Here is a 57671-nt window from a genome sequence, read left to right as displayed (position 1 = left end):
AAACATTGTATGATGATAACATACAAATAAGAAAAAAATAGAGTGAGTTTGATATATAAATAGTTCTTAAACGCTGTATTTTTTATAACATTCATTTATAAGATATAAAATTTCTATGTTGTTTAATACAAGAGTAAAAAATATAGAAATATGCAGAATTAAAGAATCTTATATATAAGAAAATAGAATGTGTTGATACATGATAAGCACCCTAAAGAAAGATATGTAGGTATATCTCCGTATTTAAAAAAGAGATTATTAAATATAAAAGAATTAGATAGGACCATATTAAAAATAAGAATGTAAAAGATGTCTACTACTTTTTATCGTAGTGTTAAAAATGCTTTTAGACTGCTATATAAATAGAGACGTAAATAAAGCCAATGCTAGTTAAAGTAAAGTAGTTATTCTAAAAGTTAGTTAAAATTAGCTTTTGGAAGTTTTGAATGATAAACTTCATGCATTATCTTATGATATATAACAATGTGCTTGTCTAAGTTTTGAGAAATAATAATAACAAATTTATTATTAGGTAAAAGAAAATTTAACATTTTATTTAGAATAGATTTTCTTAAAAATATTCTAAATTTTAACTGAAACAATTTTAACTTAATCATAATAACACCTCTTTTTACTAATTTATACATATAGTTATTATAAACTACATGAAACGATTTTTTCAAAATAAACTATAATGCAAATTATGACATGTATTTACAATTTTATGCTGGAATATAATAATATGTATAGTAAATACCTCTTACTAATTATGTAAGTTTACCATGTTATTGTTACAGTTATGTTACAACAATATGGTAAAATTGTATTTTACTAAGTAAAAAAATTCGCTGAAATATAAAAAAGTATAATAATTAATGAATGTACATAAGATATGCTTAAGTAATATTTGGAGGTAGAATTATGGATGAAGAAATAATAATTCAGCACATTCAAGTTTTATGTAATGAAAATAAATTGTTATATTCAAATAATAAGATAGTTATAGCACCAGATTTTGAAATAGAAGTTCGTATAAATTTAAATCGAAAAAGTATCCATTTTCAGGAATATATTGATGAGAGCGGCTTTAATAGCTGCAGTATAAATTATACTATAAATAGAATGTATAGGTGTTATTATTTGGATAAATACAAAGATTTTAGTGAATTAGGAAATGCCATAGAATATTATATTAAAATAGTATTAGAAAATTATAAGAAAGCATTTAAAAGCTAACAAGAAAAGAAGTGTGTTTAATTTTATATGTTAATGAAATAAAGATAGACTGAGTATTTTGTGAGAGTCTATCTTTATTTTAGTAATAGAATTTATTTAATATTAATCATATAAGCCAGCGTTTATTAGTCTTTTTCTAATTTGAGGCCCTATCAAGGAAGAGAGTAATATTTTTATTATATCTCCAGGAATAAAAGGGATAACACCAGCAGAGAAAGCTGCATTAAAAGGAATCTTTGCAACATATGCTAGCCAGGTAGTACCAAATAAGTATGTAACTATGGTACCTAATGTCATTCCTATAAAGCACATATAGATTTTACCTGAAAATCTATCAATAAATAAGCCGCTTATAAATGCCATAAAAATAAATCCGATCAAATAACCACCTGTTGGTCCAGCTAGCTTAGCAAATCCGCCAGAAAATCCTGAAAATACTGGAAGCCCTATAACACCTATTAAAAGATAAACTATGTAGCTAATAGTTCCCTTTTTTTGCCCTAATGAATATATTGCAATATAAATTACCAAATTAGTCAATGAAATTGGTACTAGTCCAATTGGTAGTGAAAAAGGTCCTAAGACGCAAGTAACAGCTGTCATTACAGCAATTAAAGTCAATTGACGAGTGCTCATTTTATTAGTATTTTCCATAATTTCAGTCTCCTTATAATTTTGTATTAAATGTTATTTTATTTTTCAATGTTAAAGCCAAGGTTTGTTAGCATAATTTTATCTTGGTATGTATTATTTCCTACTGTAGTTAACATATCTCCAGTAATTGTTGCATTAGCACCGGAACAGAAAATTCTTTTGCCGCCATTTTTGAAATAGCTTCTTCCAGCAGCCATACGAATATATGATGTCGGATTTAAGTAACGAAAAATTGCTATTGTACGCAAAATAGCTTCTATAGAAATTCTTTTTACAGTTTCTAAAGGAGTGCCTTTTATAGGCATTAATACGTTAATTGGTATAGATACAACATTAAGTTCGTATAAGCTCACTGCCATGTCAATTCTGTCTTCCCAAGTTTCACCCATTCCTATTATTCCACCAGAGCAAACTTTAAATCCAGCTTTTTGAGCTAGTTTAATTTCTCTTATCTTGTCCTCATATGAATGTGTAGTACAAATATTGTGAAAGTTTCTTTTTGAAGTTTCAATGTTTGAATGATACATTGTGACTCCGGCTTCTTTTAAACGAATAAATTCTTCTTCTGATAGAAATCCATGTGAAGCACATAAATTTATTGAACATTCTCTTTTCATTCTTTTATAAGCTTGTACAGCTTTATCAAAATCTGCACCATTTAAAGCTCTTCCTGCTGTTACTATAGAGTAACGATGAACACCATTTGCTTCATTTCTCTTACAATCTTCTAGTATTATGTCTGGATCTAAAAAGCCATACTCCTTAATTTCAGTATTGTGATGAGCAGATTGAGCACAAAATTTACAGTTTTCGCTGCATCCACCGCTGCGCCCATTAATTATGGTACAAAGATCAACTTTATCACCACATAATTTTTTACGAATTTTATCAGCTCCCATGCATAGCTCTTCTAAATCTGTAGTTAGTAAAAATTTTAAATCATCGCTTCTGTTTAGGCGCCTGCCGTTTATAATCTCTTCGGTTAATTCTTTCATATCTAGTCACTCCCAAATTTCATTTCAAAACAAATTTAAAATTAGTATAGTATTATTACGGTATATTGTCAACCTTATTAAAAATAAAAGTTGACGATTTAAAGGGCATAGTATTTTAGAATTTAGCCAAAATACACAGTTATAGTCTAGATAAAAATAGAGTATGAGGAAGACATTAATTACTTATTTTAACATGCATTAAATCAGTATTAGATAGGAATAAATAAAAAGCCAAAGTTTTATCTTTAAGATTTGGCTTTTTATTTAATGGTTAGAAGGGAAAATAAGAAAATTAATTTTACATAATACTTTTCATGTAGATTTATATATATATTGTTAAAGAATCTCATGTAGATTTTTAATCTATTAAAGCTAGAATTTCATCAACACCTTTTTTATATCCTCCGCCTTCTCTTAAAGATTCACCAATTTTTTTGCTGTTTATTTTAAAATCCATATTAGAAAGAACTTTAGTTACTGAATCATTTAATATTTCTGGGGTGATCTCATTTTTGTCAAGAACAATTCCAGCACCAAGTTCAGCAACTCTATTAGCTACAAAGGGCTGATCCACAGATTGAGGAATAAGAATAAGCGGGATATCGTAATATAAACCTTCATTTGTACTATTCATACCCCCATGAGTAATAAATACATCAGAATGTTTTAGTATTTCAAGCTGTGGTACATAATTACGGACAATAAAGTTTGATGGAATATCGCTTAAACTAGTAATATCAGTATTTTTACCCACAGACATAATAACTTTGACATCCATATTACTAAAAGCTTTAAAGCAGTTTTCGTAAAAATCTATAGAATTATTGAATATTGTTCCTAAGGAGATATAAACAATCTTTTGATTGTCATTTTTTAAGTCGATATTAATGTCCTCGTTCCTATTAATTATAGATGGACCAATAAATTTATAACTCTCATCAAAGTTATCTCCATAAGGCTGAAAATACCTAGAAGTGTATACGAGGTTAATCATACCTCTTTTGGTGAATCTATTGGAGAAATCAGGGAAGTTAATATTATATTTTTCCTTTAGTTCACTTATAAAGTTTTTATAAGTTGAGCTATTTAAAATTTCTTTCATTTTGGGTTTGAAACCTTGAAATCTACGTTTAAGTTCATCAGAAAGTGGTGATTTGAATACATTTTCTATTAGTTCTTTATTTATTGCAAATGTGGTGGTTGAAGTAATGGTAGGAATCTTTAGTGCTTTTCCTATTTCCTTACCTAAAATGAATGACGAATCGTAAATTACATAATCATATTTTTCATTTGAATTAAAAACAACTTCAACTATTTCTTTAAATGTGTTTAAAGCGTTTAATAAGCCTTCATTGCTTTCTAAATCTAATCCACAATTAATAAAATTTGATACATTAAATGAATTTCTATGACCAATAAATTTAGCACCTGTTTTCTCAATTTTATCTCTAAATTCTTCACCAGCTATATATGTAACATGTTCTCCGCTATTAATTAAATCTTTTACTATACCTATGGTTGGGTTAATATGTCCATGACCTAATATATTTATAAACAATGCTTTTGACACTTCTATCACTCCTTCACTTGGGTATAATCAAATAAATAACAAGTTCATTTGCCTTAAACATAGTTAATTTCTATATGAATAAATCTATTAGCTTTTAATATTTTGATACAAAAAGTTTATAATATGTGTTGTATATTTTAGAGAAGTTGGATTTCGCTAATAAGAAAATATAATTTTAAAATTAATGTAATTATAAGTATCTTATATTAAAACAAACAATTTAAACAAAAAAATAAAGCCAATACCTTAAAAGTATTGACTAAATCTTTCGAAACATTATATCCAAAATACCGGTACTCTAATTTTGACGCCTATCTCTCGATAGGTGGGTGCCCTCACAGATGTTTCAATCGCCTTCAATGCCGAACAAAAGGACTCACAAGAAAGTACATTTCTTCATCTAAATATTGAACTCCCAAAATGTAAATGTAGGTTCAAAATAAGAGCTTAACGAATATTCCAGAAATAATAACCAAAATCATCTACAAAGTAGTTGTTTTCTTGATGTGAGATTATAATAACATATTTAAAATTTTCATGCAAGCAATAATTTTATAGAAATTTAAACCAAAGGAATCAGCATGTAGATAACTATTGAGGTTTAAGGCACAATCAAAAAAATAACAGGCCAGTATGCTTACCTATTTTGTGTCATACTGCGTCAGCAAATTTTACTAATAGACCCGCTATGAGTAGAATTTACTTCCTTGCCTGACGCAAAATATGCGCCGCATCTTTGGCCTGTTATTTTCTTTCATGTGCCTAAAGCTTTTATAAAATGAATTTTATAATTTTAGTAGGAATAAATTATTAACATATATTTAAAACTAATACTAAATATAATTTATATATTGTTAAGGAGTTTTATTATGGATATAAAAAATGTTCAACGACAAGAAATAGAAAAAGTATATGGAAAAATCAGCCCGTTTGAGTTTAAAGACAGATTAATAGACCTAGCTGAAGGGCAGAGGAAAAAAAGTACTAGTACATTATTAAATGCAGGTAGGGGAAATCCTAATTGGATAGCAGCAACACCTCGAGAGGCGTTTTTTGTTTTTGGTATCTTTGCGGTTGAAGAAAGCAGGAAAGTATACAATGATAATGATTTAGCAGGAATGCCGCATAAAATAGGGATAGCTGAGAGATTTTATGATTTTCTAGAAAAGCATAAAGAAATGCCTGGAATAACTCTTTTAAAAAATATAATTGATTACGGAATTAAAGAGCAAGGATTTGATGCTGATGAATGGATATTTGAACTAGCTGATGGAATTATTGGGGATGATTATCCAGTGCCAGATAGGATGCTAATTCATGCTGAAAAAATTGTACATGAGTATCTTGTACAGGAACTTTGTTATAATAAACCTCCTACAGGAAGATTTAATATTTTTGCTGTGGAGGGAGCTACAGCAGCAATGTGTTATATATTTGACAGCTTAATTGCTAATGAATTGTTACAACATGGTGATAAGATAGCACTGATGGTCCCTGTTTTTACCCCTTACCTTGAAATACCGCATCTTCCTCGATATAATTTTGAGGTTATACATATTAATGCTAGTGAACTAACAAAGGATGGAACACATACATGGCAATATCCTGAAGAAGAACTAGATAAGCTCAAGGATCCTAAAATAAAAGCTTTATTTGTTGTTAATCCAAGTAATCCGCCTTCAGTTGCAATTAAGCCAGAAAGCGTTAAGCAGTTAGTACATATAGTAAAAGAATACAATCAAGATTTAATGATTATTTCAGATGATGTGTACAGTACATTTGTTAATGGATTTCGTTCATTAATGGCAGATTTATCTTATAATACAATAGGCGTTTATTCTTTCTCAAAATATTTCGGAGTAACTGGCTGGCGTCTTGGTACTATTGCACTTTATGAAGAAAATGTTTTTGATAAGCTGTTAATGAAAGTGCCAGAAGATAAGAAAGTTGAGCTGAAACAGCGCTATGGAGCACTATCTACTAAGGTAGAAGATATAAAATTTATAGATAGGATTGTAGCAGATAGCAGACAGGTTGCACTAAATCATACAGCTGGATTATCAACACCTCAGCAGGTTCAAATGGTTTTCTTTTGTACATTTGCTCTTCTTGATAAAGAAAATAGATATAAGAATCAAACAAAAGATATTTGCAGGAGAAGACAAAAACTCTTATTTAAGGGTTTGGGCTTAGGCTTAAGGGAAGATCCGTATGATGCTGCTTATTATACAGAATTTGACTTGCTAGAATGGGCTACCTGCTATTATGGAAAAGAATTTGGTGAGTATCTTCAAAGAAATTATAAGCCAGTAGATATTTTATATAGATTAGCTGAAGAATCGGCTATAGTACTTTTGAGTGGAGGAGGATTTAAAGGACCTGAATGGTCAATTAGGATTTCCCTAGCGAATCTTAACGACTATGCATATTCAAAAATTGGAGAAGCGCTTCATAAAATATTAGAGGAATATGTGCGTTCGTGGGAAAATCAAAATTAAGATTACTTTAAGGCTATAAGTATATGAGATATTTAATTAAACTCATATATTTATAGCCTTTAATATTTTATATATTTATTTGATTGTGCCTAAGATCGTTGTAACTCGAAAAATGCCCCGCTTAATAAAGCATATGTTTTTCCGTCACTTGAAATAAAAATAGTTGCTGAATGATCGCTCTTATCTTTTTCAGAGACATTAACGTATTTTAGTTCATTGCCAGCTATCCCTAAATTTTTAAAAGTATCTTTATACTTATTTGAAAAATCAGAAGCGGTTATAGTGCCTTCTTTAATGACTGGATCAGAAATTGTGATAAATAGTGAGCTGATTTTATTTTCTTCAATTGTAAATTTCTGGCCAATGCAAAGAGATATAATAGAGTCACTTAAAGTTGTTTTAATACTAGAAGGAACATGCCTTGTTACGGTCCAAGTTCCGTATAAATCTTTGTAATAAGATGAACTAGAATTATCATCAGTTATTGAATTTGGTGCATTTGGTACTTTGCTTAATGAATTTTCATTAAAATGCTTATAAATTGCTAATGCAGCAGTAGCAGCTAATAATATTCCTATTAAAAAAATAAATAATTTTTTAGATCTTTTCATACTAATTTTCACTCCTTGCAATGTGCTTGTTTATAACTATTAGCACATTTTGTAAAATAATATATTAGGCACATGGACTTGTTATTTACTTGATTGTGCCTTAAATTAGATAAAACTATTATACATCAATGCAAGGAGTTTTCTAACTGTATAATATAACTGCAAGTGGATATATGTACTTTAAAAGGATAATATAAAAAAATAAAGATGTATTAATTAGTTGAAGAGGCAATTGAAAGAAAAAGATCATATTATAAAATAGTTAATTTTTTGAAGGGATCAAACTATGTATGAGCAAAAAGATTACTATAATTATAATTTAGATGATAATAATAAGCCCGAGATTATGAATAGATTTAATGTTTTTGGAGAAGGAAACATAAGTGTAAGACCAGATATGGCAGAAGTGATAGTTGGTGTGACAACAGAAAATGTGCAATTAGAAGCAGCTCAAATGGAAAATGCCAGGATAACTACTCAGGTTATAAAGAGTTTAATAGATGCCCGTGTAGAGCAGAAGAATATACAAACATCCAGTTATAATATCAGGCCTAATTACGATTATATAAATGGAAAACAGGTTTTTAGAGATTATGAAGTAAGTAATAACTTAAAAATTATAATTACAGATATTGCTTCAGCGGGCGAAATAATTGATACTGCTGTAAAAAATGGTGCTAATACTGTAAGTGGTGTGACTTTTAGAGTTTTAGATAATAGAAGGTATTATTATCAAGCATTGACTAAAGCTATTGTGGATGCCCAGAATAAAGCTGTTATTATGGCAGATAAGCTTAATGCAAAATTAAATATTACTCCAATACAAATAAAAGAACAGTTTAGAGGGGGAGAGATAGCTCCATTTCAAGCAATGACCTTTAAAGCTGCAAGCGAAGCTACGCCTATAGAAATAGGAGAGAATAAAATAACTGCAGAAATAGAAGCAGTATTTGTATATGATTAAGTATCTATAATAATATGATGTAAATAAGCCAATGCTAATTAATAAGCATTGGCTCAAAACTTATAAATAAATGTACTATACTAATTGCGAAATAGAACTTGTAAAATCGATTATTTCAGCAACACCTTTCTTATATCCACCAGCTTCTCTTAAGGATTTTCCGACTTTTCTACTGTTTATTTTGAAATTATCATCTGAAAGAACTTTAACTACAGATTCTTTTAATATTTCAGGAGTGATTTTATTGTTATCAAGGGCAATTCCGGCACCTAATTCTACGACTCTATTAGCTATATAAGGTTGATCGACAGATTGAGGAATAAGTATTAATGGAACATCATAATATAATCCTTCACTTGCGCTATTCATTCCACCATGAGTAATAAATACGTCTGTATGTTTTAGTACCTCAAGTTGAGAAACGTAATTACGCACAATAAAATTTGATGGTATTTCTTTGAACATATTAATATTAATTTTTTTACCTACAGACATGACGACTTTGGCATCTACATCTTTAAAAGCTTTAAAACAGTCCTCATAAAATTCAATTAAGTCATTAAATACGGTACCTAGAGATATGTAAATGATTTTCTTATCTTCGTTATCTAAATCAATATGTATATTTTCTTCTCTATCAGCTATTGATGGCCCGATAAATTTATAACTTTCATCAAAACTTTCACCGTATGGCTGGAAAAATTTAGATGTATATACGATATTCATCATTCCTTTTCCAGCGAATTGTTCAAGCATAACAGGAAAGTTTATATCATACTTTTCCTTTAATTCTTTTATGAAACCCATGAAAAACGAACTGCTTAAAATTGTTGCTATTTTTGGTTTTATTTCTTCTAGTTGTGATTTAAACTTATCAGCTTGCAATTCTAATATTTTTTCATTTACTGCAAATGTGGTATTGGAACAAATTGTTGGGATTTTTAATACTCTTCCTATTTCTTGACCTAGCATAAATGATGAATCATAGATAATATAGTCAAATTTTTCTTTTGAATTAAATATGATTTCAATTATCTCTTTAAGAGTGCTCATTCCATCTAATAATCCCTGATTGTTTTCAAAATTTGAGTTTCCTCCAAGAAAATTTGCATTTAATAAGTTCTTATGACCTTTAAATTTAGCACCTGTTTTTTCAATTTTATCTCTAAATTCCTCGCCAGCAAGATAAGTAACCTCATCACCTCTATTTATTAATTCTTTAACTATACCTATAGTAGGGTTGATATGTCCATGCCCTAATATGTTTAAAAATAAAACTTTTGACATTTTTTATCCTTCCTTTACTTTAATATTATTAAGTAGTTGTTTAGTTACTACAACTATATATTCCTATAATATTAAAATTAGATAAATACTTTTCTCTCTAAAGAGACAAAATTATACATTAAAAATAAATATTCATATATAGGATTAAATTCTTTAAAATATTCTTTTTGTGCTCAAAAATGTATAACTAATGGAAGTGATATTGACTTTATAAAAAGATAAACGTATTTTGTCGTAATAAATCATAGAAGTTATAAAAATTATATGAGAATACTAATAGTAAATGTGTGATTGATAGAAAATATTTGTTGATAATTGATGAATATAAAGGAACCAAGCATATGATTTTCACATAAATTACATTAGAATAATTTTTTAGCAGGAGAAATATATGATTAATTTAACACTAACATCATTGCACTATATTTACCTTGCCTTTATTATCCTAATTATATTAGCTATGATTAAGAAGAAGGATATATCTTTATTGTGTATATTGGGGATCTTTACTTTGGGATTAGCAGGAACTGAATCAATATATAAATCTGTAATGGGAGTATTTAATAGTTTTGTTTATGCTACAAAAGAGCTTATGCCTACAATATTTATAATATCTATAATAACTGCTATGAGTAATACTTTGATGGATTCTGGAATAAATGATGAGATGGTATCTCCGTTTAAGAAAGTCATAAAAAGTTATTGGATTGCATATTGGGTTATTGGGATAGTCATGATGATTCTATCGTGGTTCTTCTGGCCATCACCAGCAGTGGCACTAATTGGAGCATTATTTTTACCAATAGCTAAAAAAGCAGGATTACCGGCTATGGGAGTGGCTATTTCAATGAATTTATTTGGACATGGAATAGCTTTATCTAGTGATTATATCATTCAAGCAGCACCAAAACTTACTGCAGATGCAGCAGGTATACCAGTTTCAGATGTGTTATCTGCTAGTGTTCCTCTTGTAATCACAATGGGAGTGGTGACAACAACTGTAGCATTTTATCTTCTTAGAAAAGATATAAAATCAGGTAAGCTATCTAGTGAGTACAAATTTGAGGAAATAAGTGATGGATCATCAGATGTACAGTATCTTTCTTCAAAGAAAATTAAGAGACTTTTAGCTTTGCTGATTTTAATACTTTTTGCAGTGGACATTGTTATAATGTATTTTTGTAAATTACAGGGAGGAGATGCTACAGCTCTTATTGGTGGTACTGCTATCTTTATATTGAGTTTAATTTCAATAATAACATATAAGAAAAATTCTTTAGAAAAAATTACAGATAATTTCGTTAAAGGACTTCAATTTGGTTTTAAGATATTTGGAATTGTTATACCTATAGCGGCTTTTTTTTATTTAGGAGATTCAGCTTTTATTGATATTTTTGGAAAGATACTTCCGGAGAATTCAAATGGGATAGTTAATGATTTAGGAGTTGCACTTTCAAATACTGTACCAATAAATTCTACAATTTCAGCTGGTACAGTAACAATAGTTGGTGCAATAACAGGTCTTGATGGATCAGGCTTTTCTGGAATATCTCTTGTAGGCTCCATTTCTAAAATCTTTTCTACTGCATTAGGAGGCGGAGTAGCAACATTAACAGCTCTAGGACAGATAGCTGGAATATGGGTAGGTGGAGGAACTATAATACCTTGGGCAATAATACCAGTAGCAGCTATTTGCGGTGTAGATGCATTTGAACTTGCAAAGAAGAATCTTAAACCAGTTATTATAGGTTTAGTAGTAACGACAATTGTAGCTATGATTATTATCTAGCTTAAGAGTAAATAATAGTATTATTATCACGCGAATAATGTCTAAAATGTTATATCATTAATAAAAGATAGGTATGGAAGCTCTATTAAATGCAAGTTTATAGAGCTTTTTGTCAAAAATATGGTAAAAATGAAATAAATATACTTAGAAAAATTAGCTTTTGTGAAAAATTTAAATAAAAAGCTAATTTCTATGAAAAAATATATTGTAATATAGAAGGGATAGGATAGAATAATATTAAAAATATATAAGTTAAATTTTTTTGTAAAAGAAGAGGAATAATATATTAGAAGCATTTAATAGAAATTAATACTAAATATCTAAGATAAAGTGAAAATTAAAAGATGAGAAGTGCATTACTAATTTATTTGATATGTTTTAGCACATGAAAAAGGGATGATAAGAGAAAAATGCAGTATATTTTAAAGAAAAAAAATATGAAAAATATAAATTATCCTGTAGCAGCATTTTTATTAGTTATTATTATAGGCTCTATTACTTTATTTGGTAATCCGATTATTGGTATGGCAGATAATGGAGACTTTTATAGAGTAATAAGTTCTAATGGAGTATATGAATTAAATCCTAATGATAAAGATTTATATAATGGTTATTTCTATAAAAATTATGGTATATACAGATATAATAACGATAATGAAAAAATTTATACATCAACTCAAGGTATATTTATTAAAGCTGGGATTTATATAAATCAAATATTTAATAAAAATTATATTTTTGATATAAGGTTTATGTCATGGATATTTTTACTTGCAGAAGCTGTAGGCATTTATTTAATTGTAAAAGTATTAATAAATGGAATTGCTGATGAGAAATATAAGATGATAATTACTTTAATAACGATTTCAATATTTTGCGATACAGGATATTTAGCTTATTATAATTCCTTTTATGGAGAAGCAGTAAACATAAGTTTCTTTTTATTAAGCATAGGGATCTTATTAAATATGATAGAGTTTAATAAATTCAATAAACTAAATATCCTATTATTTGCAATTTCTTCTTTCATATTCTTTGGAGCTAAGCAGCAGCTTGCACCAGTTGGAATTTTAATTGCAATTGTACTATTAAGAATGGGATTAAAAAGAAAAGAAAAAGTATTTAAGGGGCTGGCTGCAGCTTTATCAATTGGATTTGTTATAAGTTCAATATTATTTTACAGGACAGTAAGTGGAGATTTTGAATATATAAATTTATATCATTCTATGAATAGAGGAATTTTGTTATATGAAGATAATCCAGATGAAGTTATGAGGTATTTTAATTTAAATGAACAGTATTCGTTATTAAAAGACACAACCTTTTATGATAATGTAACACTAGTAGATTTATATGATAATAAGCTCATAGAAGATTATTATAAAAAATTTACTACAACTAAAATAATATCTTATTATGCTACCCATCCAAGAGCATTTTTTAAAGTATTAAAGATATCTTTTGATAATGCATATTCAATAAGACCTAATGCTATGGGGAATTATGAAAAAAGTGCAAATAGAGAATTTGGCGCAAAATCTTATTTTTTTGCTTTGTATAGTACTGTAAAGCAGAAAGTGTTTAGTTCAAATTTATTATTTTCATTTATTGCACTAATAATATATATATATGGAACTATCCGCAGATATATAAAGGGATATAAGAATAAGGATTATAATATTATTTTTAAAGAAGAAGCTTATTTTTATATATTTTTAGTTGGCCTATCTCAAATAGTCATATCAGTGGTAGGCGCAGGCGATGCAGATTTAGCTAAGCACGTATTTATGTATAATATGAGTTTTGATTTAATTTTAATATATCTTATAAGTACAAAATTACAAAATAGACAGCTAAAGAAAAAAGCACTTAATTAATAGAAGGGAGAGAAAAGAGTGGAACAAACAAACACGCGGAAAAAAATTGATATACTAATGACATTGCTTATAGCATATTTTTTTGCTTTATGTTTAAGTATTAAGGCGTTAGGTCTTGATGATTCTTTTGAAAATTACCTGATGATTGAATTTGTTATGATGATAGCACTCATAAGTTACTATAGCAATATTACATTAGCATTAGTGGTTACATTAGTAACCGATTTTGGTTATATGAGTTATAAATTATATTTTTATTTTAGTAACAATGTAAGTGTTGATATTAGTACATATTATTGGATTATTTTACTTCCAATTACAGCAGTTTTGGTGTCATTAGTATCTAGAAATATTGTTATATTGCAGAAAGAAAATGAAAGTTTACTCAATGAAAATTCTAAATTAGTCATGATTGATGAAGATACAAATATAAGAAATCAGAGAGCTCTTTTAATTGAACTACCAATTTATATGAAAATGAGTATAAGGCATAAGGTACCTGTGACTCTATTTGTTGTAAGGATTAAATTTGCAGAAAAACTTAAAAGCATTTTAGGAAAAGAAGAGTATAAAGCTTTATTAATTCAAGCAAGTGAAGTTTTTGAAAAGTCTTTAAGGGAAGAAGATATAAAATATTTAATAGATTATAGAACATTTGGATTCCTAACAATTACTGACATAGATGGAGCTAAGGTTGTAAAGGAAAGATTTAAAGAAAATGTCAGTAAATTTGATTTTTCAAAAGAATCTTTTTATAAAAATGTGAGAGTAGATATTCAAATAGGAAGCTATACTTTTGACAATTCGATAAATGATCCTTTGGAATTTATTAAATTGGCTGAAAAGGAATTAGAATATGATATACAAGAATAAAAGCATTATATGTAAGACAATAATAATTTTCATTTGTTTTATTACTATAAATTTTTTGATTGAAGGTACCAGAATCAATGCTTTGGAAACTAATAATGAGAGCTCACAAGCAAAAAGTGAAATTTATTTCTATCTTGATGATGTTACACCTTTTAATGATTTATACAATTTAATAGATGAAGTAGATTATTTGAAAAACAATGGAATTAAGTTTTTTATAGAAGCATCACCAGTATTTATAAACGAAGATTTAAAAGCAATGGGAAGATTTGCAGAATGTTTAAGATATGCACAAGCAAGTGGAGGAAAAGTAATATTGAAGTTCCCCATAATAAACAATAAAGGTGCAAATGGTGAAACAATAGATGAGCAGCTAATTAATAATAAGATTAAAGCGGCTTTTGATAATTACACTAATTATTGGGTGTATCCAGTAGGTATGAGTATTGATGAGTCATTACTTTATAATGAAGATTTAAAAAACGTCCTAAACTGTACAGATACTTTGTTTTTGAATTCTGATGATAATACTAATTTTAATTTAAATAGTTATAATAATAAATCTTATAATAATATTATTCAAAAAATCAGTTTGGACGACTATATTAAGAATAATCAAGCTAATATATCAGAGAAAAGCGCATTGTGTGTAGAGAGTGACTGTTCCTTTGAGGAATTTAAAAACAATGTAGATAAAATTCTTAGTAAAGAAATTGTTCTTACTACAAATTATAAATTAAGCTCTTATATGAAATTTACTAATGAAGTAAAAAGCAATTCAAAAGGAATTTATTTTAATGATAAAGATGTAACTCAAGTTAGATTTATTAATGCAGAAGAATATGAAAGTGCATTTAATAAAGGAGAAAACAAAGAAGAAAATACAGTTAAAAAGGATTTGACATCGTCTAATAAGAGTTTAGAAATATTAAGCATAGTAGCAATATTAATATTTTTAATAATATTGTTATTCAGCAGAAAAATCGAAAGGAAAAGGTTTTTTAAATAAAAGATATGAGTATTGTAGATTATTTAGTTATGTATTCTTTAATAATAATATGGATAACAGTATTTATGAATGTAGTATTAGTCATATCTGGATATGTGTATTATTCGAAAATAAACAAAGAAAAAATGGATGAACAATTGGAGGAATATCCTTTTGTATCCATATTAGTTCCAGCTCATAATGAAGGCGTGGTTATTAGAAAGACGGTGATTTCATTATTAGAATTAGATTATCCAAAGGATAAATATGAAATAATAGTAGTCAATGATAATTCCAGTGATAATTCAGCAGAAATTTTACAGGAGATGCAAAAGGTTCATAAAGAAAGAAATTTAATAGTAATAAACACTGATAATATAGTTGGAGGAAAAGGAAAATCTAATGCCTTAAATATTGGACTTGGAAAAAGTAAAGGTAGAGTGTTAGCTGTGTATGATGCAGATAACACTCCAGATAAGAAAGCCTTAAAATATCTAGTACAAACTTTAATGAAGGATAAAGGCCTCGGAGCAGTAATTGGAAAATTTAGATGCAGAAATAAAGAAAGAAATTTGTTAACTAATTTTATCAATATAGAAACTCTTACATATCAGTGGATGGCGCAGGCAGGAAGATGGAATTTGCTTAAATTATGCACCATCCCAGGAACTAATTTTGTTGTAAGAAGAGAAATAATGGAAGAAATGGGTGGCTGGGATACTAAGGCTATAACAGAAGATACAGAGGTGAGCTTTAGAATTTATAGAATGGGGTATAAAATAAAATTTATGCCTCTTGCCGTAACTTATGAACAGGAACCTCAAACGGTTAAAGTATGGTTCAGGCAGAGAAACAGATGGGTAAAAGGAAATATATATGTAGTAATAAAAAATTTGAAATATTTATTCAGTGGAAAAGCTGACGTTACGCGATTTGATATATTATATTACACTTTAGTTTATTTTTTCTTTTTATCTGCAAGCGTAATATCAGATACTATATTTATACTTGGTGGAATGAATTTAGTTCAAATACATATTGGAGGATATCAAGCAATTTTATGGCTTATGGCATTATTGGTTTTTATCTTATCTGTAATGGTAGCAATTTCGACCGAAAAGGGAGAATTAAATTTTAAGAACGTGTTAATTATACTATTAAGCTATTTCACTTATTGCAAAATGTGGGCTATAGTATCTGTAGCTGGATTTTATAATTATTTGAGGGATATTGTTTTTAGAAGAGAAACAAAATGGTATAAGACAGAAAGATTTTCATAGGGGGGAATACAGTGAAAAAAATTATTATAAATACTATGAATATTTTACTCTTAGTAATAGTCTTTTCTTTAAATATAATAGTAGGAGTTTCAGCAGCACCCAAAGGAAACAATATAGCGGAGCAGAATGCAAGCAGTAAGACTTATAATTTTAATAATGATGTAGTTTTTAGCGGAGCATTTTCAAGCCATAGTACTTATTTTGATATAGATGAGTGGTGGAAAAATACAAAAGTAACGGCAGAAATTAATTTTGGCATAAATCAATTAATTGTTGCAGATCAAGAAGCATACATAAAATTATCAGTTAATGGAACACCTTTTTATTCGCAAAAAATAATATATAAAAATGATTCAGAAGAACAAAAAATAAATGTTTCTATACCTGATAATATTTTAAAAAGCGGCTCAAATGAGTTAAAAGTAGAGACATATTTAAGGCCTTCCGATGAAGCTTGTAAAGATGATGTTAATCTTGCTAATTGGTTTGTAATAAAAAAGAGCAGCAATGTAAAAGCAACATTTAATAATATTATTTCTGATAATAAAATATCTAATTTTCCATATCCATTTTTAAAAAATCAAGATAACACTTATGATTCAGATGATTTATCAATTATAATCCCTGATAATTATAGTGATGGAGAGTTAAGTGCAGCATTTATTTTAAATTCATATTTAGAAAAGTTAAATGATACATATAAAAATAAAATAAGTATATTAAAATACAGTGATTTTGCCAAAAAAGAGAACACAAATAGTATTTATATTGGAGGCTATAATAGCTTTCAAAATGAATTTAATATGCAAGGCAATGAAAATAGTAATTGTCTTATAAAGGTATTAAATTCATCATATTCAAAAAATGAAAATGTTAAAACTATGGTAATTTTATGTGATAATGATGATAATTTAATAAAAGGAATCAAAACCTTACAAAATAGCGATTTAGTATTTCAACTAAATAGTGATACCTATAATGTAACTGGTGATTTAAAAGTAGAAACTATGCCAGATACTAATACAAGTGGAAAAGTCACTTTTAAAGACATGGGAATCAATGAAATACAATTAGCAGGTCCTTTTAGAAGAGAATCGACTATAAGTTATAGCATTCCTAAAAATAGAATTTTTTCTCAAAGTGATAAGATTAAGCTATTCATGAGATACTCTGATAATCTTGATTTTGATAAATCTTTAGTTACTATTTATATAAATAATACACCAATAGGTAGTAAAAAGTTAGAAGAAGCTAAATGTTCACAGGATGAGATAGAATTAAATTTGCCGAGTGATGTTAGTAATACAAATTATTTAGATATAAAAGTTGCTTTTGACTTAGAACAAAAAAATACTTATTGTGAAAAAAGAGAGGAAGAAACTCCTTGGGCTTTAGTAACAGGAGATTCCTATTTATATATTGGGAATAACAGTATAAATGAATATTATTTTTCTAGTTACGGTGCTCCATTTGTGAAAGATGGAATGTTTAATGATACAGCAATGATTGTACCCGATAAGTTAAGCTCTGAGGAAATAAATTCTTTAGGAAAAGTTGTAGGGTACTTAGGAAAAGACATTTCGTATAACAATGGAGACTTTAAGGTCGTTAGAAGCTCTAATATAACTGATAACGATAAAAAGAAAAATATAATTATTTATGGAACTCCTCAAACAAACAATTTGATTACAGCTATAAATGATCAGCTATGGTTTAAATATGATGAAAATAACTCTAAACTTTTATCAAATGAAAAACTGGAGTTAACAGATCCTTTTAGCTCAAAAATTGCTGATTTTCAATTTGATATATCTAAGTTTGATAGTCAAAAAGCTATGCTTGTATTAACATCACCAGATAGCGAAATATTAAAAGATTCATTAACTTATTTAAGTTCAACTGAAATGCTTTCAAAACTTAATGGAGATTGTGTAATAATAGATCAAAATGGTGATATTAAAACATATAAAATGAAAAAAGAAACTTCAAAGCCTGCTTATGAAAAAATTGAAGCTTTAAGTGGTAATGCTAAAGCATTGCTTATAATTACAGGATTATTTTTAGTATTTGCAGTAAGTGCTGCAGCATTGTATTTTATGAAGAATAGGAAAAAGAAATAAATAAAATTAGAATTTTTATTTAGTATGCTAGAATAGTAAATGAGAACGTTGAAAATAATAATAAATTAAAAGTTATACAAATGAAAAGGTTAAAGCCTCAGTATAAGAATACTAAACCTTTAACCTTTTTCGTTCCATATAATATGTTTGCATAAAAGTCTTTAGTTAAATTTTTATAGCTCTCCAGCAGGCTTCTATAGTTTGTTTTATTTCTAATTCTCCTAATGGATACTTATTATTTAAATGGCCTTTAATAACAGATATAATCAACCCAGTAGCTATCTGACAACACATCATCAAATTCATTTCTCTAATAATTCATTGCTTTTGCCCTTCAAGTATAATTGAAAAAAAATCATTCATTGCAGGGGCAGTTGTGTTTTTTAACTCTTCACATATGCAATGAAGAATACATGAGGTATATGGGAGAATTGCAGATATTAAAAACTAATCAGAAGGCGGATCATAGGACAAATGTTGTAGCACGTGTTGCAGAAAACTATGTTCATATGCTTAAGTATATAGATGGTGGCAAAAAATTTTATTTTAATATAAAATAAATGTAAAGACAAAATGAGATTTAATAAAGAGACAGAAGAGAAATTAATTTCTACGAGAAAAGCAGTTAAATAACTAAAAAATAGACAATAATTAATATAAAATTTACTATCAATTAAAGGAATAATACTGGAGGTACAAATAAATATGGCCATATTGGAAATGTGTGTTGGAAATTATGAGGATGCTGTTTCAGCTGCTCATAAAGGAGCAGATAGAATAGAGTTATGTGATAATTTGTTAGAGGATGGAACTACTCCAAGCTTCGGAACAATTAAAAAGACTATAGAGAAATTAAATATTCCTGTAATGGTTATTATAAGGCCGCGTGGAGGAAAATTCGTATATACAGAAGATGAAGCAGAAATAATGAAATATGATATAGAAATGTGTAAAAAGCTTGGAGCTTATGGAGTGGTGATTGGAGCAATAAAAAATTGTAGGGTAGATAAAAGACTTATTAAGGAATTAGTACAATTGGCTAAACCTATGAGCATAACTTTTCATATGGCATTTGATGAAGTAGAAGATAAGTTTGCAGCAGTTGATGAATTAATAGGGCTTGGTGTAGATAGAATACTTACAAAAGGTGGAGCTAAAGATGCTATGTCTGGTAAAGATACCTTAAAAGAGTTAGTTGATTATGCTGATGCAAGAATTTCAATTATGCCAGGAAAAGGTGTAAATAAGGAAAACAGAGATTTTCTGTTGGAGTATACAGGTGCGGATGAAATACATGGCAGTAAGATAGTTTAATAAAAAAATGCTTTTAATAATTGGTATAATATAAAGTATACATGAAAGTTTTAAATGGATGATTACGGTATGAAAGGCTAGAAGAAAATGAATAATTTAACTGAAACAAGAGAAATTTTATCTAATAAAAGAAAGTTAAAAATAAGTGTAGTATTATTTTTAGTCAGTGCTGCATTATTTATTATGGCAAGATATATAGATAAATTTTCAGATTTGTACTATAAATATATCTATATAATAGTACTTAATACTATTCCAAGAGGATTTTCGCTAATTCCCTTTTCAGTATATGAGATAATACTATATGGTTTTTCAATATTTATATTAGTTAGATTAATAAGGTATATTTATCTTGGCATAACTAAAAAACTTTCGTTTAAGAAAATTATTATAAGAGCAACGAGTAATTTTCTGATCTATGTATCAGTTTTTTTGTTTTTAAATATGATAGCTTTAGGTGTTAACTCTTTTAGAACGGATTTTGTTACTTTAACAAATTTGAAGGTTAGTAATAATTCAGACGAAGAAAGGCTTATTGAGATTTGCGAACGTTTTAAAGATAAGCTTAATGAATTAGATGGAAAGATACAAAAGGATCAAAATGGATTTTTAAAATTGGATACTAATGTAAGGCAGGAAGGAAGAGATAATATGAAAAATTTGGGTAAGACTTACTCGTTTCTTCAAGGCTATTATCCTATTCCTAAGCCATATATTTTTTCTAAGGTAATGTCTTATCAACTATTAGAAGGAGAGACAAATTTTACTCTTGAAGCTAACTATAATAATGATATGCCACAAGTCGATATTCCAAGTACTATTTGCCATGAATTAAGTCATGTAAAAGGATTTATAAATGAATATGAAGCAAATTATATAAGCTTTCTCGCATGTATTAATTCAAATAGTTACGAATATCAATATAGTGGGTATTTTATGGCATATTCTTATTGCATGAGTGATTTATATTATTCTAACTTAGATGCTTTCAAAAAAATAAATGGTGAGCTTTCTGACAATGTGAAGCTGGAGCTAAAAAATGAAGCCTTATTTTGGGATAGCTATAGAGGTGGAATATCAGATTTATACGACAATGTATATGATAAGATACTAAAAGCGGGCGGCCAGGAAGATGGTATCAGAAGTTACAATGTTGTTGTTAAATTGTTAATGGCAGGATATGGAGATCAATTTGAATAATTTTTTTGGTAATAATTTAACTAATATAATAAAATAGCATTTTAAGAAAATTAAAAATTAAAAATTTTCATAAATAAAAAACCATGCATGAAAAAGTGTTTATACTTTTGTAATGCATGGTTTTATGAGTTTTTTGCAGTTTTCTCAGCAGATTAAATTAACTGAGAATTACGCGTGATTGTTTGTTCCAGGTTGTGAGATGTTTTTAAGTGCATTCTCTGCATTATCTTGAAGGTTAGGTTCAACTGAAATATCTCCAAGAGCTACTATTCCTACAAGATTATTATTTTCTACAATAGGAAGTCTTCTTATCTGCTCGTCACTCATTATTCTTGCAGCATCATGAACATCCATTTCAGGGCGTCCTGTAACAGGATTAGAACTCATAACATCACATATTTTTTGCTGGCTTGTGTTTGCTCCGGATGCTACAGAATTTAAGGTAATATCTCTATCTGTAACAATTCCGACTAATTTTTGCTGATCACATACAGGTATTGAACCAACATCAAACTGCTTCATCATTTTAGCAGCTCTTTCAACAGAATCCTTTGAATTTAAGCTTACTATATCTTTTGACATTATATCTTTTACTAACATAATATCACCTCCCAAAATATATTTCCCACTAAATTCACTTTTTATTTATATAAATTTTCGTTCTCCTCTTAATATGTCCATATACACTTCATCACAAAATTTTCCTTTCAAATAATAGCATTGTCTTCTTCTTCCTATTTCCTTAAACCCAACTTTTTTATAACAATTAATTGCTCTTTCATTAAATGAAAAAACTTTCAACATTATATTATTTAGGTTTAAATAATTAAATCCATAATCTAGTAATAAGTTAAGTACTTCTTCTCCATATCCTTTATTACGATTTTTTTCATTACCAATAAATAATCCGACTTCTGCACATTGCCTTAATTGATCAATTTCTTGAATTCCACAATTACCAATTAATTCATCATTATCTAAACTAACTATTGCAAAATGATATTTATTAGAATTATGTAAGATCCATTCTTTTTCACTTTCAAAAGATGAAATGTTACATGAAACTCCTAATCCATCTGTAAGACTAAAATCATTAAACCATTTAACGTAACTCTCAACATCTTCAACATTCATAGGTGATAAATAGACCTGCGTGCCTATTAATTTTTTGAAATACTTCATTTCTCATCTCGCTCCAAATTTATCATAAATTATATATGTTCATTAGGGTATAGTTACATATAACACTTATTATAGCAGAACTTGAAAAAAGTTACATAGAATATACCCAATAATATAAAAGGAAATTTACAATTTAATAAGTAATTCACTTAAATTAACAATAGCATAATTAAATGTTAATAATGAAGTGATATAGTGACAATAGAAATAAGATAGGAGGAATTTATATTATGAGGCTTGTTATATTAGGAGATTTTCATTATTCATCTCTTGAAGAAATGGATACGGAGAAAGATAAGCAGATATTTGATATTAGAGATAAGTATTATGAAAAGGTGATATATAACTTTTTAAAAACTAAAGGTGATTATCATATATCTTTGGGTGACCTAACTAATTATGGTAATAAACAAGAACTGGAATATGTATGCAGTGCAATGAAAAATAAAGGAGTTAACTTTATTCATGTACTAGGAAATCATGATAGCTATAGCTTATCAAAAAATGATATTTTAAGTATTACAAAGCAAGAAAGATATTTTTCTATATGTGAAGATAATATTATAATGATTTTTATTGATTCAACTCTTGAAACAAATCATGAGCGCTGGGCAGGATATATGGATGAGATACAGCTTCAGTGGCTTAAAAATGAAATCATACATTCAACAGGTAAGACAATTCTTATTTTTTCCCATCATCCAGTCTACGGAACTACAACTTTCTCAAAAGATGAAAACTCATATATAGAACAAATTGAAGAGTTAAATAAAATTTTAGCGTTGCATAAAGGGCGTGGAATATTTTTTTGTGGTCATAATCATGCTAATTCGATATGTAAAAGAGATAATTGGCATTTTGTTCAGACAGCAGCTACTTTAGACATCAATGCATTTAGAGTGGTTGATATTTATGATGACAAAATAAAGCTTGATTACAAGGAAGTAGACAATGTAAGTGAGCTTTCTAAAAATCTGGGATCTAATATGTTTCGCTTTTCACTTAAGGACAATGCAGTAGGAAATGAAGAGGACAGAAGATTAGAAATTTTAAATGATGTGATAATTAGTTCATAAAACTGAAGTTGATAAGCTGGAAAAAGATATTAGTGCAATATTAAGCAAAGAAGCTTAGAAATCCACTTTAAGTTTGAATCTTCCTTAATTTTCCTTGACATAGACCTTGCTCGAAGTATTATGATAATATTGTATAAAATAAATTTATTTATGTAATTCATGAAATATATGTAAGCAAAATAAATTTATTGGGTATGATATAAAACATAAAATGTATTGAGGAGCGTGTTAGTTAATGGAGAATTTTGAATTTTATACACCAACTAAAGTAGTTTTTGGAAAAGGCGCAGAGATGCAGGTAGGTGCTCTTGTGAAGTCCCAAAACTGTAAGAAAGTATTAGTGCATTTTGGTGGAAATAGTGCAAAGAAATCAGGACTTTTAGATAGAGTTTTTGAATCTTTAAAAAGAGAAGACATTGATTATATAAGTTTAGGAGGCGTAGTTCCAAATCCTAGACTCTCAAAAGTATATGAAGGTATCGAGCTATGCAAAAAGGAAGGCGTTGATTTTATATTAGCTGTTGGTGGAGGCAGTGTTATTGATTCTGCTAAAGCAATAGGATATGGAATGGCAAATGACTGTGATGTGTGGGATATATATACTAGAAAAGCAGAGGTTACTGGCTGTCTGCCAATTGGTGCAATATTGACTATTTCAGCAGCTGGAAGTGAAATGAGCGATTCATCAGTAATTACAAATGAAGATGGATGGCTAAAGAGAGGCTTTAATAGCAATTACTCACGCTGCAAATTTGCGATTATGAATCCAGAACTTACTTATACATTGCCTAAATATCAAACAGCAAGTGGTGCGGTAGATATTTTGATGCATACAATGGAACGTTATTTTACTCAATCAGAAAGTATGGAGATTACAGATAACATTAGCGAAGGTCTAATGAGGGCAGTAATTAATAATGCAAAGATATTGATGACAGAACCTGAAAATTATGATGCTCGTGCTGAGATTATGTGGGCAGGAAGTCTTTCACATAATGGATTAACAGGATGTGGGTCTATTGGAGACTGGGCATGTCATCAGCTTGAACATGAACTTGGAGGTATGTTTGATGTAGCTCATGGAGCTGGGCTTGCAGCAGTATGGGGAAGCTGGGCTAGATATGTATATAAGAGTAATGTTACACGTTTTGTACAATTTGCTGTGAATGTAATGGGAGTATCGAATGATTTCCGTAATCCGGAGAAAGTGGCTTTAGAAGGAATTAAAGCAATGGAAAACTTTTATCATCAAATTGATATGCCAACTTCAATAAGTGAGCTTGGAGTTAAATTAACAGACGAGCAAATAGACGAATTATCGTATAAATGCAGTTTTAAGAATACAAGAACTATTGGAGCATTTAAGCCTCTTAATACTGAAGATATGAAAAATATTTATGTTATGGCCAAATGATTTTAGAGTTATGTTAAAATTTTCTTTCATGAAAAATTTAATACACAGGAAAGACGTTTATAATACAAGAAAATAAAAAGATAATTAAGTTAATCATAGCTATAAGTTAATTTTGTAAAGAAAAAGTGAAAATATATTTACAAGATAGAAAAGTAGATATACAATGTCAGTAATATATTAAGTAATGGTGCTTAAAGGAATTTGTTCTTTAAGCGCCATTTTTTAGTATATTGATTAAATAATTTTGCAGGAATCTTATTTAATAAGCTTATATGAAATTCAATATAAAAGACAATGGTGTCAAGTATTAATTTGCATCATTGTCTTCTTTTTTATTTTAGGAGGTGAAAATATATTTTACAAAGTCAGATATATAGTATAGGAGTTGATATTGGGACATCGACAACGGAAGTCATAGTCAGCAAATTAAAGCTCAAAAACATTTTAAGTTCTTCATTAATAAGGGAAACAGTAATTGATGGAAAAGAAATAATCTATAAAAGCCCTATTGAATTTACACCTTTATTAGATGAGGTAACTATTAATTTTAGTAAAGTCAAAGAGATTGTCGCTAAGGCTATTAAATCAAGCGGAATAGAAAAAAATAAGATATCAACAGGAGCTGTAATTATAACTGGAGAAACTGCAAGAAAAGAAAATGCAGCAGAAGTATCTAATAGTCTTTCGGAGTTTCTAGGGGATTTTGTAGTAGCAACTGCAGGCCCTAAACTTGAGTCATTACTTGCAGGCTTTGGTTCAGGTGCTTGTGATATGTCAAAGGAGCGTAACAGAAGAATAATAAATCTTGATATTGGAGGAGGGACAACTAACGCAGCAATTTTCAACTGCGGTGAATGTGAAGAAACCTTTGCATTGGATATTGGGGGAAGACTTATTAAGTTTGATGATGAAGGGAAAGTCATTTATATTTCAAAAAGAATTGAATTTCTCATAAAGAAGTTAAATCTAGATATTGAAATTGGGAAAATAGCAGATATAAAGGATATAGAATCTTTATGCAAAAAATTAGCATGCAGTTTATCAGAGGTTTGTATCTTAAAAGAAATGAGAGAAGATACTGAAAAGTTATTTATAACTGAAGGCTTTGCAGGGATTAAAGCAGATTATATAAGTTTTTCAGGAGGAATAGGTGAATATATAGGTGATATAAATGTAGAGCTTAGTCTTAAAGAAGCCATGAAACACAAAGATATAGGAGTGGTGCTAGGAAATTGTATAAGTACAGAATTTAAAAAATATAAGAAGCTTGTGATATCTCCAAAAGAAAAAATAAGGGCAACAGTAATTGGAGCAGGAAATCATTCAATGACAATAAGCGGCAGCACAATAGCTTTTGATAAATCTGTACTACCACTTAAAAATATACCTATATTAAAACCATTTTACAAAGAAGAGAAATTAAATGAAATATATGCTCAAGGAATTAAAAATATCAGTATATATGAAGAATCTCCAATAGCAATTTCTCTTATAGGGCCTAAGAGTCCAAGTTACGAAGAGCTTAAGATAATTGGAAATCAAATAATAAAGTTGTATGAAGAAATTGATGGACCAATAATCGTAATTTTAGAAAATGATTTTGGAAAAGCTCTTGGGCAGATAATTTTATTAAATTTAAAAAAGAAAAGAGAAGTTATATGTATAGATAAAATATCTACTAAGAATGGAGACTATATGGATATAGGTCTGCCTATAGGTGATGCGATTCCTGTAGTCATAAAGACATTAATTTATAACTGCTAAGTTAAATATTAAAAAGGTAACTATGAAACTATTTATGTATGAAAGAATTTAATTATAAAAATACAAAAATACTTAATTATTAATATATTTAACTATAAAAATATAAAAGTATTTAAATATTAATAAATTTAAATATAAAAATTTATTAATATTTTACTATGAAAATATAAAAGAAGAAAAATATATAAATATTTATAGTAAACATCAGGCTTTAAGGGGTTTTTGTATATAAAATTTTTTAATTGCTTTGAATGTTTTAAGGAATAATCAATTAATTTTATTTTATAAATTTTAAATTAATCTGTTAATTTGAATAGATATATGGAGAGTGATAAAGATGAATAATGAATTAAAAAAGACTTTAAAACCAATACAGCTTTGGGGAATAATAGTTGGTATGGTTATATCGGGAATGTATTGTGGATGGAATTATGCATTGGACTTTACAAGTCCAGTTGGATTTATAGTAGCAATTTTAATAGTTACAGTTTTTTATACTACATTTATGTTTAGTTATGCAGAGCTTTCTACTGCGATTCCTCATGCAGGAGGACCTTCAGAATATGCATCAAGGGCTCTTGGAAAGTTTGGTGGTTTTTTTGCCGGTTTTTCATGCTTAGTTGAATTTTTATTTGCAACACCAGCAATAGCTTTGTCAATTGGCGCATATATTAATTTTCTAATACCAGGAGTTCCAGCAGTTATAGCAGCCATAATCGCTTATGCAATATTTGTAATCATAAATTGCCTTGGAATTGAAGCAGCAGCTAAAGTTGAACTTACTGTTACTGTTATTGCTATAGCAGGATTAATATTATTTGTAGGAGCAGGTGCGCCACATATCGAGATGAGTAATATTCTTGGTGGCGATATTTTCAAAGGCGGCTTCAGTGGAATTTTTGGTGCAATACCATTTGCAATTTGGTTTTACTTGGCTGTTGAAGGAGGAGCAATGTCAGCTGAAGAATGTGAAAATCCTAAAAGAGACATACCAAAAGGTTTTATTTTAGGGATAGCTACTCTTGTAGTATTAGCACTTGCAACTTTCTTTGTAACAGCAGGAACAACAGATGCAGGAACTATAAGTTCATCAGATTCACCACTACCTACAGCCTTAGAGGGAATATATGGAGCAGGGCTTCTATCAAATGCAATGAGCTTCATAGGATTATTTGGTCTTATTGCAAGTCTTCATGGAATAATTATAGGATATTCGAGACAAGGGTTTGCAATGTCAAGAGCTGGATATTTGCCAAAATTTTTGTCAAAGACAAATTCTAAAGGTGCACCAGTGCATTCTATAGTTATAATGAGTTTAATTGGAATGATATTTGTTTTAACAGGACAAACTGCTGTAATCATTGTTATATCATCCTTTGGGGCTGTTGCATTATATATAATAAGTATGATTTCTTTATTTATTTTAAGAAGCAGAGAGCCAGAGCTTAACAGACCTTTTAAAGTTGCTTATCCTATTGTACCTGCTGTAGCAATTATAATAGCATTCGTATTTTTAGTTGCGTTAATTATCTCGAATTTTTCTACTGTCCTATGGGTAGTGGGGGCTTATGCTTTAGCAATAATTTATTATTTTATATATTCAAAGGTTAGTGGAACAAGTGTAGAAGAACAGCTTGATGGAGAAACTATATAAGTGACGATGAACAATGTACAATTAATAATTGAAAATGAAAGAAGAAAAGTTTATAAAATGTTGCAATAATAAAATTACATTTAGGATGTCTATCCGATAAATAAATATTCAGATGCTAAATGTAGAAAATCAATTACAACATATATTTTCAAAAATAGGATTTTATCAGAAATCGTACATCGTTAACTGTAAATTAGCGGATGGGCATTATGTGCTTATCTGCTAATTGTCACTAAATGAAGGAGAGACAGATATGATTTTAAAAACAGCGCTTTTTGGAAAAGTATATAATTTCAAAGATGTAAAGGAAGTTCTTGCAAAGGCAAATGAAGAAAAATCCGGAGATAGACTTGCAGGAATTATAGCAAATTCAACTGAAGAACGAGTTGCAGCAAAAATTGTACTTTCAGAGCTTACTATAGGGGATTTAAGAAATAATCCTGTGGTAGATTATGAAAAAGACGAAATCACTAGAGTTATTCAAGATGGAGTAAACGAAGAAGTTTTTAATAATATTAAAGGAATGACAATAGGTGAATTTAGGGAATTTCTCTTAGCAAAAGATGGAGATGAAATTAAAGGAGTAAGAGATGGGTTAACTTCAGAAGTTATAGCAGGTGTAGCTAAACTTATGAGTAATATGGATCTTATATGTGCATCAAGAAAGCTCATAAATACTGCTACGTGCAATACCACTATTGGAAAGAGCGGAACACTTTCAGCAAGACTTCAGCCAAATCATCCAACAGACAGCCTTGATGGGATAATGGCTTCTGTTATGGAAGGAGTAAGTTATGGAGTAGGCGATGCTGTAATAGGTCTTAACCCAGCAGTAGATACCATTGACAGTGTATATAATATATTAAAGTCATTTAAAGACTTCATGTGTAAGTTTAAAATACCAACTCAAAATTGTGTTTTAGCTCATGTTACAACTCAAATGGAAGCTTTAAAAAAGGGAGCACCTATGGATTTGATGTTTCAAAGCATAGCAGGCTCTGAACTTTCTAATAGAGCTTTTGGAATAGATGTGAAGTTAATGGATGAAGCTTATGCTATGATGAAAGAGTTAAAATCTTCTAAAGGTGATAACTTCATGTATTTTGAAACTGGACAAGGTTCAGAATTATCTTCAGATGGGCATAATGGGGCGGATCAGCTTACAATGGAAGCGAGATGTTACGGCTTTGCTAAAAAGTATAATCCTTTTTTAGTTAATACAGTTGTTGGTTTTATAGGCCCAGAATATCTATATGATGGAGCGCAGGTAATAAGAGCAGGACTTGAAGATCATTTTATGGGAAAATTAACTGGGTTATCAATGGGAGTTGATGCCTGTTATACAAATCACATGAAGGCAGATCAAAATGATTTAGAGAATTTAGCAGTGCTGCTTGCACAAGCCAACTGCAATTATTTTATGGGAGTTCCAGGTGGCGATGATGTAATGTTAATGTATCAGTCTTCAAGCTATCATGATATAGCAGCTTTAAGAGAAATAACAAATAAAAGACCAATTAAAGAATTTGAAGAAAGACTTGAAGAGCTTGGAATAATGAAAAATGGAATATTGACAAGCAGGGCAGGAGATCCGTCAATATTTTTAAATATGGGAGTGTAAGTTATGGAAAAGGATATTTTAGAAGATATATCGACAATTGATTTAAGTGCTAAAGTTTCTGTAGATAATCCAATAGATTATAATGGTCTTATGAGTTTAAAAAAATCAACATCAGCAAGAATTTGCATAGGAAGAGCTGGTTCACGTTACAAAACAAGTGATTACTTAAGGCTTAGAGCAGATCATGCAGTTGCAATGGATGCAGTCTGGACTCATGTAGATGAAGAAGTAATTGATGACCTTGGTTTTTATAAGGTTCAAACCTTAGTAAAAGATAAAGAAGAGTATATAACAAGGCCTGACCTCGGAAGAAGTTTTTCTGAAGAAGTCATAAATGAGATAAAAGAAAAATGCATTAATAATGTTGATGTTCAGATTATAGCAGGGGATGGATTAAGCTCACCAGCTATAACTGTAAATTTAAAGGAAATATATCCTATGATTGTTGATGGCGTAAAAGCTAAAGGATACAAAATAGGAACTCCTATCTTTGTTAAATATGCCAGAGTTGCTACTATGGATAAAATAAGTGAAGCAATAAATGCAAAGGTTACACTTATATTGATTGGAGAAAGGCCAGGTCTTGCTACAGGTGAAAGCATGAGCTGCTACATGGCTTATGAGGCAAGCAGCAGAAAGCCAGAATCTCAACGAACAGTAATATCAAATATACACAGAAATGGAATGCCACCAGTAGAAGCAGGGGCACAGATTGTTGAGTTAATAGGAACGTTGCTAAGGGAAAAGAAAAGTGGTATAGAGCTTAAATTATAGATATCCAACTTTAAAATTAAGCTTATATAATTTCTGGTATAGGTACGCAAAAAAGTTTAATTAAAATAGATGATTATTCTAATTAATGCAGAATAGTAAGTTAGGGCGTCACAACTATAACATTGCAAAATAAGGAAAATTTATAAGGGGAGATGGGTGATGTTTTTATTTAACAAGATAATCTTTTCGTTTATTAAGGAAGATGTATACATTGGATATTCAATTGAAGAAGTATCAAAAATAATAAATATTCTAGAAGAGAACAATATCGAATATACTCACAAAGCAATAAATGATTTAAGATATGGTGATAGATTTAGTTTAAATAGGGTTGGAGTGAACATGGACTATCAAATCCAGTATACTATTTCTGTTGGCAAAAGTGATTATGCTGAAGCGAAATATCTTGTTAATAAGGTTTTGCACCCATAAAATAGTGAAAGTTAATTTTGATACTAAAATAATAAACTTTATTTCATAATCTTCTCAAATTATGAATCGCTAAAAATAAATAGCAAATTGTAAAATCGTATTATTCAAGGGATTGAATTTACGATTTTTTTACTGAGTAATTCTACACTAGGAACAGCTACATCTACTGAGAAATGATGTAGCAAATTATAAAAGTGATCTTTGAAAATTGAATAATGCGATTTTTACAAAATATGCTATATTAATGCGGAATAGTAGATCGTTACGAATTAAAAAAACTTTATTAAAGCATGGATCTACTTGTTTTTAATATATCATAATGTCACACTTAAATAGATGCTTTAGAAAAGATGATAAGGAGGAATATGGGAATGAAAGTATTAGAGACAGATCGATTAATTCTTAGAAACTGGGTTGAATCAGATGTGGAAAGTTTATATAAAATTGCAAGTGATGAACATGTTGGACCAGCTTGTGGATGGGAACCTCATAGGGATATTGAGGAAAGTCAGCATATCTTAAGAAATATTTTAATGAATGATTACACATTTGCAATTATTTTAAAAGAATATAATCAGGTAATTGGGAATATAGGTTTCATAACAATGCCAGGAAGCAAATATTGCGAGAACAAACTTCAACATGAAATAGGTTTTTGGCTTGGATATTCTTATTGGGGAAATGGATATATGCCGGAAGCCTGTAAATGTTTAATGATGTATGGATTTATGCAATTGAAACTTAAAAAGATTATATGTACCCATGTGATAGAAAATAATAATTCGGAAAGTGTTCAGAGGAAATGTAATTTCAAATATGCATATACAGATAGATTTTTTCATAAAGGTCGTAATAGAGAGGTTACAATGATCGTTAATCAGATTAGTAGTGAGGATTACTATTTGTTGGATAATAAATAAAACGCTTAATTACAAGAGGAGGTAAAATCAAAAATATCATTCATTGGTGCAATGACAAATCTTGACGCAAATGGTGAGTTCTTTATAACATCGGCTGGATGGTCAAATATCAATGCTCGAAATTGTAGCATTGTTAAAATACGATATCCAATTATAATTTAGGACTTAAATTAAAGAGCAAGTAGTTAGTTTGGATTTTTTAAATAAAACGTAATAGTAGGTTAAAACGAATTATACTAGTAGCCTAATATAAAGTAGGGGGATTTTAAAATGAAAAAATTATTACCGAGCATTTTACTAAGCTTTTTCTCTTTTCCTTTAGGTTGTCTTTTGCGGTATATATACTTTTTTACGCTACCTTCTTAGGGAGATGGAGGGGTAGCATTATTATCTATAGTTATCTCCTTAAATATGATTTCTCTTATTATGTCTCTGAATGCTATAGCTAATACAAAAAAAGATTAAAAGGTGGGTATATGAAAATGAAAGAAAAATTTAATAGTATCTATCCCATAGCTAATTCTATACTTGTAATAAGTATAGAATTATTTAAAAGTATTGATTATATATTTTGGATTTTAATATTAATACTTAATCTTATTTCATTAAGTATATCATTAAAGGAGGATACGAAAGCAAAAGTCGGGACAAAGATATTTGGAGGAATAACTCTTGTTGTATCAATATGTTTTATAAACTTTATGGAATTATTCTATAAGTGACTGTCAACAAACAATATTATAACATCATGAGTTGGGCAAATCATAATTTTCAAAAATATTTATAATTTCTAGTGAAGATATCAACTTAAGGCAAATAAAATTTGAGTTATTTTGTTTAAAAATCATTTATTGATAAATCTTACATTTAAGGGATTTCTGTCAACTAGTTTCTTGTATTTATATCTTGGGTAACCAACCATAATAGCTCCCGTAATAACTGTGTCTTCAGGGATATTAAATAGAGAAATTAGTGGCAAATGATTAGAAAATGCACAAAATTCAAATAATCCAGCCCAGCAAGAACCAAGTCCAATAGTAGTTGCATATAGTTCAGCGTAAGTAAGCTCTGAAATAGTGTTTTCTCTACCTTTTTCAAAGTTTTTTGGAGCTGTTGCGATTATAAGATGAGGAGCGTTACGTAAGATTGAATCTATTCCATAAGTTCTATAGTTTTGTACATGTCTTGAAAAACTCCAATGATGAGAAGGTGTTTCTAATTGTTTTTCCATCCATTCAACTATAATTTTAGTGGCCTTTTCTAATATATTCTTACTTTCTACAATAATATAGGAGATGGCTTGACTGTTGCTAGCAGTAGGTGCATAATGCGCAATATTAGTTAATTCTAATAGTTTTTCCCTAGGTACTGAAGCATCTTTATAACAACGTATTGAACGCCTCGATCTAAGAAAATGTTCTGCTGTTTTTGAATTTATAACTGGAAAGTTATCTATATCAGTTTGATTAGTTATAGGTGATTTTATATTATCTAGTGCTTCATTAGGACATACAGCAACGCATTGTCCACAAGCAATGCAGTTATTAGCATTAATGACTTTAGGACCAGTTTTGTCGATAGATAAAACGCTTGAAGGACATACACTTGCACAAATTCCACATTTAATACATTTTGATTGGTTTACATTAATTAAATTCATTGAATTTCACTCCTAATTAGTTAACAATTTTTACATCGCATTCAAGTTCCTGTGATATAATATAATTTATATGATTGCGGTAATATTAACAAGTACGCACTTTTTAGGAACATGGTTACTATTTGTATACCATAATTAGTGTTTGAAGATATATGAGGTGGATTATAAATGATGGAATTTAAAGGTATTCAATATAATTGTTCTATGGAGCTAACATTAGATATAATAGGTGGTAAATGGAAAAATCTTATTATTTGGAATCTAGGGAAAAAAACTATGCGTTTTAATGAGTTAAAAAGAAGTTTACCTAATATTACACAAAAAATGTTAACTCAACAGCTTAGAGCTCTAGAAGAAAGACAGCTTATAAATAGAGTTATTTATAACCAAGTACCTCCAAAAGTGGAATATTCACTTACGGATTATGGAATAAGTCTTTTGCCAATTTTAAATGACTTATGTAAATGGGCAATTAACTATTCTAATTTAATTACGTGTAAAACTGAAGTGAAATAATTAAATAAGTTAAAAATTATTATATAGATAAACAAATCAAGTTTTTAATTTGTTTATCTATATTTAGTTAATGTATAATTCTATAAAAACTAAAACATATTTTGTAGATTTGAAGTAGTAAATGATAAGAAAGAAGTTCTTTGAAAATTGAATAATACGGTTTTAAATGTTATGATATAATAAACTTATATTACATAAAATGGTTTATAAGTCAATTATAGTAGCGATATAGTTGAATACATTTCAAGTACATGAAGGGAGAATATTGATATGGATATTGGATGTAACTGGTCAAAAGCTTTGAAAATTCTTATTGAGAAAGATTCAGTAAAAATCGATTATATTAAATCATTTGGATATGGAAATTTTGATAATGATTTTAAAACGATGCGTTCAATGAGGCCTATTTTAGTACATGGGTTGGGTTATTTTGAAAATACAGGAATGAATGACATAGAAAAGATTAATTTTAATTCTGCAAATAGTATTATAAAAAAGTGCGATTCACCTCATTACGGCCTCCATCTTGCTATAAGGTCTAAGGATATGTTTGAAGGAATGAGTGAAGAGGATATATACAAACGTATGTCTGAACAAATTCAGTTTTTTAAAAAGAATTTATCAGTACCATTATTGCTTGAAAATTCACCAGATACACCACATGATCGCAAGGTATTTGATCTCTATCCGTATATAATGCCAGAACAAATTTGTAAAATAATAATTGAAAATGACGTATCTTTTTTACTTGACATAACACATGCAAAGCTTACAGCAAAATATAGGGGATGGGATGTTTATGATTATATTGGAAAGTTACCACTTGATCATGTTATAGAAATTCATACAAATGGTTCAGGCTATGATACAGATGGTTTTCCAATGGATACACATCAGGCTATGGAGGAAGAAGATCACAAATTGTTGGAGTGGGTTCTTAAACGAGCAAATCCTAAAATAGTTACATTGGAGTTTAATGAAGTAGAAACAGACGATTATGATAAAGTCATTGATTCATTAGAGAACCAACTAAATAGAATACACAGCATATGTAATTCTAATAAGTAAACGGATAGTAAATACTTAAAATAGAATACTAAATTATTACCATATTATTCAATAAAAAGTAATTATGCATACGATTGACGGGTATAATTATATGATGAGTTTAAACCAAAAAGAGATTGCTAGAATATGTTTAAAACATTCCTATCCAATACAAGATGTAAATACTTTTTTTGGAAAATTTGATTGCACAGAAGAACAAAAGGTTTTCTTGTCACGCTTTATAAATAATACGGTATATGATGATTATGATCGATTAATACAATTGTGTGATTGCAATGTATACACATTGTTGCCAAATGTAATAGAAAATTGTAAAAATATAAAAAGTATTATTTTTATAAAAAAGAGCGCAAATTAGTCTTATAAACGTTATCATAAGCAAATATAAAACAATAAGCTTTTTTTCAAAATTAAATAAGGATATGATTGTGCTAAAATTATTATAGATGTGTTATAGATATTTAGAGAATGAAATAGATTTATATATAGAATAATTATATCTATTTAAGTTAAACTTTTGTGTGTATCTATACTAGAAATCATATACATTTTTGTGAAGCAGGCATTTGAAATTGAGCTACTGAAGGTTCTTAATGGAAGCTCGTTCCATTTATTGCTTGTCACGAACTTGTTTCGGGAACATGCAGAAATGGATGCGAGCTTGCATTTAGAACTTTCCAGCAAAAATTTCATAAGTCCTGTGGAATAAAAATGTATGTGATTTCGGTAAGCTACCGCATAAGTTTAATTTTAAAGCTGGATATCTATATATTTATGAGCATAGGATAAAGTTTGGAGTGAATAATTATGAGTTATATTGAAAAGGGCACCAGAGAATTTCGCTTAACTAGTATGGCGTTATTTGCTGGTGGCTTTAATACTTTTGCGATTATGTATAGTACGCAGCCGCTTATGCCATTTTTATCTAAAGAATTTGGGATATCTCCTACGGTTGCAAGTTTATCATTATCAGTTACTACTTGTACTTTAGCAATAAGCATGTTGCTTTTTGGCTCAATATCAGAGGTACTTGGACGTAAGCCCATTATGTGCTTTTCTATTTTTGCCACATCAATACTTGCGGTATTATCTGCTTTTGCTCCTAATTTCAGCAGCTTACTTATTATAAGGTGCCTGCAGGGATTTGTTTTGGCTGGATTACCGGCTATAGCTATGGCTTATATAAGTGAAGAAGTTGATAAATCAAGTTTGGGAATGGTAATGGGTTTATATATAAGCGGTAATTCTATTGGAGGAATGAGTGGACGTATTATAATAGGTGTTATTACTGACTTCTTTAACTGGAGATTGGCTTTAGGCTGTATTGGCCTTCTTGGACTTGTGGCTAGTTTTTTATTTTGGGCTAAGCTGCCTAAATCAAGGCATTTTGAAGCAAGAGCTTTTGAAATTAAAAAGCTTATAAAGTCTAGTGGTAATCATTTAAAGAATCCTAAATTACTTTGTTTATACTGTATTGGATTTTTAATTATGGGAAGCTTTGTATCCTTATATAACTACATTGGTTATCAATTAGTTGAGCCTCCATATAACTTAAGTCAGACTCTAGTTAGTTTTATTTTTGTAATATATATTGTAGGAACTTTCAGCTCTACATTTATGGGACGTTTGGCAGATAAATATGGACAATATAAAATTTTGTGTGTTTCTCTATTTATAATGTTACTTGGTATATGCATAACTTTAAATGGAAGTTTATTTTTGAAAATTATAGGAATAGCAGCCTTAACCTTTGGCTTTTTTGCAAGTCATTCAATTGCCAGCAGCTGGATTGGTAAAATATCAATCCACGATAAAGCACAGTCATCATCGCTGTATTTATTGTTTTACTATGTTGGATCTAGTATAGGTGGGACTGCTGGGGGAAGATTTTGGTCTTCATATGGCTGGAGCGGAGTAGTGGGAATGATTTCAGCATTTCTAATAGCCGCACTCATAATTCTATTTGTCTTGTCAGCAATTATAAAGCATACAGACTATAATAAGATAAAGGCACATGGATTAAAAGTATAAATAATAAAATATATATGAAGAACCCATAAGAATTCAAAATTTGGATTTTTGTGGGTTGTTTAATATAAAAAATATAGACAGGTAAATTTTAGCATGATATAATAAATGTACTTAAACGTTTACTGAAAAGAGGAACATACTATGGATACTAAAATTACTAGACCAACAATTAAAGATGTCGCGCGTCAAGCCAATGTTTCTGTAGCTACAGTTTCTAGAATTATAAATAATTTAGATGGATATTCTGAAGAAACACGTAAGAAAGTAAATAAAGTTATGGAAGAGCTTGGGTACCAAAGAAATGCTATTGCAAGAAATCTAAAAATTAAAGAAACTCGTACTATTGGAGTGTTACGCCCTAAAATAAGTACTACATATTATGTAGAGATTTTAAATGGAATAGAAGATTTTGCACAAGTTAATAATTATAGTGTTATAATCTGTAATGCCGGAGATAATTGGGACAGGATGTCAGAATATCTTAGGGTACTATCAGAAAGACAAGTAGATGGGCTAATTGTCTGCAGTATACCACCTGAAGAGAATTTGTGTAAACAAATAATAGATTCCAATATTCCAACTGTTTTAGTTTCGGCATTATCATATAGATATTCATTGCCATATGTTAAGGTTGATGATTATCAGGCGGCTTACTCGGCAACATGCTATTTAATTGAAAATGGCCACAAAGAAATAGCTATAATAGCAGGACCTAGTGAAGATCCCATAGCAGGAACTCCACGTTTAAATGGATTTTTACAAGCACTAAAAGATCATAAAATTTCTGTAAATGATAAACTCATTAAAAAGAAGGGGTTTGGCTTTATGGATGGAGTTGAAGGTATGGAGGAACTCTTTAAGAACAATGAAAAATTCACAGCAGTTTTTGCAGTTTCTGATGATTGTGCAGTTGGTGCATTATCAGTAGCACATAAAAGAGGACTCAAAGTACCAGAGGATATATCTATAATAGGCTATGATAATACAAATATAGCTGAGATGTCATACCCGCCTTTAACAACAGTAGCACAGCCCCTATATAATATGGGAGAAAAATCTGTTGAAATGTTAATTAAAAGAATTTCTTCTAATGAAAAAGTTGAAAGTATAATAATGCCTTTTGAAATTATAGAAAGAGAAACAGTGAGAAAAATAGAATAAGAAGCTATCATAAGAGACTAGGATATTTTATTAATAATATTAAATATAAAATCATGAAAATATATTACAAGTTTATGTTTAGAATTTTAGTTTAAGGACTTGTGATATAATTTTTAAATTCAACGTAAACGATTAAGTTAAATTTAAGAAAAAAGCTATTAAACTATAAATTTTAGATTGTTATATCTGAAAATTATATAGTTAATATAACAATTAGACTTAGGTAATCGTATACTTAAAGTTATAAAATAGGAGGAAGAGAAATGAATAAAAAATTAAAGTTATTAGTATCAATTTCTATTAGTACAATACTTGGATTTTCATTGTTAGCAGGATGTGGAGGGAAAACAGATACTGCTAACAATGGAAAAGTAAAATTGGAATTATTTTCGACCAAGCCAGAAAACAAAACAATATTGCAGTCATTGGCAAGTGAATTTCAAGAGAAAAATCCTAATATCGAAATTTCAATTAATTCACCTGCAAATGCTGGTACTGTTTTAAAAACAAGACTTGCAAAAAGTGATATGCCTGATTTAGTAGCTATAGGTGCAGATGTAAACTATGGGGCGCTAGTAGAGGCAAATGCTCTTGAGGATCTTACTAATGATAGCGTTATTGAAAATATACAAAAGCCATATTTAGATATGCTTCATGGCATAGCAAGTAATGATAATGGAAAAATATATGGAGTTCCATATGCAACAAATGCTGATGGTGTTTTATACAATAAGGATATATTTTCGAAGCTTGGATTACAAATTCCTAAAACATGGGATGAATTTATGCAGGTGTCTAAAAAAATTAAAGATTCCGGTCAATTACCATTATATTTAACACTTAAAGATGCATGGACTGGAATGTGTTTCTGGAATGTTATAGCTAGTGATTTAGAACCTGATAATTTCTTAGCTGATAAAAAAGCAGGGAAAACAACTTTTGAAGCTACCCATGGAGAAATAGTGGACAAGATGGAGACCATAGGAACTCTTGGTCAGGAAGATATATTGGGAGTTTCCTATAATGATGGTAATGCAGCCTTTGCACAAGGTAAATCAGCAATGTATTTACAAGGCAACTGGGCTATTAGTGAAATAAAAAAAGCAAATCCTAATATGAATATAGGTATGTTCCCATTACCTGCAAGTAATGATTCATCTAAAAATAATATAGTGTCTGGTATAGATGTGTTATTTGGAATAACAAGTAAGTCAAAACATTCTGATGAAGCAAAAAAATTCATAGAATTCATGACTGAAAAAGAAAATGCTCAAAAATATATAAAAGATCAATTCGCATTTTCTGCAGTTAAAGATGTGACACAAGATGATGAGAGTGTAGCAGATGTGCAAGAAAGCTTTAAAAATGGGAAAATTGGTGCTTTCCCTGATCACTACTATCCAAGTTCATTTGATGCAGCAAGTTTAGTTCAAGGATTTTATAGTAAAAAAGATAAAGCTGAATTTTTAAAACAACTTGATACTGAGTATGATAAAGCAAATAGTAAGCAATAAATAAGAGAAGAAATAAAAAGTATAGGAATGTCTTAAAACTATAATTCATTCTTAATGTTTTCAATTAACTGATTTTAGGACAGCCTATGCTGAATTTTAAGAATAATTATTTATAATTATGAAAATAATAGGAGGCTGAAAATTTTGAAAAAGAAAAAAGCTTTTTATATTATGACTATACCAGCAGTTTTGTTATTCTTTATATTTCATACATTATCCCTTTTAGAAGGTGTATTTTATAGTTTTACCAATTCAAAAGGATATGGTGATTGGAGTTTTGTTGGATTAAAAAACTATATTGCAGTATTTCAAGATAGTAATGTTATGCATGCGTACATTTTTACTTTCAAATTTGCAATTATAACTACAATTATAGTAAACATACTAAGTCTTTTAATTGCTGTAGGTCTAAACTCAAAAATAAAATTTCAAAATACTTTAAAGTCAATATATTTTATTCCTAATATACTAGGAACTTTAATAGTAGCATTTATATTTAATTTCGTATTTGCGCATGTGATTCCGAATATTGGGGAAACGATGAATATCGCTGCACTTAGTAAGAATATTTTAGGTGATGAAAAGCTTGCGTGGCTTGGAATAGTATTTGTAGCAGCATGGCAATCAATAGCATTTAATACAATTATATATTTATCCGGACTTCAGACAATTGATACAGATGTTTATGAAGCCTGTGATATTGACGGTGCTGGCTCATGGCAAAGATTTAAGAGTATAACATTCCCCTTAATAGCACCCTTCTTTACTATAAACATGGTTTTATGTATGAAAGGATTTTTAATGGTATTTGACCAAGTTGTAGCTATGACAGGAGGAGGACCGGGAACTGTTACCCAATCAATATCCTATGTTATTTATAATGGAGGATTTAACCAAGGAAGTTTCGCATATCAATCTGCAAATGCTGTTATTTACTTTATTGTAATTGTAGCAATATCATTATTCCAGCTTAGAGTCCTTGAAAAGAGGGAGGAAAAGGTACTATGAAAAGAAACAAGAACAATTGGATAGTAACTATATTGATGATAGCAGGAGCGGTGATAACTATAATATTTCCACTGTATCTTACAATATTAATAGCTATAAAATCACCACAAGACATGGTGCCAAGTGCTTTATCATTTCCTAAATCATTTCGTTTTGAGAATTTTACAGATGCCATTGAAATGACAAATTTCTTTTCTGCTTTAAAAAATAGTTTAGTAATAACAATTTCTGTATTAATTCTTACTATACTTTCGAATTCTTTAGTGTCATATGCTATAGCTAGAAATAGAAAGAAAAAGTTTTTTAATGCTCTTTACTATTATTTTTTAAGTGCTATGTTTGTGCCATTTCCAATAATTATGCTGCCTCTTGTAAAGCAGGTAAATATGTTAAACATGGACAATATTATAGGAATAATATGCTTATATGTCGTCTTTGGATTGCCCTTTAATATATTTTTATACTCCGGCTATATTAAATCAATTCCAATTTCACTTGAAGAAGCGGCAACAATAGATGGAGCATCTACATTTCAAGTATTCTGGAAGATTATTTTTCCTTTATTAAAGCCTATTAACGCTACAGTTGCGATTACAACTTGCTTGTGGACATGGAATGATTTTATGCTTCCACTTGTAATATTAGGTAAGCCAGAGATGGCTACATTGCCTTTAGTTCAATATGTATTCCAATCTCAATTTGCTACAAATTATAATTTAGCTTTTGCATCGTATTTATTAGCGTTATTACCAATATTTATAGTATATATATTTGCACAAAAATGGATAAGAAATGGAATTGTGACAGGAGCAGTTAAGTAATTAAAAAAATAAATAATAATGAAAAGGAGAAAAAGCTGTGGAGAAAAAGTGGTGGAAGGAAAGTGTGGTTTATCAAATATATCCAAGGAGTTTTTATGATTCTAATGGAGATGGAATTGGAGACTTAAGAGGAATTATAAACAAGTTAGATTATCTAAAAGAGTTAGGAATTGATGTAATATGGCTATCGCCAGTATATAAGTCACCTAATGATGACAATGGATATGATATAAGTGATTATGAAGATATAATGAATGAATTTGGAACAATGAAAGATATGGAGGAGCTTATTAAAGAAGGTAAAAAGAGAGGAATAAAAATTCTTATGGATTTGGTTGTTAATCATACTTCTGATGAACATAAGTGGTTTATTGAAGCTAAAAAATCAAAGGATAATCCTTACAGGAATTTTTACATATGGAGAGATCCGGTAAAGGGTGAGGAACCTAATGATTTAAAGTCAACATTTAGCGGCAGTGCGTGGAAATATGATGAAGTTTCAGGACAATATTATTTACACTTGTTTAGCAAAAAGCAGCCTGATTTAAATTGGGAAAATGCAGAAATGAGGAATAAAATTTACGATATGATGAATTTTTGGATTAATAAAGGTATAGGCGGATTCAGAATGGATGTCATCGAACTTATAGGTAAAATTCCAGATAAAAAGATAAAGGAGAATGGCCCTAAACTGCATGAATACATTAAAGAAATGAATAAGAAAACTTTTGGAGGAAAGAATTTATTAACTGTTGGAGAAACCTGGGGATGTACTCCAGAGGTCGCTAAACAATATTCTAATCCTAATGAAAGTGAGCTTAGCATGATATTTCAATTTGAACATATTTCATTAGATCAACAGCAGGGTAAAGAAAAATGGGATTTGAAGCCATTGGAATTATTAGATTTAAAGAAAACATTATCTAAATGGCAAGTTGAATTAGAAGGGGCAGGATGGAATAGTTTATTTTGGAACAATCATGATGTGCCAAGAATAGTTTCAAGATGGGGAAATGATAAGGAATATAGAATAGAAAGTGCTAAAATGTTTGCAACATTATTACATGGAATGAAGGGAACTCCATATATATATCAAGGTGAGGAACTTGGTATGACAAATATAAGATTTGAAAATTTAGAGGATTATAGAGATATAGAAACTATAAACATGTACAATGAAAGAAAGAAACGCGGTTACAGACATGAGGATATAATGATGTCTATTTATATGAAAGGCAGAGATAATGCACGTACTCCAATGCAGTGGGATGATAATGAAAATGCAGGATTTACAAGTGGAGAACCTTGGATAAAAGTAAATCCTAATTACAAAGAAATAAATGCTAAATCACAATTAGAAGATGAAAATTCTATATTCAATTATTATAAAAAGCTAATAAAAATTAGAAAATCTAATCCTGTAGTTGTTTATGGAAAATATGAATTGATTTTAGAAGGAAGTGAAGAAATATTTGCATATACAAGAACCTTAGAAAATGAGATGCTGTTAGTTATATGTAATTTTAAAGAAACTAAGACAACCTTTATGCTTGAAAAGAAATTTGAATTTAAAGCTAAGGAGCTTTTAATTTCAAATTATAATGCAGATGTAAATAATCCGATAGATAATATAGAGCTTAGACCATATGAAGCTAGAATTTATAAGTTGATATTATGAAAAATAAAATAGTAGAAATTAAGCAAAGAATTTTGTAGGAGGTTTTATATCATGAAAAAATGGTGGCATGACAAAGTAGCATATCAGATATATCCAAAAAGTTTCTGCGATTCTAATGGTGATGGAATTGGTGATTTAAGAGGAATTATAAGCAAACTTGATTACTTAAAGGAGCTAGGAATAGATATAATTTGGTTATCTCCAGTATATTGTTCGCCAATGGTAGATCAAGGTTATGATATTTCTGATTATTATAATATTGATTCAAGATTTGGTACCATGGATGATATGGAGGAGTTACTAAAGCAGGCTAAAGCTAGAGATATGCATATATTACTGGATTTAGTTATAAATCATTGTTCAGATAAACATGAATGGTTTAAAAAAGCATTGGAAGATCCAGAAGGGGACTATGCAGAGTATTTCTATATTCGTGAAGGAAAAGGGAATAAACCGCCTTGTAATTGGCGTTCTTACTTTGGAGGAAGCGTATGGGAAAAGATACATGACACAAATAAATATTATCTTCATTCGTTTGCAAAAGAACAGCCAGATTTAAATTGGGAAAATCCTAAATTAAGAAATGAAATATATAAGATGATAAACTGGTGGCTTGAAAAAGGATTATCTGGTTTTAGAATAGATGCCATTATTAATATAAAAAAGAATTTAAGTTTTCAAGATTTTCCTGCTGATGGTGAGGATGGACTTTGCAGCATAACGAAGATGCTAGAAACTGTAGACGATATCGGAGATAGATTAAGTGAATTAAAGAAAGAGACCTTTAAGAAATTTGATGCTTTTACTGTAGGAGAAGTATTTAACAGCAAAGAAGAAGAGCTGCATAAATTTATAGGAGAAGATGGTTACTTTTCTACCATGTTTGATTTTGAACTTGAGCTTTTAGGAAAAAGTAAAAAAGGCTGGTATGACAATAAAGCTTTTACACCAAATGAAATAAGAGAAGCTATTTTGTATAGCCAGGCAAAAACTATGGATATAGGATTTAAGGCTAATATTATTGAAAATCACGATGAACCACGAGGAGTAAGCAGATACATTGAAGAAAAAGATTTAAATGATGCAAGTAAGAAAATGCTTGGAGCAATATCTTTAATGCTGAGAGGAATACCATTTATTTATCAAGGGCAAGAACTGGGAATGACAAATAATAAATTTAGCTCTATAGAAAAATTTGATGATATTGCAACAATAGATCAATATAATGTAGCCATTGAAAAAGGATATGGTAAAGAAGAAGCACTAAAAATTATAAACACTTTTAGTAGAGATAATGCTAGAACTCCATTTCATTGGGATGATAGTGAAAATGCAGGCTTTACAACTGGAGAGCCTTGGCTTAAGGTTAATAAAAACTATAAAGAAATTAATGCAAAAGCGCAGCTTGAAGATGAAGATTCCATATTTAATTTTTATAAGGAGCTTATAGCTTTAAGAAAATCTGAGGAATTTAAAGATACAATTGTATACGGAAAATTTAAACCTGCATTAGAAAATCATGATAATTTATTTGCTTTCTATAGAGAAGGCTCAGATAAAAAATTAATGTTACTTGCAAATTATCAACATGAAGAGCAAGAAGTTGAGCTATCTGAAGTATGTAGAAAAGTGCTGCTTAATAATTATAAGGAAATAAATAAAAAGGATGGAAAGATAATATTAAAGTCATATCAAGTAGTTGTTTTGGAAATAGTATAAATTATTTAAGGTAAATATAGGCAAAATAATAAAATATTGTAGTATAATAAGGATAGACTATTTATATATATATATATATTGCAATTGGCAATGCACAGTAATTACTAATTGTGCACTGTAAATTTTTAATTGCAAAATATATATTTAAGATAGAGTCTATCCTTATATTATGCTCTAATAATTAAGAATAGAAGATGTCGGATATATTAAATATTTATATTTTATTATATAAATTAAAAGTTAAGAAGAACTTAAAAGACATTTTTATTCATTAAACGGCAGAATAAAACGTCTAAAAAATAGAATAAAAGAGCATTTTGTTCTTAATGAATCTTTAGTAATATAAAGTAGGGAATTTATTTTTACGAGAAAAATAAATTATTTAATAATTAAAACGTTATGATATTACAGATAGAAGAGAGCTAAAAATTAATGCTTGACGATAATTAAATTCTAGTTATAAAAGTTTGTATAACATAAATTGAATTTTAGTACATAGCATGTCGAAGATTCTTTTGATTTAGTTTCTCTATTAGATGTAGAAAGGGGAAACTAAATGTTTGATAATGAGATCGTTGCACCTGGTGAAAAATTAAAGAGAATAAGAAAAATACTTCACATAACCCAGGAAGAGTTATCAAAAGATATTTGTTCAAAAAATAACATAAGTTTAATTGAAAATGGAAAACAAAAGATATCTCCTAGTTTAGCAAATGCAATTTCTAAGAAATTTAATGAGGCTGCAAAAGAAAAAAGAGGAATAGATATTAAATTGATTACTGCAGATTTTTTAATGAAGGATGAAAATGAACAGGCAAACGATATCTTTAAAGATGTTATAGCTGAGTTAAAGAAAATTGAAGCAATAAATTTATTTGAACTAAAGTTTCTTAAAGCAGAAGATATAATAAAAAATTATAATGTTACAGATGAAAATAAAATAGAATTATATAGATTAGCGGCTGATTTTTACTATTATAAGCATAAATATTCTACAAGTGACATAATGTGTGATATTGCATTAAAGATATGTATTGATGCAAAAAAGATTGAAGAAGAAGCTAATTTATATGTGTATAAATCTAGAAATAATATATTTAGTGATAAGCACCTTCATGCATTGCAGCAATTAGGTTTTGCAGAAGAATTAAACAATAGTATAGTCAACGATGAACTTTCCATAATGATACTTTATCATAAGGCACTGGCATATAAAAAGCTAGGCCAATATGATACTGCTTTAAAGTACTTTAAAAAACTAAAAAAATTTGAAATAAAAAATCAAAAGATTCTACTAAAAATAAAAATGGTATATGCCAATTGTTTAAATGAACTACATGAATTTGAAGAAGCTGAAAAAGAATATTTTGAAATATTGGATATTAATAACAAAGATTTTGTGGGACTAGCCTATAGAAATTTAGCAGAGCTGTATTTCTATAAAAAAAGATATAAAGATGCAGCAAAATATATAAAGGATGCTATGGTATATTTAATAGATAATAAAAAAAATTACCTTAATGATGCTCTATATATTGCAGGAAAAACACTTAGATATATTAATGAGGATGTTGAAATATATCTCTTACAGGCCTTAGAGATATGTGAAAGAGATGATAGAGAGAATTTAAAATTAATTCAGAACATAATAAATGAATTAATATTGCTTTATATAGAAAGAGAAGATGAAAAAAATATAAACTTAATAGTAGCAAAAGCAAAAGAGTTAAATATAGATTGTAATCTGATTTATGCTGAGTTAATAAAGTATTACAGATATAGAAATGATGAAAAAAGCATCTATTTTAATAATAAATTAATTAATAAACTTAAATAAATTTATTAAAAAAGTAAAAAAAAGAAAAAATAATCGCAAATTTCATTATTATTCTACATTGTAAAGGCAGAAATTGTAGGTAGAACTTTACTTTTAAGGAGGTGATTTTATGAAAAAAGTTATGATAGCAGTAATAGCAGCAACAATGCTATTATCTACTACTGCTTTTGCTTCAACAAAGCCAGCAAATGTAAATAGTACTAATGCTAAGTCAATATCCATTGTAAGCCATTTTACAGGAATTCATATTCTTACATGTGATCCATATTAATAAAAATAATAGAATTAAAAACAGAAAAATAATCTAAAAAAGTATGAAAAAATCAAGTGAATTTATCCAAGTTCACTTGATTTTTTGTTATTTTACAAATATTAGATACAGCAATATAATTTATTAAAGCATTAAGCATTTAAAATAAATAAACAGAGATAGTATTACAATTATCTATAATTATTTCATACTATTATAAAGGAAATGGGGGAGTTAGAATTGAAAAATAATGAAGCTATTTCTGAGCTTAATCAAGTTATGGAAAGAACTAGGACAGAATTGCATAAGACTATTGAAATATATGGATTGAGTTCTAAAGAAGTAGTAACAGCTAGTCAAAATTTAGATACATATATAAACATGATGATAAAAATAGAAGTCTAATTTTGAAATAAATAAAAAGAAAATTAAAATAACTCATTGAGTTTTGTATGATGAACGAAGTGAAAGGAATGGATATTAAATATGAAAAATATATTAGCAATAATTATATATAAATTGTTAGTTAAATATTGTGAAAGTCATGAAGATAGTTGTGAAAACTGCATTTTTAAGAATACTAAATCTGAATGTATGTGCATAGCAAATGTACCTATAGAATGGAGTAAGCCCAAAATAAAATAATGCAATAAATGAAAAAATAAAATTTTTGAATTCTGCCAGGTTAAAAAAGAATAAGAAACAATATATTAATGTTGATTTTTAGTGTATAATAATTTAAATAACGAATAATGAATAAATTGGAATTGCGAGTCTTAAGCAATTCCTTTTTGCATATCAAATATTATTAAGTATATGAAGAAATTAAGCTTAAATTTTTGAAGAATTTCTTATAAAATATACATATAAAAAGGATTTATTTTAATAATGGTAACTACTAGAAAGGACTTATTTTAATAATGGTAACGACAAATAATTATTTAATGTCAATGGATAATGAAAAAGCACTTAAAGATGAAATGGAAAAGTTATCACAGCTAATTGGTATTTATGCTCCTCATGATGGCGGTTTTAGTTTGAATATACCAGGAATATATGTTGGGCGAGATTCTAAAATAGATGTAGATATTATGAAAAATTTCTACATGCCTTCTATTGGAATTATTGCCCAAGGTACAAAAACAATTATGGCAGGGAAGGAGATTTATCAGTGCGATTATACACATATGCATTTCATACCAATTGCTTTGCCAGTATCTCTTCGAACTACAGATGCAAGTTCTTCTAAACCATTCCTTGGTATAAGGATGGAATTGGATGCTAAGAGAATTGCAGAATTAGTAATGAAAGTATATCCTAAAGGATTACCTTCTGTTCACAAGTGTAGTTCAAGTTATGTAACTCAAACAGATGTAAATATTGTAAATGCAATGAGGAGAATGCTCGAATGCCTGCAAAAGACTGATGATGCAGAGCTTATTGTACCATTAATCATAGATGAGATTTTAATACGGCTTTTAAAGAGTCCTATTGGTGTTCATATTGCTGAAATAGGGCTAAGGGATTCGGATATACAGCAGGTTACAAAGTCAATTAATTGGCTGCGGGAGAACTTTGCACAAACAATGAAGGTTTCGGACTTAGCAGAGCTAGTACATATGAGTATATCTTCCTTTCATGAACACTTTAAAGCAGTAACGTCCATGAGTCCGCTTCAATATCAAAAAGTATTGCGTCTTCACGAAGCAAGACATCTTATGTTATCAAAGAATATAAATGCAGCAACTGCCAGCCAGTTGGTAGGGTATTTAAGTGATTCTCAATTTAATCGGGATTATAGCAGTTACTTTGGAGATCCTCCTAAGAGAGATATTGCAAAGCTGCGTCAATTAGCACAATAATAGAAATCGCCAAAGAGAGATACAGATATCAGCAATAAAGAGTAAAATTTTAATATTGGAGAATTAAGCAAGAATTAAAAATGAATAGGCAATTTTTATAAAAAACTTAGGGTATACTAAACTTAATAGTTAACTGGAAAGAAGGTATTAATTAAACACTTTCAATTCTATGTAAACTAGTATTTCTTATGGTTTAAGGAGGAGTTTAATATGCGTATTTTTGTTACAGGAGCAACTGGATATATAGGTTCGGCAGTTGTACAAGAATTAATTAATGCTGGACATAAAGTCATTGGGCTTACCCGTTCAGATAATGGTGCTAAGATGCTTGAAAAAGTTGGAGCTGAAGCACATTTCGGTTCACTTGAGGACCTTGAATGTCTTCGCAAAGGTGCTTCAATTGCAGATGGTGTCATTCACTTGGCATTTAGACATGATTTTGCAGATTTTGCAGGTTCACTTGCTATTGATTTAAAAGTAATAGAGACAATAGGAGAGGTACTTGAAGGTACTGGAAAACCATTTATAACTACTGCTCATGCTAATGGAGCCGCTTCTGATAATGCAACCTTGAATTTGGCAAATAAGGGAGTTAGAGCATCTGTTGTAAGTCTCTCACCAGCAGTTCATGGTGAAGGTGATAAGCACGCCTTCATACCTATATTAATCGATATTGCTAGAACAAAGGGTGTCTCTGCCTATGTGGGAGATGGGTCTAACCGTTGGCCGGCTATACATAGACTTGATGCAGCTAAACTTTATAGACTTGCATTAGAAAAAGCGCCTGCAGGTTCAAGCCTTTTTGGGCGGGCTGAAGAAGGAGTACGATTTTATGACATTGCAGAGACTATAGGTAAACAATTAAACTTGCCGGTAGTAAGTATTTCACGTGAAGAAGCAGAGGTACATTTCGGTTTTCTTGGGATCTTAGCTTCTCTCGATATTCCAAGTGCAATGCCAGCTAGCAGTGCACAAACAAGGGAACTTTTAGGATGGGAACCTGAGCACTTAGGCTTAATTAAGGATATAGAACAGGGTCATTATTTTAACAAGTGATTTGAAAATTAAAGATATATAAGTTGCAATAATAACATTACATTATAATTAATCGTATAAATGCAAACAGTAATTATGAACTGTAACCTCTTTAATGCAACTTATATAGACAGAAAAAAGTAAAAATTATTATAGGATTTTAATTCATGAAAAATAAAAAAAGGAGTAACCATAAATTGGTTATTCCTTTTACTCATAAAATTATTAATCATGCATAAAATTCCACCCTTGCTTACATTAGATTTAAAATAGACCTTTGTTCATAATATAGTATTACCAAATATGTTGTGACTTATAACAAGAATTTATTTAGGCACTATAAAATAAATAACAAGTCCCTTTGCAAGGCTATTTTGGACTCGTTATTTATTTTCATGCGCCTTATTTTCAGATCTTGGATTCTCCCAATTTAATGAATAAACTAATAACATTTTAGGATTATCAACTATCACTTCAATTTCGCTATTATCTGGAAAACTATAGTTTTTGGTTTCTAATGCTAAGCGGCTGTCTGTAGAAGGAAACTTTTCGTAAATCACAGAAGAGGTTCTATATTCTTTATTGATTTTAAGTGTTAATGTAAGTTTTTTTGTAGGTTCAACTATTGTTGTTGAAAAAGAAGGGGTGGCTTTCATTTCTTTATCATTTAATTTAAATATAAGGGTTAGATTAATGATTTCACCTTTTTTAAACTTTTTGCCAAAATAGACTTCAAATTGTTGATAGGAATCCCTTCTCGTTGTTAAAAAAATTTTATGATTTGAATCTGAGCTGGTGATAATAGGAGTATTATCACCAGTCCAATTATATTTATCATGAAATCTATCAGTACCTTTACGTAAGATGATTTTATATTTCTTTGTATAAGTTATGTCCTCAGGATTATTATATTCATATGTGAGCTTCTTCTCCAGAAAGATATAATCAAAATCTGTATCTAAATAAAAATTATGAATAGGGCTGAACTTTTTATATATTACTAAAGCTAGCAAAGTAACTGTAGCAGCAGAAGTAATAGCAATTATTACTGCATAAGGTATCAAATATTTGTTATTAAGAGAAATTGAATGGGTTGCCAGACCAGATAGTCCACCAAGTACAAAGAAGAATAAATAGTTAATTAAATCATATATTCCTTTGCTAAGAGCACTTTCTAGTGCTCTTTTTATTGTATAGGAAAGTATAAAAATCGCGCTTGCTGAAAGCGCGGTGTAGACTTGCATTAGGAAAATATATGTGGTAAATTGATGAAATGATTAAGAGTAAATTAAGAAGAATATTAGAGGAAAATTGGAATGAATTTTATAAAAGATATAAAAACAGAATTAGACCTAGTGTTATTGCAGAAGTAAAAAAAGTTATGAAATGCAAGGATATAAGTAATGGTTATATTGAATTAAAATGTAAGGAATGTGGCGAAATAAAGAAAGTTGGGTTCACTTGTAAAAGTAGATTTTGTACATCATGTGGAAAGGTTTATGTTGATAATTGGGTTAATGGAATGCTGGGAAAATTAATAAATGTAAAGCATAGACATATGGTATTTACAATACCAGAGGAACTTAGAAATTACTTCGGAAGAGAAAGAGATAGGCTGAAGTTACTTCCGCAATGTGCAGCTAAAGCTGTTACGAGTTGGATGTATAAGCAAAATAAAAAAGAAGAATTTATACCTGGAATTATAGCAGTTATACATACTTTTGGACGAGATTTAAAGTGGAATCCCCACGTCCACATGATGGTTACAGAAGGTGGAAAGGGCAAGCTAACTACCTGGAGAAATTTTAAATATTTTTCGTATGAAGCATTAAGAAAGAGATGGCAAAAAATATTATTAGATGAAATAATAAAAAGAGAAGGAAATAAAGATAGTTTTAAACGATTAAAGAACAAAATATATAAAAATAATAAAGATGGATTTTATGTTCATGCTAAAAATGAAATAAAATCAGCAAAGATAGCTGCAAAATATATTGGAAGATATGTTGGACGACCTGCGATAGCAGAATCAAGAATAATTGCGTATGATGGTGAAAGTGTAACATTTAAATATAAAAGACATGAAGACAATAAAGAAATAATAGAGAAAGTGTCAGTCTTTGAGTTTATAAAAAAAGTTATAATACATATACCAGACAAGAATTTTAAAATGGTGAGATATTTTGGACTGTATTCGAGGAGATGTAAGGATAAAGATCAATTTATCAAGATGATAGATAAGAAAATAATACAAATTAAGAAATCAATAGAAAAGTGGGAATATCGAATTCTTGCGTCTTTTGGGGTAGATCCATGCAAATGTTCTAAATGTGGTGGTAAGATGAGATTTAATGATATAGTGTATCCACGATACGGCTCGATGCGAGAATATTTTAAAGATAAATTTATAAGTGAAGGGAAAGAAAAATTAGAAAACATCCTGGAAATATATGCAATTGCAAAAGGAGTACTATATGGTAAAATAAAGCCGACAACAACATAGTTGGAGGGATGTTAAGTGAAAGATATAATACCATATAAATGTTTAAATTGTGGAATAACAGAAAATATACCTAGGGAGGTTGTAGAATACTTTGATGAGATGGATCAAAGTAATATAGATGAACCGCCTTGTTTTTCATGCGAAAAATGTGGCGGAGTTATGAGACCTAAAGAATACAATGGGGTATATGGCAAAAGTTATAAACTATAAGAAGAAAACCATAGAGGAACAGCAATCTCTATGGTTTTTAATTTAACTAATAATAATTTCTCCGAAGGAGCGTGTCGCAGACACTTTTGTTCTGCTTTCTAACATTTGATAACCTCCATAAATACATAGCTTTTGTAAATTTTATTAGCGAAGATTTTCAAATATGCCAAAATACTTCGTTATACTGCTCAAAAACTTTATTTTTATAACTAAATTTATTTTATTTGGCCTTAGCGGATAGCCTTCTGTCTTAAAAGATGAATTATTTAATACTGTAAGGGAAACATAAGTTTAGAATCGGGTCTATTATAAAATTTGCTGACGCAGTATGACACAAAATATGCAAGCATACTGGTCTGTTATTTTTTTGATTGTGCCTTAAGAAGGGAAGTATACAAAAGGTTATGAGTACAATATTTAAAATCTATAAAAGAGATATAAAAAGGATAATAACGAATATTCCTCTTATGTGTATAATAGCGGGTCTTCTTTTGGTACCTGCATTATACGCATGGATTAACATAATAGCTTCCTGGGATCCTTATGGAAATACTAAAGGTTTGTTAGTGGCAGTAGTAAACAATGATAAAGGTGCTGAATTTAAAGGAATGGAAATTAATATTGGTGATGAAGTAATTGATAAACTAAGGGATAATGAAAGTATTGGCTGGACTTTTGTTGATCAAAATGAGGCGGAAAGTGGAGTGAAATATGGAAGGTACTATGCAAGTATAACAATGCCTGAAGATTTCTCGAACGACCTTCTCTCTTTGGCAGTAAGTGGAGAGCCTAATAAGGCTGATTTAATTTATTCAGTTAACGAAAAAATCAATGCTATAGCTCCTAAGATCACAAAAAGTGGACTAACCACTTTGCAAAGCGAAATAACCAGTTCTGTTACTGAAGAAGTAAGCGGTGCAGTGCTTAATTATATGAGCGCGTATGGTATTGTACTAGAACAGCTTAAACCAGAGCTAAAAGAGTTTATGAATATATTAAGTGATATAGATAGTAATCTTCCTCAAATTGGTAAAAATATAGATAATGCTTATAATGGAGCCGTAGATATGAATAAGTTCATAAAAAATCTCCAGGAGAATATACCTAACATAACTAATTCGCTTAATGACGCGCAAAATGTAATTAAATCTAGTAATGATTTTTTTAGTAAGTTTAATAGCACAATAAAGAGTATATCTCCATACATAAAAATAGATTTAGCTGAAGTAAAGGCTAATGGAGAAGCAGCTAAAAATAATCTTAACAGGATTAATAATTCTATAGATACAGCGGTTAAAGGTCAGCAGGATGATTTAAAATCTGCAACTGATAATATAAATAGTGCAATAGCTCTTATTAATAATGATATAAATATACTTAAATCTGTAAATAATATTTTACATAGTGATATATTATCTAATTTTATAAGCAAAATAGAAAATATTAGAGATCAACTAGTTCAAAATAAATTAAGTTTAGATGCTTTGGAAGCTGTACTAAGTAATGGGAATAAGCTTTCTTCTGATGCAGTAAATTCATTAATACAAAATATAGATAAAACCTCACAGCTTATAGATGACTCAATAAGTAATTTTGACAATGTTATTTCCCCAGAAATAAATAGCTTGATAGATAATACTACAGCTATGGCTAATAATTCATTAACGCTTTTGGAAAATGCAAAAAATAATATTCCTCTCATAAATAATTTACTAAAGGATGCTGATATTGGTACGGACCTTGGAGGAGCAGAAATTAAAAATATTAAAGATAAATTCCCAAAGGCAGAGGATATAATCCACAGCAATGTTGAAAGGTTTAAAAATTTAGACGACGACCAAAAATTTAACGAACTTGCAAGTCTTCTACAAAAAAATCCGGAGAATGTAAGTGACTTTTTAGCAAATCCAATAGAGCTTGTGCAAAACAGAATATTTCCTATACCCAATTATGGATCTGCTATGACTCCATTTTATAGCACTCTTGCAATTTGGGTTGGCGGCTTTACATTGCTTTCTATATTATCTACACATGTAGAGAACTTAGAAGGTGTTAAGAAACTAGGAACGACTAAAAAATTTTTTGGCAGGTATTTAACCATTGCTACTCTGTCATTACTTCAAACTTTTATTATTGTTTTAGGAAACCTTATTTTCATTAAAACTTATGCTGTAAGTCCAATGATATTTTCAATATTTTCTCTGTATGTAGGCTTGGTATTTAGCATGATAATCTATACTTTGGTTTCTGTATTTGGAAACGTTGGTAAAGCCTTAGCACTTGTTATAATGGTACTTCAAGTTTCTGCCTCAGGAGGAACCTTTCCTATACAGCTTACACCTAAATTTTTTCAAAATATAAGTCCAATGCTGCCTTTTACTTATGCTATAGGAGGCATGAGAGAAGCAGAAGGAGGAATTGTCTGGAGTTCTTTATATTATGATACAGGAATTTTAGCTATATATTTTTTCATATCCATAATAATCGCTGTATTTCTAAAGGAAAAGGTAAATAAGAAATCAGAAAAGTTTATTAGTAAGATGAAGGAAAGCGGATTAGTTGGAGAGTAAAAATAAATCGCAGCTTTAGAAGATATAAAAAGGAATTTAATTTATAAAATATAGTAGCTATGCAAAATGTTATAAATAATAGGGCGGAATAATATAAAATTTGTAAAATATGAAGTATAATGAAGATAGAATATTTAGAGATAATTGTTCTATCTTTTTTATATTTGGGAGGTTTATTCACTAAGGTTAAAGTGATGATTATGTTTATAATTGGAAGTTGCTGGTGCGACTTGATAAAATAAAAATTCTAAACAAGGTTTAGGATAATTAAGGGTGAACCATATCATAAATAAAGGATAATAAGTAAAATAAACTTGATAGAATAATAAAATCAATAAGAATCGTAAAAAAATAGTAGCTTCAAAATTGCGTGAAAGGCTATTATTTTTTTGAGATTTTTTATATAAGAATCACTATTAAAAATACAGAGATTAAGATGCAAAAAAATAAAAGATATTATTCTTTGATAGAATTTGAGTTGTCTTATTCGTAATAGTAAGTGTAAGAGACTTTCAGAAAGGGGGGCATTTTGTTATGGATAAAGAAATTTACTCATTAATAAAAAAGAGAAATGAAAAAGGTATGGAGTTACTTATTAATGAGTACGCACCATTAATAAAAGCTATAGTAAAGAGACATTTATACAATCTTCCACAATATCATGAGGAATGTATTAATGATGTATATCTTGGAATATGGAATAATATAGCTAGCTTTGATAATGAAAAAAATATTTTAAAGAATTGGATAGCTGCAATAACAAAACATAGAGCTATTGATTATAAGAGAAAATATTTAAGGACTCTTGAACATATTGATATAAGTGAGTTAGAGATAGAAAGTAATTTCACAATAGAGAAAGAACTTTTAAAGAATGAATTGGAATATGAAATAGAAGAAATTCTCAAATGTCTTAGTGTATTTGATAAGCAGCTTTTTATTAAACTTTTTGTAAAAGAAGAATCGGTAGAGGAAGTTAGCGAAGAGTTTAATATTAAACCATCCGTATTATATAACAGAATTTCTAGAGGAAAAAGAAAACTTAAAAGCATATTTTCTAAATCATAAGGAGGGATAAGCCATGAAAGATGAATATAGTTTATTAAATAATGTAGAAATAGATTTTTCACAGTATGAAATAGAAGATGTTAGTGAATTAGAAAAGAAAAAGATGATGAAAAAATTTACAAAATCTAAAAATAAAAAGGTTTTTTTGAATAAAAATAAGGCCTTAGCAGCTGTGGTAGCATTGCTTTTAGCTGTAAATTTAGGTGCTCATGGAAATAAAGTTTTAGCAGCAGTAGCAAGCTTTAAATATAGTATTAATACATGGTTAGGTATTAACACTACTGGAGAAAAGTATTCAACTGAAATAGGGAAAACATTGGAAGGAAAAGATATTAAGCTTACTTTAAATGAGTTTTTTACTGATAATTCAAGAATCATTATTAACTTTAATATTAATAAGAAAAAAAATGAACTTGTTGATAATAACAATAAGTTAGCGCCTGATATTTATATTAATGGCAAAAAAATTGAGAGGAGTTCTGATTATGTCGGATATAGTATTGCAGGATATAAGGATTTTGTTGAATACGATAATGTAGAAAATAATGAAATTGAGACAGATAGTAATGTAATTCTTGAGGTTGAAATGAAGGACTTGCCATTAAGTGATAAGGAGGATGTAAAGTTAGTATTTTCTTCTTTAGCCGAAAAATATGGTGTTAGTTATTCAGATTTTACTTTTAACTTTGTCTATGATTCCACTACTTATAAAAATAACACTAAAGTGATTCAAGTAGATAAAAATATTAAAATTGGTGACAATGAGCTTTCTTTAGATAATGTTACTGTTAAGCCAGATAGAGTACTTATTTCGGGTTCAGCAAAAGGTTTTAGTGCATGGGAAAATAATAATGATGTTAATTATTATTATGATATTGTTGATTCAAATGGTGATCAAGTGCCTTTGAAGGAGGAAATAGGAAACGGAGCATATTTTTATACACATTATGCAAATGAATTACCAGTAAAGAATTTTGATGTAAGTACAATAAAGATTATTCCATATACTTTTAACAAAATAAATACAAATACTACAGCTGTTTCTAATGATGGTAGAATAAAATATA

The 57671-nt window shown here is 29.1% G+C and carries 52 protein-coding genes and 1 other RNA gene (1 of these 53 cut by a window edge); 42 read left to right on the top strand and 11 right to left on the bottom strand.

Translation table 11 applies throughout. From position 1 onward, the window contains the following. Nucleotides 1-921: 921 nt before the first annotated feature. Nucleotides 922-1236, top strand: a complete 315-nt coding sequence (locus CDLVIII_RS20045; RefSeq protein ID WP_009171298.1) for a hypothetical protein — start codon at nucleotides 922-924, stop codon at nucleotides 1234-1236. 102 nt (nucleotides 1237-1338) lie between these two features. On the opposite strand, the gene CDLVIII_RS20040 is transcribed toward CDLVIII_RS20045, so the two are convergent. The 4 genes from CDLVIII_RS20040 to ssrS all read right to left on the bottom strand — a co-directional run bounded on the left by CDLVIII_RS20040 (nucleotide 1339) and on the right by ssrS (nucleotide 4924). Continuing rightward, nucleotides 1339-1890, bottom strand: coding sequence for a biotin transporter BioY (locus tag CDLVIII_RS20040; RefSeq protein WP_009171297.1), 552 nt, complete (start codon nucleotides 1888-1890; stop codon nucleotides 1339-1341). 38 nt (nucleotides 1891-1928) lie between these two features. Next, on the bottom strand, nucleotides 1929-2885 hold the full coding sequence (bioB, locus tag CDLVIII_RS20035; RefSeq protein WP_009171296.1) for a biotin synthase BioB: 957 nt from the start codon (nucleotides 2883-2885) through the stop codon (nucleotides 1929-1931). Nucleotides 2886-3243: 358 nt separating this feature from the next. After that, nucleotides 3244-4455: a macrolide family glycosyltransferase gene (locus tag CDLVIII_RS20030; protein WP_009171295.1), complete on the bottom strand. Its 1212-nt coding sequence runs from the start codon at nucleotides 4453-4455 to the stop codon at nucleotides 3244-3246. Between the two features lie 275 nt (nucleotides 4456-4730). After that, nucleotides 4731-4924, bottom strand: a non-coding RNA gene (gene ssrS / locus CDLVIII_RS30135) — 6S RNA. Nucleotides 4925-5324: 400 nt separating this feature from the next. Here ssrS and aspD point away from each other — a divergent pair. Further along, entirely contained in the window at nucleotides 5325-6953 is a 1629-nt protein-coding gene (gene aspD, locus CDLVIII_RS20025; RefSeq protein ID WP_009171294.1) for an aspartate 4-decarboxylase, read from the top strand. An 89-nt stretch (nucleotides 6954-7042) separates the two neighbouring features. Here the strand turns inward: aspD and CDLVIII_RS20020 are convergent, their stop codons facing one another. Next, nucleotides 7043-7564, bottom strand: coding sequence for a hypothetical protein (locus CDLVIII_RS20020; protein ID WP_009171293.1), 522 nt, complete (start codon nucleotides 7562-7564; stop codon nucleotides 7043-7045). 286 nt (nucleotides 7565-7850) lie between these two features. Here CDLVIII_RS20020 and CDLVIII_RS20015 point away from each other — a divergent pair, with 286 nt between their 5' ends. Next, nucleotides 7851-8528, top strand: coding sequence for an SIMPL domain-containing protein (locus CDLVIII_RS20015; protein WP_009171292.1), 678 nt, complete (start codon nucleotides 7851-7853; stop codon nucleotides 8526-8528). A gap of 75 nt (nucleotides 8529-8603) precedes the next feature. On the opposite strand, the gene CDLVIII_RS20010 is transcribed toward CDLVIII_RS20015, so the two are convergent. Continuing rightward, nucleotides 8604-9815, bottom strand: coding sequence for a macrolide family glycosyltransferase (locus CDLVIII_RS20010; RefSeq protein ID WP_009171291.1), 1212 nt, complete (start codon nucleotides 9813-9815; stop codon nucleotides 8604-8606). A gap of 391 nt (nucleotides 9816-10206) precedes the next feature. Here CDLVIII_RS20010 and CDLVIII_RS20005 point away from each other — a divergent pair, with 391 nt between their 5' ends. From CDLVIII_RS20005 to CDLVIII_RS19980, 6 genes are all read left to right on the top strand, one after another. Beyond that, complete coding sequence (locus tag CDLVIII_RS20005; RefSeq protein WP_009171290.1) at nucleotides 10207-11604, top strand: hypothetical protein; 1398 nt, start codon at nucleotides 10207-10209, stop codon at nucleotides 11602-11604. 437 nt (nucleotides 11605-12041) lie between these two features. Then, a complete protein-coding gene (locus tag CDLVIII_RS20000) occupies nucleotides 12042-13481 on the top strand; it encodes a hypothetical protein (protein WP_242835774.1) in 1440 nt (479 codons plus the stop codon). Nucleotides 13482-13499: 18 nt separating this feature from the next. Then, nucleotides 13500-14354 (top strand): diguanylate cyclase, encoded by an 855-nt coding sequence (locus tag CDLVIII_RS19995; protein WP_009171288.1) that lies wholly within the window; start codon nucleotides 13500-13502, stop codon nucleotides 14352-14354. A gap of 82 nt (nucleotides 14355-14436) precedes the next feature. Then, on the top strand, nucleotides 14437-15363 hold the full coding sequence (locus CDLVIII_RS19990; RefSeq protein ID WP_242835773.1) for a DUF2334 domain-containing protein: 927 nt from the start codon (nucleotides 14437-14439) through the stop codon (nucleotides 15361-15363). A 5-nt stretch (nucleotides 15364-15368) separates the two neighbouring features. Continuing rightward, nucleotides 15369-16622 carry a glycosyltransferase gene (locus tag CDLVIII_RS19985; RefSeq protein WP_009171287.1) on the top strand — a complete coding sequence of 418 codons (1254 nt, stop codon included), beginning with the start codon at nucleotides 15369-15371 and terminating at the stop codon, nucleotides 16620-16622. A gap of 11 nt (nucleotides 16623-16633) precedes the next feature. Further along, complete coding sequence (locus CDLVIII_RS19980; RefSeq protein WP_009171286.1) at nucleotides 16634-18742, top strand: cellulose biosynthesis cyclic di-GMP-binding regulatory protein BcsB; 2109 nt, start codon at nucleotides 16634-16636, stop codon at nucleotides 18740-18742. Between the two features lie 165 nt (nucleotides 18743-18907). Here the strand turns inward: CDLVIII_RS19980 and CDLVIII_RS31520 are convergent, their stop codons facing one another. Continuing rightward, a complete protein-coding gene (locus tag CDLVIII_RS31520; RefSeq protein WP_186005514.1) occupies nucleotides 18908-19048 on the bottom strand; it encodes a hypothetical protein in 141 nt (46 codons plus the stop codon). Nucleotides 19049-19116: 68 nt separating this feature from the next. On the opposite strand from CDLVIII_RS31520, the gene CDLVIII_RS30130 reads away from it, so the two are divergent. The 3 genes from CDLVIII_RS30130 to CDLVIII_RS19965 all read left to right on the top strand — a co-directional run bounded on the left by CDLVIII_RS30130 (nucleotide 19117) and on the right by CDLVIII_RS19965 (nucleotide 21256). Then, entirely contained in the window at nucleotides 19117-19302 is a 186-nt protein-coding gene (locus CDLVIII_RS30130) for a phospho-sugar glycosidase domain-containing protein (protein WP_242835772.1), read from the top strand. 145 nt (nucleotides 19303-19447) lie between these two features. Continuing rightward, nucleotides 19448-20056 carry a copper homeostasis protein CutC gene (locus tag CDLVIII_RS19970; RefSeq protein WP_009171285.1) on the top strand — a complete coding sequence of 203 codons (609 nt, stop codon included), beginning with the start codon at nucleotides 19448-19450 and terminating at the stop codon, nucleotides 20054-20056. Between the two features lie 87 nt (nucleotides 20057-20143). Further along, entirely contained in the window at nucleotides 20144-21256 is a 1113-nt protein-coding gene (locus tag CDLVIII_RS19965; protein ID WP_009171284.1) for a DUF3810 domain-containing protein, read from the top strand. Nucleotides 21257-21424: 168 nt separating this feature from the next. Here CDLVIII_RS19965 and CDLVIII_RS19960 read toward each other — a convergent pair whose 3' ends face one another. Continuing rightward, a complete protein-coding gene (locus CDLVIII_RS19960) occupies nucleotides 21425-21856 on the bottom strand; it encodes a CBS domain-containing protein (RefSeq protein WP_009171283.1) in 432 nt (143 codons plus the stop codon). A 45-nt stretch (nucleotides 21857-21901) separates the two neighbouring features. Then, nucleotides 21902-22438, bottom strand: a complete 537-nt coding sequence (locus CDLVIII_RS19955) for a GNAT family protein (RefSeq protein WP_009171282.1) — start codon at nucleotides 22436-22438, stop codon at nucleotides 21902-21904. Between the two features lie 230 nt (nucleotides 22439-22668). On the opposite strand from CDLVIII_RS19955, the gene CDLVIII_RS19950 reads away from it, so the two are divergent. The 9 genes from CDLVIII_RS19950 (at nucleotide 22669) to CDLVIII_RS19910 (ending at nucleotide 32815) form a co-directional block, all read left to right on the top strand. Further along, complete coding sequence (locus CDLVIII_RS19950) at nucleotides 22669-23514, top strand: metallophosphoesterase family protein (protein WP_009171281.1); 846 nt, start codon at nucleotides 22669-22671, stop codon at nucleotides 23512-23514. Between the two features lie 235 nt (nucleotides 23515-23749). Beyond that, a complete protein-coding gene (locus CDLVIII_RS19945; RefSeq protein WP_009171280.1) occupies nucleotides 23750-24928 on the top strand; it encodes an iron-containing alcohol dehydrogenase in 1179 nt (392 codons plus the stop codon). A 354-nt stretch (nucleotides 24929-25282) separates the two neighbouring features. Then, nucleotides 25283-26692 (top strand): ethanolamine ammonia-lyase reactivating factor EutA, encoded by a 1410-nt coding sequence (locus tag CDLVIII_RS19940; protein WP_009171279.1) that lies wholly within the window; start codon nucleotides 25283-25285, stop codon nucleotides 26690-26692. A 337-nt stretch (nucleotides 26693-27029) separates the two neighbouring features. Next, nucleotides 27030-28346, top strand: a complete 1317-nt coding sequence (gene eat, locus CDLVIII_RS19935; protein WP_009171278.1) for an ethanolamine permease — start codon at nucleotides 27030-27032, stop codon at nucleotides 28344-28346. Between the two features lie 253 nt (nucleotides 28347-28599). Continuing rightward, a complete protein-coding gene (locus CDLVIII_RS19930) occupies nucleotides 28600-29967 on the top strand; it encodes an ethanolamine ammonia-lyase subunit EutB (protein WP_009171277.1) in 1368 nt (455 codons plus the stop codon). A 3-nt stretch (nucleotides 29968-29970) separates the two neighbouring features. Continuing rightward, entirely contained in the window at nucleotides 29971-30741 is a 771-nt protein-coding gene (gene eutC / locus CDLVIII_RS19925) for an ethanolamine ammonia-lyase subunit EutC (protein WP_009171276.1), read from the top strand. Between the two features lie 159 nt (nucleotides 30742-30900). Then, complete coding sequence (locus CDLVIII_RS19920; RefSeq protein ID WP_009171275.1) at nucleotides 30901-31173, top strand: hypothetical protein; 273 nt, start codon at nucleotides 30901-30903, stop codon at nucleotides 31171-31173. A gap of 371 nt (nucleotides 31174-31544) precedes the next feature. After that, the gene (locus CDLVIII_RS19915) at nucleotides 31545-32093 is read left to right on the top strand and encodes a GNAT family N-acetyltransferase (RefSeq protein ID WP_009171274.1); all 549 of its coding nucleotides are present in this window, start codon (nucleotides 31545-31547) and stop codon (nucleotides 32091-32093) included. A 482-nt stretch (nucleotides 32094-32575) separates the two neighbouring features. Further along, nucleotides 32576-32815 carry a hypothetical protein gene (locus CDLVIII_RS19910; RefSeq protein WP_009171273.1) on the top strand — a complete coding sequence of 80 codons (240 nt, stop codon included), beginning with the start codon at nucleotides 32576-32578 and terminating at the stop codon, nucleotides 32813-32815. A 122-nt stretch (nucleotides 32816-32937) separates the two neighbouring features. On the opposite strand, the gene CDLVIII_RS19905 is transcribed toward CDLVIII_RS19910, so the two are convergent. Then, nucleotides 32938-33753, bottom strand: a complete 816-nt coding sequence (locus CDLVIII_RS19905; protein WP_009171272.1) for a nitroreductase family protein — start codon at nucleotides 33751-33753, stop codon at nucleotides 32938-32940. Nucleotides 33754-33921: 168 nt separating this feature from the next. On the opposite strand from CDLVIII_RS19905, the gene CDLVIII_RS19900 reads away from it, so the two are divergent. The 16 genes from CDLVIII_RS19900 (at nucleotide 33922) to CDLVIII_RS19835 (ending at nucleotide 50274) form a co-directional block, all read left to right on the top strand. Beyond that, nucleotides 33922-34269 carry a helix-turn-helix domain-containing protein gene (locus CDLVIII_RS19900; RefSeq protein WP_035301857.1) on the top strand — a complete coding sequence of 116 codons (348 nt, stop codon included), beginning with the start codon at nucleotides 33922-33924 and terminating at the stop codon, nucleotides 34267-34269. Between the two features lie 270 nt (nucleotides 34270-34539). Then, complete coding sequence (locus CDLVIII_RS19895; RefSeq protein ID WP_009171270.1) at nucleotides 34540-35337, top strand: DUF692 family multinuclear iron-containing protein; 798 nt, start codon at nucleotides 34540-34542, stop codon at nucleotides 35335-35337. A gap of 91 nt (nucleotides 35338-35428) precedes the next feature. Next, nucleotides 35429-35695 (top strand): hypothetical protein, encoded by a 267-nt coding sequence (locus CDLVIII_RS19890; protein ID WP_050816279.1) that lies wholly within the window; start codon nucleotides 35429-35431, stop codon nucleotides 35693-35695. 449 nt (nucleotides 35696-36144) lie between these two features. After that, complete coding sequence (locus CDLVIII_RS19885; RefSeq protein ID WP_009171269.1) at nucleotides 36145-37368, top strand: MFS transporter; 1224 nt, start codon at nucleotides 36145-36147, stop codon at nucleotides 37366-37368. A 141-nt stretch (nucleotides 37369-37509) separates the two neighbouring features. Then, complete coding sequence (locus CDLVIII_RS19880) at nucleotides 37510-38529, top strand: LacI family DNA-binding transcriptional regulator (RefSeq protein ID WP_009171268.1); 1020 nt, start codon at nucleotides 37510-37512, stop codon at nucleotides 38527-38529. Nucleotides 38530-38792: 263 nt separating this feature from the next. After that, on the top strand, nucleotides 38793-40043 hold the full coding sequence (locus CDLVIII_RS19875; RefSeq protein ID WP_009171267.1) for an extracellular solute-binding protein: 1251 nt from the start codon (nucleotides 38793-38795) through the stop codon (nucleotides 40041-40043). 144 nt (nucleotides 40044-40187) lie between these two features. Next, the gene (locus CDLVIII_RS19870) at nucleotides 40188-41051 is read left to right on the top strand and encodes a sugar ABC transporter permease (RefSeq protein WP_009171266.1); all 864 of its coding nucleotides are present in this window, start codon (nucleotides 40188-40190) and stop codon (nucleotides 41049-41051) included. Beyond that, nucleotides 41048-41872, top strand: coding sequence for a carbohydrate ABC transporter permease (locus CDLVIII_RS19865; RefSeq protein ID WP_009171265.1), 825 nt, complete (start codon nucleotides 41048-41050; stop codon nucleotides 41870-41872). Before CDLVIII_RS19870 ends, CDLVIII_RS19865 begins: the two co-directional genes overlap by 4 nt. Before the next feature lie 37 nt (nucleotides 41873-41909). Next, nucleotides 41910-43550 (top strand): alpha-glucosidase, encoded by a 1641-nt coding sequence (locus tag CDLVIII_RS19860; RefSeq protein WP_009171264.1) that lies wholly within the window; start codon nucleotides 41910-41912, stop codon nucleotides 43548-43550. A gap of 51 nt (nucleotides 43551-43601) precedes the next feature. After that, nucleotides 43602-45269: an alpha-glucosidase gene (locus tag CDLVIII_RS19855; protein ID WP_009171263.1), complete on the top strand. Its 1668-nt coding sequence runs from the start codon at nucleotides 43602-43604 to the stop codon at nucleotides 45267-45269. Nucleotides 45270-45825: 556 nt separating this feature from the next. After that, entirely contained in the window at nucleotides 45826-47106 is a 1281-nt protein-coding gene (locus tag CDLVIII_RS19850) for a helix-turn-helix transcriptional regulator (RefSeq protein ID WP_009171262.1), read from the top strand. Between the two features lie 109 nt (nucleotides 47107-47215). Then, a complete protein-coding gene (locus CDLVIII_RS31515) occupies nucleotides 47216-47377 on the top strand; it encodes a hypothetical protein (protein WP_009171261.1) in 162 nt (53 codons plus the stop codon). 219 nt (nucleotides 47378-47596) lie between these two features. Then, the gene (locus CDLVIII_RS19845) at nucleotides 47597-47761 is read left to right on the top strand and encodes an aspartyl-phosphate phosphatase Spo0E family protein (protein WP_009171260.1); all 165 of its coding nucleotides are present in this window, start codon (nucleotides 47597-47599) and stop codon (nucleotides 47759-47761) included. 81 nt (nucleotides 47762-47842) lie between these two features. Beyond that, on the top strand, nucleotides 47843-48001 hold the full coding sequence (locus CDLVIII_RS31510) for a hypothetical protein (protein WP_009171259.1): 159 nt from the start codon (nucleotides 47843-47845) through the stop codon (nucleotides 47999-48001). A gap of 275 nt (nucleotides 48002-48276) precedes the next feature. Beyond that, nucleotides 48277-49218, top strand: a complete 942-nt coding sequence (locus CDLVIII_RS19840) for an AraC family transcriptional regulator (RefSeq protein WP_009171258.1) — start codon at nucleotides 48277-48279, stop codon at nucleotides 49216-49218. A gap of 210 nt (nucleotides 49219-49428) precedes the next feature. Then, complete coding sequence (locus CDLVIII_RS19835) at nucleotides 49429-50274, top strand: SDR family oxidoreductase (RefSeq protein ID WP_009171257.1); 846 nt, start codon at nucleotides 49429-49431, stop codon at nucleotides 50272-50274. A 362-nt stretch (nucleotides 50275-50636) separates the two neighbouring features. Here the strand turns inward: CDLVIII_RS19835 and CDLVIII_RS19830 are convergent, their stop codons facing one another. Continuing rightward, nucleotides 50637-51497: a hypothetical protein gene (locus CDLVIII_RS19830; protein ID WP_009171256.1), complete on the bottom strand. Its 861-nt coding sequence runs from the start codon at nucleotides 51495-51497 to the stop codon at nucleotides 50637-50639. Nucleotides 51498-51526: 29 nt separating this feature from the next. Here CDLVIII_RS19830 and CDLVIII_RS19825 point away from each other — a divergent pair, with 29 nt between their 5' ends. The 5 genes from CDLVIII_RS19825 to CDLVIII_RS19805 form a co-directional block, all read left to right on the top strand. Then, a complete protein-coding gene (locus CDLVIII_RS19825; RefSeq protein WP_009170364.1) occupies nucleotides 51527-52756 on the top strand; it encodes an IS91 family transposase in 1230 nt (409 codons plus the stop codon). Between the two features lie 15 nt (nucleotides 52757-52771). Next, on the top strand, nucleotides 52772-52966 hold the full coding sequence (locus CDLVIII_RS19820) for a hypothetical protein (protein WP_009168857.1): 195 nt from the start codon (nucleotides 52772-52774) through the stop codon (nucleotides 52964-52966). A gap of 404 nt (nucleotides 52967-53370) precedes the next feature. Further along, complete coding sequence (locus CDLVIII_RS19815) at nucleotides 53371-55536, top strand: YhgE/Pip domain-containing protein (protein WP_009171255.1); 2166 nt, start codon at nucleotides 53371-53373, stop codon at nucleotides 55534-55536. A 534-nt stretch (nucleotides 55537-56070) separates the two neighbouring features. Continuing rightward, nucleotides 56071-56604 carry a sigma-70 family RNA polymerase sigma factor gene (locus CDLVIII_RS19810; protein ID WP_009171254.1) on the top strand — a complete coding sequence of 178 codons (534 nt, stop codon included), beginning with the start codon at nucleotides 56071-56073 and terminating at the stop codon, nucleotides 56602-56604. 13 nt (nucleotides 56605-56617) lie between these two features. Beyond that, on the top strand, nucleotides 56618-57671 hold the 5' portion of the coding sequence (locus CDLVIII_RS19805; protein WP_009171253.1) for a DUF4179 domain-containing protein. The gene runs 38 nt beyond the window's last position; the window shows 1054 of its 1092 coding nt (coding positions 1-1054); the start codon lies at nucleotides 56618-56620; its stop codon lies off the right edge, out of view.

The sequence above is a fragment of the Clostridium sp. DL-VIII genome, assembly GCF_000230835.1.
Classification (GTDB): Bacteria; Bacillota; Clostridia; order Clostridiales; family Clostridiaceae; genus Clostridium.
Note: the sequence above shows the minus strand (reverse complement) of the source record. Positions and strands in the feature narration are given on the sequence as shown.

Excerpts from the sequence above, each read along its gene's own strand:
- CDLVIII_RS20000 (WP_242835774.1), top strand. The coding sequence starts at position 12,042 with ATGAAAAATATAAATTATCCTGTAGCAGCATTTTTATTAGTTATTATT.
- CDLVIII_RS19970 (WP_009171285.1), top strand. The coding sequence starts at position 19,448 with ATGGCCATATTGGAAATGTGTGTTGGAAATTATGAGGATGCTGTTTCA.
- eutC (WP_009171276.1), top strand. The coding sequence starts at position 29,971 with ATGGAAAAGGATATTTTAGAAGATATATCGACAATTGATTTAAGTGCT.
- CDLVIII_RS19815 (WP_009171255.1), top strand. The coding sequence starts at position 53,371 with ATGAGTACAATATTTAAAATCTATAAAAGAGATATAAAAAGGATAATA.
- CDLVIII_RS31515 (WP_009171261.1), top strand. The coding sequence starts at position 47,216 with ATGAAAAAAGTTATGATAGCAGTAATAGCAGCAACAATGCTATTATCT.
- CDLVIII_RS19835 (WP_009171257.1), top strand. The coding sequence starts at position 49,429 with ATGCGTATTTTTGTTACAGGAGCAACTGGATATATAGGTTCGGCAGTT.
- CDLVIII_RS19885 (WP_009171269.1), top strand. The coding sequence starts at position 36,145 with ATGAGTTATATTGAAAAGGGCACCAGAGAATTTCGCTTAACTAGTATG.
- CDLVIII_RS19930 (WP_009171277.1), top strand. The coding sequence starts at position 28,600 with ATGATTTTAAAAACAGCGCTTTTTGGAAAAGTATATAATTTCAAAGAT.
- CDLVIII_RS20020 (WP_009171293.1), bottom strand. The coding sequence starts at position 7,564 with ATGAAAAGATCTAAAAAATTATTTATTTTTTTAATAGGAATATTATTA.
- CDLVIII_RS19895 (WP_009171270.1), top strand. The coding sequence starts at position 34,540 with ATGGATATTGGATGTAACTGGTCAAAAGCTTTGAAAATTCTTATTGAG.
- CDLVIII_RS19890 (WP_050816279.1), top strand. The coding sequence starts at position 35,429 with ATGATGAGTTTAAACCAAAAAGAGATTGCTAGAATATGTTTAAAACAT.
- CDLVIII_RS20005 (WP_009171290.1), top strand. The coding sequence starts at position 10,207 with ATGATTAATTTAACACTAACATCATTGCACTATATTTACCTTGCCTTT.
- CDLVIII_RS19965 (WP_009171284.1), top strand. The coding sequence starts at position 20,144 with ATGAATAATTTAACTGAAACAAGAGAAATTTTATCTAATAAAAGAAAG.
- CDLVIII_RS19910 (WP_009171273.1), top strand. The coding sequence starts at position 32,576 with ATGAAAGAAAAATTTAATAGTATCTATCCCATAGCTAATTCTATACTT.
- CDLVIII_RS19830 (WP_009171256.1), bottom strand. The coding sequence starts at position 51,497 with ATGCAAGTCTACACCGCGCTTTCAGCAAGCGCGATTTTTATACTTTCC.
- eat (WP_009171278.1), top strand. The coding sequence starts at position 27,030 with ATGAATAATGAATTAAAAAAGACTTTAAAACCAATACAGCTTTGGGGA.
- CDLVIII_RS19960 (WP_009171283.1), bottom strand. The coding sequence starts at position 21,856 with ATGTTAGTAAAAGATATAATGTCAAAAGATATAGTAAGCTTAAATTCA.
- CDLVIII_RS19865 (WP_009171265.1), top strand. The coding sequence starts at position 41,048 with ATGAAAAGAAACAAGAACAATTGGATAGTAACTATATTGATGATAGCA.
- CDLVIII_RS19875 (WP_009171267.1), top strand. The coding sequence starts at position 38,793 with ATGAATAAAAAATTAAAGTTATTAGTATCAATTTCTATTAGTACAATA.
- CDLVIII_RS20010 (WP_009171291.1), bottom strand. The coding sequence starts at position 9,815 with ATGTCAAAAGTTTTATTTTTAAACATATTAGGGCATGGACATATCAAC.
- CDLVIII_RS20040 (WP_009171297.1), bottom strand. The coding sequence starts at position 1,890 with ATGGAAAATACTAATAAAATGAGCACTCGTCAATTGACTTTAATTGCT.
- CDLVIII_RS31510 (WP_009171259.1), top strand. The coding sequence starts at position 47,843 with ATGAAAAATATATTAGCAATAATTATATATAAATTGTTAGTTAAATAT.
- CDLVIII_RS19945 (WP_009171280.1), top strand. The coding sequence starts at position 23,750 with ATGGAGAATTTTGAATTTTATACACCAACTAAAGTAGTTTTTGGAAAA.
- CDLVIII_RS19840 (WP_009171258.1), top strand. The coding sequence starts at position 48,277 with ATGGTAACGACAAATAATTATTTAATGTCAATGGATAATGAAAAAGCA.
- CDLVIII_RS19900 (WP_035301857.1), top strand. The coding sequence starts at position 33,922 with ATGATGGAATTTAAAGGTATTCAATATAATTGTTCTATGGAGCTAACA.
- CDLVIII_RS19915 (WP_009171274.1), top strand. The coding sequence starts at position 31,545 with ATGAAAGTATTAGAGACAGATCGATTAATTCTTAGAAACTGGGTTGAA.
- CDLVIII_RS19955 (WP_009171282.1), bottom strand. The coding sequence starts at position 22,438 with ATGAAGTATTTCAAAAAATTAATAGGCACGCAGGTCTATTTATCACCT.
- CDLVIII_RS19850 (WP_009171262.1), top strand. The coding sequence starts at position 45,826 with ATGTTTGATAATGAGATCGTTGCACCTGGTGAAAAATTAAAGAGAATA.
- CDLVIII_RS19985 (WP_009171287.1), top strand. The coding sequence starts at position 15,369 with ATGAGTATTGTAGATTATTTAGTTATGTATTCTTTAATAATAATATGG.
- CDLVIII_RS19920 (WP_009171275.1), top strand. The coding sequence starts at position 30,901 with ATGTTTTTATTTAACAAGATAATCTTTTCGTTTATTAAGGAAGATGTA.
- bioB (WP_009171296.1), bottom strand. The coding sequence starts at position 2,885 with ATGAAAGAATTAACCGAAGAGATTATAAACGGCAGGCGCCTAAACAGA.
- CDLVIII_RS19810 (WP_009171254.1), top strand. The coding sequence starts at position 56,071 with ATGGATAAAGAAATTTACTCATTAATAAAAAAGAGAAATGAAAAAGGT.
- CDLVIII_RS20045 (WP_009171298.1), top strand. The coding sequence starts at position 922 with ATGGATGAAGAAATAATAATTCAGCACATTCAAGTTTTATGTAATGAA.
- CDLVIII_RS19950 (WP_009171281.1), top strand. The coding sequence starts at position 22,669 with ATGAGGCTTGTTATATTAGGAGATTTTCATTATTCATCTCTTGAAGAA.
- CDLVIII_RS19880 (WP_009171268.1), top strand. The coding sequence starts at position 37,510 with ATGGATACTAAAATTACTAGACCAACAATTAAAGATGTCGCGCGTCAA.
- CDLVIII_RS31520 (WP_186005514.1), bottom strand. The coding sequence starts at position 19,048 with ATGAATTTGATGATGTGTTGTCAGATAGCTACTGGGTTGATTATATCT.
- CDLVIII_RS19855 (WP_009171263.1), top strand. The coding sequence starts at position 43,602 with ATGAAAAAATGGTGGCATGACAAAGTAGCATATCAGATATATCCAAAA.
- CDLVIII_RS19905 (WP_009171272.1), bottom strand. The coding sequence starts at position 33,753 with ATGAATTTAATTAATGTAAACCAATCAAAATGTATTAAATGTGGAATT.
- CDLVIII_RS19825 (WP_009170364.1), top strand. The coding sequence starts at position 51,527 with ATGATTAAGAGTAAATTAAGAAGAATATTAGAGGAAAATTGGAATGAA.
- aspD (WP_009171294.1), top strand. The coding sequence starts at position 5,325 with ATGGATATAAAAAATGTTCAACGACAAGAAATAGAAAAAGTATATGGA.
- CDLVIII_RS20015 (WP_009171292.1), top strand. The coding sequence starts at position 7,851 with ATGTATGAGCAAAAAGATTACTATAATTATAATTTAGATGATAATAAT.